This is a genomic window from Bdellovibrionota bacterium (genome assembly GCA_040386775.1).
GTDB lineage: Bacteria > Bdellovibrionota > Bdellovibrionia > Bdellovibrionales > JAEYZS01 > JAEYZS01.
On the sequence record JAZKEU010000007.1, the window covers coordinates 1 to 57,671 of the forward strand.

54 protein-coding genes (1 of these 54 running past the window's edge) are annotated in these 57,671 nt (G+C 39.3%); 29 read left to right on the top strand and 25 right to left on the bottom strand.

Features of this window, described 5'->3' with window-relative positions; all coding sequences use genetic code 11:
* A partial coding sequence (locus V4596_02350) for an RHS repeat-associated core domain-containing protein (GenBank protein MES2767960.1) occupies positions 1-1,503 on the top strand: 1,503 nt, incomplete at its 5' end.
* A gap of 67 nt (positions 1,504-1,570) precedes the next feature.
* Here V4596_02350 and V4596_02355 read toward each other — a convergent pair.
* The 3 genes from V4596_02355 to V4596_02365 form a co-directional block, all read right to left on the bottom strand.
* On the bottom strand, positions 1,571-2,647 hold the full coding sequence (locus V4596_02355; GenBank protein ID MES2767961.1) for an alpha/beta hydrolase-fold protein: 1,077 nt from the start codon (positions 2,645-2,647) through the stop codon (positions 1,571-1,573).
* Between the two features lie 31 nt (positions 2,648-2,678).
* Positions 2,679-4,217: an ATP-dependent DNA helicase RecQ gene (locus V4596_02360; protein MES2767962.1), complete on the bottom strand. Its 1,539-nt coding sequence runs from the start codon at positions 4,215-4,217 to the stop codon at positions 2,679-2,681.
* Between the two features lie 423 nt (positions 4,218-4,640).
* Positions 4,641-6,128, bottom strand: a complete 1,488-nt coding sequence (locus V4596_02365) for a S8 family serine peptidase (GenBank protein MES2767963.1) — start codon at positions 6,126-6,128, stop codon at positions 4,641-4,643.
* A gap of 179 nt (positions 6,129-6,307) precedes the next feature.
* On the opposite strand from V4596_02365, the gene V4596_02370 reads away from it, so the two are divergent.
* The 3 genes from V4596_02370 (at position 6,308) to V4596_02380 (ending at position 7,797) form a co-directional block, all read left to right on the top strand.
* Entirely contained in the window at positions 6,308-6,814 is a 507-nt protein-coding gene (locus V4596_02370; protein ID MES2767964.1) for a DUF3011 domain-containing protein, read from the top strand.
* 147 nt (positions 6,815-6,961) lie between these two features.
* The gene (locus V4596_02375) at positions 6,962-7,546 is read left to right on the top strand and encodes a hypothetical protein (GenBank protein ID MES2767965.1); all 585 of its coding nucleotides are present in this window, start codon (positions 6,962-6,964) and stop codon (positions 7,544-7,546) included.
* Positions 7,543-7,797: a hypothetical protein gene (locus V4596_02380; GenBank protein MES2767966.1), complete on the top strand. Its 255-nt coding sequence runs from the start codon at positions 7,543-7,545 to the stop codon at positions 7,795-7,797. Before V4596_02375 ends, V4596_02380 begins: the two co-directional genes overlap by 4 nt.
* Here the strand turns inward: V4596_02380 and V4596_02385 are convergent, their stop codons facing one another.
* The 5 genes from V4596_02385 to V4596_02405 all read right to left on the bottom strand — a co-directional run bounded on the left by V4596_02385 (position 7,798) and on the right by V4596_02405 (position 13,323).
* Positions 7,798-9,687 carry a ferrous iron transporter B gene (locus V4596_02385; protein ID MES2767967.1) on the bottom strand — a complete coding sequence of 630 codons (1,890 nt, stop codon included), beginning with the start codon at positions 9,685-9,687 and terminating at the stop codon, positions 7,798-7,800. It abuts the gene before it with no gap.
* Positions 9,660-9,887 (bottom strand): FeoA family protein, encoded by a 228-nt coding sequence (locus V4596_02390; protein ID MES2767968.1) that lies wholly within the window; start codon positions 9,885-9,887, stop codon positions 9,660-9,662. The genes V4596_02385 and V4596_02390 overlap by 28 nt, the downstream gene beginning before the upstream one ends.
* 114 nt (positions 9,888-10,001) lie before the next feature.
* The gene (locus tag V4596_02395) at positions 10,002-10,733 is read right to left on the bottom strand and encodes a UDP-2,3-diacylglucosamine diphosphatase (GenBank protein MES2767969.1); all 732 of its coding nucleotides are present in this window, start codon (positions 10,731-10,733) and stop codon (positions 10,002-10,004) included.
* A gap of 13 nt (positions 10,734-10,746) precedes the next feature.
* A complete protein-coding gene (recN, locus tag V4596_02400; GenBank protein MES2767970.1) occupies positions 10,747-12,438 on the bottom strand; it encodes a DNA repair protein RecN in 1,692 nt (563 codons plus the stop codon).
* 27 nt (positions 12,439-12,465) lie between these two features.
* A complete protein-coding gene (locus V4596_02405) occupies positions 12,466-13,323 on the bottom strand; it encodes an NAD(+)/NADH kinase (protein MES2767971.1) in 858 nt (285 codons plus the stop codon).
* A gap of 168 nt (positions 13,324-13,491) precedes the next feature.
* Here V4596_02405 and V4596_02410 point away from each other — a divergent pair, with 168 nt between their 5' ends.
* The 3 genes from V4596_02410 to V4596_02420 all read left to right on the top strand — a co-directional run bounded on the left by V4596_02410 (position 13,492) and on the right by V4596_02420 (position 16,254).
* Positions 13,492-13,890, top strand: coding sequence for a hypothetical protein (locus V4596_02410; GenBank protein MES2767972.1), 399 nt, complete (start codon positions 13,492-13,494; stop codon positions 13,888-13,890).
* 59 nt (positions 13,891-13,949) lie between these two features.
* The gene (locus tag V4596_02415; protein MES2767973.1) at positions 13,950-14,399 is read left to right on the top strand and encodes a hypothetical protein; all 450 of its coding nucleotides are present in this window, start codon (positions 13,950-13,952) and stop codon (positions 14,397-14,399) included.
* 70 nt (positions 14,400-14,469) lie between these two features.
* Positions 14,470-16,254, top strand: coding sequence for an AMP-dependent synthetase/ligase (locus V4596_02420; GenBank protein MES2767974.1), 1,785 nt, complete (start codon positions 14,470-14,472; stop codon positions 16,252-16,254).
* Positions 16,255-16,282: 28 nt separating this feature from the next.
* Here the strand turns inward: V4596_02420 and V4596_02425 are convergent, their stop codons facing one another.
* The 3 genes from V4596_02425 to V4596_02435 form a co-directional block, all read right to left on the bottom strand.
* Positions 16,283-16,957 (bottom strand): murein L,D-transpeptidase catalytic domain family protein, encoded by a 675-nt coding sequence (locus V4596_02425; protein ID MES2767975.1) that lies wholly within the window; start codon positions 16,955-16,957, stop codon positions 16,283-16,285.
* Positions 16,958-16,992: 35 nt separating this feature from the next.
* A complete protein-coding gene (locus V4596_02430) occupies positions 16,993-17,745 on the bottom strand; it encodes a hypothetical protein (GenBank protein MES2767976.1) in 753 nt (250 codons plus the stop codon).
* A 71-nt stretch (positions 17,746-17,816) separates the two neighbouring features.
* Positions 17,817-19,826 carry a serine/threonine-protein kinase gene (locus V4596_02435; protein MES2767977.1) on the bottom strand — a complete coding sequence of 670 codons (2,010 nt, stop codon included), beginning with the start codon at positions 19,824-19,826 and terminating at the stop codon, positions 17,817-17,819.
* A 127-nt stretch (positions 19,827-19,953) separates the two neighbouring features.
* Between V4596_02435 and coaE the strand changes: the two genes are divergently transcribed.
* Complete coding sequence (gene coaE / locus V4596_02440; protein ID MES2767978.1) at positions 19,954-20,562, top strand: dephospho-CoA kinase; 609 nt, start codon at positions 19,954-19,956, stop codon at positions 20,560-20,562.
* Positions 20,563-20,566: 4 nt separating this feature from the next.
* On the opposite strand, the gene V4596_02445 is transcribed toward coaE, so the two are convergent.
* Entirely contained in the window at positions 20,567-21,298 is a 732-nt protein-coding gene (locus V4596_02445) for a hypothetical protein (GenBank protein ID MES2767979.1), read from the bottom strand.
* Between V4596_02445 and V4596_02450 the strand changes: the two genes are divergently transcribed.
* The 7 genes from V4596_02450 to V4596_02480 all read left to right on the top strand — a co-directional run bounded on the left by V4596_02450 (position 21,284) and on the right by V4596_02480 (position 32,072).
* The gene (locus tag V4596_02450) at positions 21,284-22,435 is read left to right on the top strand and encodes a hypothetical protein (protein ID MES2767980.1); all 1,152 of its coding nucleotides are present in this window, start codon (positions 21,284-21,286) and stop codon (positions 22,433-22,435) included. The genes V4596_02445 and V4596_02450 overlap by 15 nt on opposite strands.
* A gap of 8 nt (positions 22,436-22,443) precedes the next feature.
* The gene (locus V4596_02455) at positions 22,444-23,121 is read left to right on the top strand and encodes a hypothetical protein (GenBank protein MES2767981.1); all 678 of its coding nucleotides are present in this window, start codon (positions 22,444-22,446) and stop codon (positions 23,119-23,121) included.
* Between the two features lie 135 nt (positions 23,122-23,256).
* Positions 23,257-24,342, top strand: coding sequence for a hypothetical protein (locus V4596_02460; protein MES2767982.1), 1,086 nt, complete (start codon positions 23,257-23,259; stop codon positions 24,340-24,342).
* 2 nt (positions 24,343-24,344) lie between these two features.
* Complete coding sequence (locus V4596_02465) at positions 24,345-25,172, top strand: hypothetical protein (protein MES2767983.1); 828 nt, start codon at positions 24,345-24,347, stop codon at positions 25,170-25,172.
* Entirely contained in the window at positions 25,162-26,301 is a 1,140-nt protein-coding gene (locus tag V4596_02470; protein MES2767984.1) for a hypothetical protein, read from the top strand. The genes V4596_02465 and V4596_02470 overlap by 11 nt, the downstream gene beginning before the upstream one ends.
* Positions 26,302-26,385: 84 nt before the next feature.
* Positions 26,386-29,115 (top strand): PD-(D/E)XK nuclease family protein, encoded by a 2,730-nt coding sequence (locus tag V4596_02475; protein MES2767985.1) that lies wholly within the window; start codon positions 26,386-26,388, stop codon positions 29,113-29,115.
* The gene (locus V4596_02480; protein ID MES2767986.1) at positions 29,091-32,072 is read left to right on the top strand and encodes a 3'-5' exonuclease; all 2,982 of its coding nucleotides are present in this window, start codon (positions 29,091-29,093) and stop codon (positions 32,070-32,072) included. Before V4596_02475 ends, V4596_02480 begins: the two co-directional genes overlap by 25 nt.
* Here V4596_02480 and V4596_02485 read toward each other — a convergent pair.
* Entirely contained in the window at positions 32,069-32,980 is a 912-nt protein-coding gene (locus V4596_02485) for a hypothetical protein (GenBank protein MES2767987.1), read from the bottom strand. The genes V4596_02480 and V4596_02485 overlap by 4 nt on opposite strands.
* A 30-nt stretch (positions 32,981-33,010) precedes the next feature.
* On the bottom strand, positions 33,011-33,883 hold the full coding sequence (locus V4596_02490; GenBank protein MES2767988.1) for a hypothetical protein: 873 nt from the start codon (positions 33,881-33,883) through the stop codon (positions 33,011-33,013).
* Positions 33,884-34,103: 220 nt separating this feature from the next.
* On the opposite strand from V4596_02490, the gene V4596_02495 reads away from it, so the two are divergent.
* Complete coding sequence (locus tag V4596_02495) at positions 34,104-35,435, top strand: hypothetical protein (protein MES2767989.1); 1,332 nt, start codon at positions 34,104-34,106, stop codon at positions 35,433-35,435.
* A 12-nt stretch (positions 35,436-35,447) separates the two neighbouring features.
* Here V4596_02495 and V4596_02500 read toward each other — a convergent pair whose 3' ends face one another.
* From V4596_02500 to V4596_02515, 4 genes are all read right to left on the bottom strand, one after another.
* On the bottom strand, positions 35,448-35,759 hold the full coding sequence (locus tag V4596_02500) for a helix-turn-helix domain-containing protein (GenBank protein MES2767990.1): 312 nt from the start codon (positions 35,757-35,759) through the stop codon (positions 35,448-35,450).
* A complete protein-coding gene (locus tag V4596_02505) occupies positions 35,749-36,027 on the bottom strand; it encodes a type II toxin-antitoxin system mRNA interferase toxin, RelE/StbE family (GenBank protein MES2767991.1) in 279 nt (92 codons plus the stop codon). Before V4596_02505 ends, V4596_02500 begins: the two co-directional genes overlap by 11 nt.
* 186 nt (positions 36,028-36,213) lie before the next feature.
* Complete coding sequence (locus V4596_02510) at positions 36,214-36,957, bottom strand: TerC family protein (GenBank protein ID MES2767992.1); 744 nt, start codon at positions 36,955-36,957, stop codon at positions 36,214-36,216.
* Between the two features lie 40 nt (positions 36,958-36,997).
* On the bottom strand, positions 36,998-37,540 hold the full coding sequence (locus V4596_02515) for a hypothetical protein (GenBank protein ID MES2767993.1): 543 nt from the start codon (positions 37,538-37,540) through the stop codon (positions 36,998-37,000).
* A gap of 119 nt (positions 37,541-37,659) precedes the next feature.
* On the opposite strand from V4596_02515, the gene V4596_02520 reads away from it, so the two are divergent.
* From V4596_02520 to V4596_02530, 3 genes are read left to right on the top strand one after another with little or no spacing between them, the layout of a single operon-like run.
* On the top strand, positions 37,660-38,502 hold the full coding sequence (locus tag V4596_02520) for a lysophospholipase (protein ID MES2767994.1): 843 nt from the start codon (positions 37,660-37,662) through the stop codon (positions 38,500-38,502).
* Positions 38,503-38,545: 43 nt separating this feature from the next.
* Positions 38,546-39,124, top strand: a complete 579-nt coding sequence (gene pyrE, locus V4596_02525) for an orotate phosphoribosyltransferase (GenBank protein MES2767995.1) — start codon at positions 38,546-38,548, stop codon at positions 39,122-39,124.
* Positions 39,118-39,714 carry a hypothetical protein gene (locus V4596_02530; GenBank protein ID MES2767996.1) on the top strand — a complete coding sequence of 199 codons (597 nt, stop codon included), beginning with the start codon at positions 39,118-39,120 and terminating at the stop codon, positions 39,712-39,714. The genes pyrE and V4596_02530 overlap by 7 nt, the downstream gene beginning before the upstream one ends.
* On the opposite strand, the gene V4596_02535 is transcribed toward V4596_02530, so the two are convergent.
* On the bottom strand, positions 39,711-40,100 hold the full coding sequence (locus V4596_02535) for a hypothetical protein (GenBank protein MES2767997.1): 390 nt from the start codon (positions 40,098-40,100) through the stop codon (positions 39,711-39,713). The two genes, V4596_02530 and V4596_02535, sit on opposite strands and share 4 nt — an antisense overlap.
* Before the next feature lie 87 nt (positions 40,101-40,187).
* Between V4596_02535 and V4596_02540 the strand changes: the two genes are divergently transcribed.
* The gene (locus V4596_02540; GenBank protein MES2767998.1) at positions 40,188-41,048 is read left to right on the top strand and encodes a LysR family transcriptional regulator; all 861 of its coding nucleotides are present in this window, start codon (positions 40,188-40,190) and stop codon (positions 41,046-41,048) included.
* A gap of 40 nt (positions 41,049-41,088) precedes the next feature.
* Here the strand turns inward: V4596_02540 and V4596_02545 are convergent, their stop codons facing one another.
* From V4596_02545 to V4596_02570, 6 genes are all read right to left on the bottom strand, one after another.
* Entirely contained in the window at positions 41,089-41,673 is a 585-nt protein-coding gene (locus V4596_02545; GenBank protein ID MES2767999.1) for a hypothetical protein, read from the bottom strand.
* Between the two features lie 16 nt (positions 41,674-41,689).
* Entirely contained in the window at positions 41,690-42,265 is a 576-nt protein-coding gene (locus tag V4596_02550) for a hypothetical protein (GenBank protein ID MES2768000.1), read from the bottom strand.
* Positions 42,266-42,437: 172 nt separating this feature from the next.
* Entirely contained in the window at positions 42,438-44,021 is a 1,584-nt protein-coding gene (nadB, locus tag V4596_02555; GenBank protein MES2768001.1) for an L-aspartate oxidase, read from the bottom strand.
* Between the two features lie 46 nt (positions 44,022-44,067).
* Positions 44,068-44,994 (bottom strand): hypothetical protein, encoded by a 927-nt coding sequence (locus V4596_02560; GenBank protein ID MES2768002.1) that lies wholly within the window; start codon positions 44,992-44,994, stop codon positions 44,068-44,070.
* 48 nt (positions 44,995-45,042) lie between these two features.
* Positions 45,043-45,756, bottom strand: a complete 714-nt coding sequence (locus V4596_02565) for a hypothetical protein (GenBank protein MES2768003.1) — start codon at positions 45,754-45,756, stop codon at positions 45,043-45,045.
* Positions 45,740-46,636, bottom strand: a complete 897-nt coding sequence (locus V4596_02570) for a TIGR02147 family protein (protein MES2768004.1) — start codon at positions 46,634-46,636, stop codon at positions 45,740-45,742. The genes V4596_02565 and V4596_02570 overlap by 17 nt, the downstream gene beginning before the upstream one ends.
* 306 nt (positions 46,637-46,942) lie before the next feature.
* On the opposite strand from V4596_02570, the gene V4596_02575 reads away from it, so the two are divergent.
* The 9 genes from V4596_02575 to V4596_02615 form a co-directional block, all read left to right on the top strand.
* Positions 46,943-47,365, top strand: coding sequence for a hypothetical protein (locus tag V4596_02575; protein ID MES2768005.1), 423 nt, complete (start codon positions 46,943-46,945; stop codon positions 47,363-47,365).
* 140 nt (positions 47,366-47,505) lie between these two features.
* The gene (locus V4596_02580) at positions 47,506-49,737 is read left to right on the top strand and encodes an ATP-binding protein (protein ID MES2768006.1); all 2,232 of its coding nucleotides are present in this window, start codon (positions 47,506-47,508) and stop codon (positions 49,735-49,737) included.
* A 31-nt stretch (positions 49,738-49,768) separates the two neighbouring features.
* A complete protein-coding gene (locus V4596_02585) occupies positions 49,769-51,292 on the top strand; it encodes a diguanylate cyclase (GenBank protein ID MES2768007.1) in 1,524 nt (507 codons plus the stop codon).
* Positions 51,267-52,430, top strand: a complete 1,164-nt coding sequence (gene alr / locus V4596_02590; protein ID MES2768008.1) for an alanine racemase — start codon at positions 51,267-51,269, stop codon at positions 52,428-52,430. The genes V4596_02585 and alr overlap by 26 nt, the downstream gene beginning before the upstream one ends.
* Positions 52,423-53,247, top strand: a complete 825-nt coding sequence (locus V4596_02595; GenBank protein ID MES2768009.1) for an ABC transporter permease — start codon at positions 52,423-52,425, stop codon at positions 53,245-53,247. Before alr ends, V4596_02595 begins: the two co-directional genes overlap by 8 nt.
* Complete coding sequence (locus tag V4596_02600) at positions 53,244-54,020, top strand: ATP-binding cassette domain-containing protein (protein ID MES2768010.1); 777 nt, start codon at positions 53,244-53,246, stop codon at positions 54,018-54,020. Before V4596_02595 ends, V4596_02600 begins: the two co-directional genes overlap by 4 nt.
* Positions 54,017-55,408, top strand: a complete 1,392-nt coding sequence (locus V4596_02605) for an MlaD family protein (GenBank protein MES2768011.1) — start codon at positions 54,017-54,019, stop codon at positions 55,406-55,408. Before V4596_02600 ends, V4596_02605 begins: the two co-directional genes overlap by 4 nt.
* Before the next feature lie 29 nt (positions 55,409-55,437).
* On the top strand, positions 55,438-56,955 hold the full coding sequence (gene purH / locus V4596_02610; GenBank protein MES2768012.1) for a bifunctional phosphoribosylaminoimidazolecarboxamide formyltransferase/IMP cyclohydrolase: 1,518 nt from the start codon (positions 55,438-55,440) through the stop codon (positions 56,953-56,955).
* Between the two features lie 29 nt (positions 56,956-56,984).
* Positions 56,985-57,671: the 5' end (the start) of a hypothetical protein gene (locus V4596_02615; protein ID MES2768013.1), read on the top strand. It continues 1,065 nt past the right edge of the window; only the first 687 of its 1,752 coding nucleotides appear in the window; the start codon lies at positions 56,985-56,987; its stop codon lies off the right edge, out of view.

Consider the following 57,671-nt stretch of genomic DNA (forward strand, 5'->3'; position numbering starts at 1 on the left):
CATATCATTAGAGACACGGCTTCTGGTGGTATCAATTATACTTACGCATTTAACGGTGCAGGAAATTTGAGCCAGCTTCAAGCGCCAGGTTTAATCAGAGATTATAAGTACGACGGACTAAATCGTTTAAAATCTGCAGAAAATTCAAGTCAGATAAAACTTTGGGAATACAATTACGATGCGACGGGAAATAGAACGTCAGTTATTGAAGCCACTCCTAATGGATCAAGCTATAACTATGTAACGAAGAATTATGCTTACGACACAAGCTCCCACAAGCTCACTTTTGATGGTGGAGAATATCGTGCTTATGATTTAGCGGGTAACTTAACAAAGACTAGTGCAACGGTTTCAGGTCCTGCGATCTTAAGTTTAAGTTACAATAGTGCAAATAGACTTCATTCTGTGACAAAAAGCACAGGCTCTGTGCAATATGTTTACAATGCTTCAGGAGAGAGAGTGCAAAGAACTCCTTCAGCAGGCGGAGAAACATATTTCGTGTACGGAGATTCAGGTTCTTTACTTGGGGAATACAATTCGTCTGGAAGTCCGATCAAACAGATGATTTGGTTGGAGGGAATGCCAGTAGGACTAGTGACAGGCACAACTTCCAGTGCAAAACTTTACTACGTGCAAGCTGATGCTTTGGGTACGCCAAGAACAGTGATAGATCCGGTTAGAAATTTAAGTGTGTGGAAGAATCCACTCGAGAACGAAGCGTTTGGTAAAGTGCAACCGATTACGGATCCAGATGCGGACGGAACTCACTTTGAGTTTAACTTGAGATTCCCTGGCCAGATCCACGATGGTTTTACAGGATTGGTGTACAATTACTTCAGAGATTACGATCCAGCAACGGGAAGATACGTGCAATCGGATCCGATCGGATTAGAAGGTGGCATCAGTACTTACTCTTATGTGGCGGCAAATCCTTTGATTGGTATAGATCCATTGGGGCTTCAAAACCGACGAGAACAGCCTGTTTGGGAAGAGTTAACCACACTAAACAAAATGAAAAGGCTCGGCAGGAAAATGAATGGCATCATGGATATAGCGCCTGCTTTTCTTATAATGAGAACAAATATTGAATATTATTGCTTGGACGAGCCGTGTTTTATGATCGAAGGCAAGCTAGAGAACAAACAAGAAGAAATGGAGTCGATAATTTTCCACAGCAAAATCGGCCAAAAATTATTGCAACGAAAGGTCGCTGGTCAGCATGGTCGAGACAGATTGATCTTAAAAGAGCTACATGAGATTGAGTACTTATTAGGGTTGAGTGACGATCTTGAAAGATTAGATAAGCTAATAGATGAGACAATAATATTAATTAAATTAGCTGATAAAAATGGATGTCCCGTGGATGATGAGCTTAGGGAATTGGTAACAAATTATAAGCATCCGACCTTTTTAAAGAGACTTATTGATGCAAACATAACTGATAGCGCAAGCAGCAAGCAGGAAGCGTTACAAAGAATGTTCGACGAAATCCACGGATTCTAAAAAGTACCAGCTTCCCTTTCCGGGTCACTCTGCATAAAAGTCAAAAGGCTCCTCACGGAGCCTTTTTTTATTCACCAATCAAATCATTAAAAGTCTTTAAAACATATTCCTCGTGAGCTGAGTTATTATTTTGAGGAACATCATCGTGTTTTATTTTTTCCGATTTTGGAATGCTCAAGTAGCTCGTATCAAAATTATCAGGATATTGTCTGAGTAAGTTTATGAATGCTTCGTTTGCTTTTGTATCAACAACTATGTCTGATGCAGAATCGACAATAGAAATTTTTTGTTTTTGATCGGGTTTAATTTTTACGCCAAAATTATCAATATCTTTTGCTCCTTCTTGATACCAATTCCCCAGCTCGATAACTTCTATACCACCAGGAACGGAAAGATATTTTGCAAATTTTCTCCTCAAAATAAATTCTAAATGTTTACCTGTGATTCCTATTCCATTGGCCATGCGTAATCCAAAATTCAAAGGTGTGCTTAACTTTATTGCGGGGGACATTAAAAATACGTTATGAACCGTGTTTGGATTTGAAAAAGCAGAACTCAATGCAAGAACTCCACCGGTCGAATGTCCTACAAGAATCACTTCTGAACCTAGTTCCTTGGCTAGTGACATCGCTCTGTCTGCTTGAAATAACCATTGCGAATAAACCACCTCATCTAAAGAGTATCGATTCAGTTCTTGGTGATTTTCTAGGCGGATATTTAAAACATTATTGCCAGCGACAAAACCTGAGTCTTCAAGAGATTTCATCCACTTTGGTGAATTCAAAAGTCCATGAAAAATCAAAATCACTTTTTGAGTTTTTACTGGTCGATTGTTGGCGTCTCTATGTAGGCGAATGGAGGATCTATGTACAGGATCAGCTACTGTATTTGCTTCGACCTGATTGAATTGAGAAATTTCCTGCATAGTCTTTACACTGATCATCAGATCCTCAGCTTGAAATAAACGAGAACATACAGATTGTGCATAGCTCTCAGGAGAGACAACAAATATTGAAACTGTTAAAAAGGTATAAATTAATACTGATAAACTTCTATACACAGTAACGTTCCCGGCTGCCGAGGCCAATTGTTTAAAGCTTTTATAAGATTTGGTTAAATCTGATTCAATATAAAGCAATTCCAATGCCAGGAAATCCGGAAAAAATTATTTCTATTTACGACGATTTGTGCCCTAATTCTGCAAGAATATCCCAGCCGAATTTCTCTAGTTTTGTATCACCGATACCATGAACATTTTTAAGTTCTTCCATACTCCTTGGGTCTTTAATAGCCATGTCTCTTAATGATTTATCACTGAAGACTACGAAAGCTGGAATATCCAGCTCCAATGCTTTTGCTTTTCTCCAGATTTTTAGAGTTTGGAAGCGGGCTTCTTGATTTGGATCTAGGGTGACATTGGTGTTTGTTGATTTTCTTAATTTTGATTTTACAGTTTTAGTTTTAATTAGCATCTCAAATACAGGTCTTTGAATTTTTCTGTCTGATTTGGGATCACACGAATCGCAATGACCGCAAGTGGTGATTCTTTGAGAATCTTTATAGTAAGTCAAAATCTCGGCATGACGACATTCACTGCCTTCAGAGTAATCAACCAATGTATCTAAGTTTCTGTATCTTAAATCTTTAATTTTACTTGGAGCCTCAGAGGATTGAATAAAGAAAGACTGAAGACCTTTATCTTTTTTAGAATAAAGCATAAGGCATGTTGAATGCTTCTCATCTCGTCCTGCTCTTCCCATTTCTTGATAAAGAGAATCAATATTTCCAGGCATTTGGTAATGTACAACTAATCTTACATCTGGTTGATCGATTCCCATGCCAAAGGCATTGGTTGCCACTAAGATTCGTAGTTCTTTATTCACATAGGCTTCTTGAATTCGAGTTCTCTCTACAGTAGGAAGACCTGCATGATAATAACCCACACCTTCAAACATATCTTGGAGATAGGATGAGAGGCTTTCCGTAACTTTTCTAGTTCCGCAGTAGATTAAAATTCTACCATCTTTGTTTTGTCTTAAGGCTTGGAGAAGAATTTCTGTTTTTTCTTCGTCACTTAAGCATTGCTCCACTTGATAATAAAGATTGGGTCTATAAAATCCGTGAACCATTTTTTCGGGCTTCTTAAGTTGAAGATTTTTTGCAATATCTGTAAGTACAATTGGTGTTGCCGAAGCGGTGAGCGCAAGAATTGGAATTTCAGGCTTTAAAGTTTTAAGAATATTGAGCTGGCCATATTCTTCTCTAAAGTCATGGCCCCATTGAGAAACGCAATGGGCTTCATCTATGGCAAATAACGCTACGTCTTTGGTGAGAATCCATTTCTGAAAACCTTCCTTTTGTGCTCTTTCGGGAGAAAGGTACAAAACAAATGTTCCGCCTTTATTGATTTGAGAAAAAACCTCTCTTTTTTCTGCTTCAGTTTGTCCGGAGTACAAACAACCGGATGGAACTCCTTGGCGTTTCAGGGAGTAAACTTGATCTTTCATTAATGCAATCAAAGGAGAAATCACAATCACTAACTTTTGTAAATGAACAGCTGGCAATTGATAGCAAAGAGATTTTCCTCCGCCCGTCGGTAAAACTGCCAACACATCTTTTTTATTCACGATGGCAGAGATGATTTCTTTTTGACCGATTCTAAATTGGTCTAAATTAAAAGATTCTTTAAGTGTCGTTTCGAAGTTTAAATTCACGGCTATACTCTCCCTTAAATTGCGCTTCTAAACAAGATCATTATTTCCATGAAGCAAGCATTCCGGGGATTTTAAGTCCCTACCTTGGTCCTATGAACACGTTGTAGCAACAATCTCAAATCTAAATAACCTAGAAGATAATTTTTTTTAGAAGAAAAATAATTATCAACACTAACTTAATAAGCTCTAAAATCTTCCGATAGTATAAACAGTCGTGTTTATTCATTCGGTGCTCCTTCCGTAATCCGGACAGGTGGCTTCGAAAATAAGAGGATCTTGCTAGAAGCAAGGTCCTCTTATTGCATTTAGTGTGCTGGTTTTTTAACTCTTATAGAAGTATAGGAAGCAGAAAATATCCGATAAGCGTATTAAAATACAGTTATCGGATATTATATTTAGAAAAATATTTAGGAAAAAATATTTTTAGCGAAGTTCCATGGCTTTTTTAACAGAAGCATAGATATCGATGATTCCATAACCGTAAGTATTATTTGGACGACTTGTTACGTTTTCACCGCAAGAAGTTTCAGCGTCTTTCTTTTTTGCTGTTGCTTCAATGATTTCTTTTGTTTTTTGAATATTTCCAATCAACTTTGGATTTGCAGACCACATAAGAGCAACTTGTCCAACTACGTGAGGACCCGCCATACTTGTGCCGCTCCAACCTGCTTGAGCGTATTTTTTTCCTGGAACTGCAGAGCGAATATTTACGCCTGGAGCTGATACGTGAGGACCTACTCCACCGTCAAAAGCAGAAGGACCACGGCTTGAGAATCCCGCAATCTTTTCTGTTTTATGATTGAGAGCTGCTACTGATAGAACATCGTTTGAATGATGTGCGGGAGGATCTGCAAGAGTGCTGCAGCTTGGACCAGAGTTTCCAGCGGAAACTACAACCATGATTCCAGCTTTTTCTAAAGCTTGAAGAACTGGTAAGAATTCCTCGCCTTGGCAACCTTCGGCTTCAGGGCATGACCAAGAATTATTGATCACATGAGGAGCCTGTGTAGGATCTCCATCTTTTAGTGGATTTTTACCATGAGCATATGGAGCTAAGAAAAATTCAAAACATTCGATATACGTCGCAGGAGTTCCTAATCCTGAGTTCATGTTTCTACATGCAATCCACTTTGCATCTGGGGCCACACCGATTTCGTTGTCAGCACCGTCACTGCCCACGACAGTCCCGATGGTGTGGGTTCCATGTTCATTATCATCACATGGGGCTTCAAGATCGGATCCGCAAGGATTAGATGCAGAATTGTGAACAGCATCATGCCAGTTGTAGGCGTGAGATGTCTTTTCGCTTGAATAACCTTTGTAAGATTTTTTTAGAGCAGGGTGATCCCATTCAACACCAGTGTCTTGACCGGCGACGATGATATTTTTCCCGCGAACTCCCAATTCTTCCCAAACCTTTTTTGCTCCAGTGTAAACAACATTGGATTCTGCAGCTCTATCTCTAGAAGCAGTAGAAAGATCAGGTTTAATTTGGTTGGTGATGCTTGGATTTGTTAAGATTTTTCTAACATCACTTCTTTGTGAAAGCGCAGCAACTAATTTAGGAGATGCATTCTTCACCAGAATCATATTTGTAATGTAGAACGGACGATATTTTGTCTTATTGGTTTCAAGGAATGTAACCAATGATTTTTGACTCACAATAGCTTTTTCTCTAAGCAGATCGTAAACAAGCTTTACACGATTGTCTCTAGAGATATTTGTATTTACCGAAGACAAATTGGCACCATCTTTTAAGAAAACCAAAACATCTTGGTTTGATTGAATAGAAAATGCGCGTCTGAGTTCAGGTTGAACTTTATCGTTGAATTGCAATTCCACTGAGTAAGCTGGATTTGCGAGAAGCACCGCCAGACACACAGGTAACATAATTTTAAATAGAAATTTCATTTGACCCCCTCTTAGGCACTCGATTAGATAAACAAACAAAATTTGAGTCAATACAGAATATAAATAAAAAATTATTTTGTGCTTAAATTTTGAGCGAGCAAAATGTCACCACTTGTGTGGCATAGGCTTTGCTTTAATGTTACGCGAATACAAACAATTTCTTCACAGGGGGAGAAAATATGAAATTACTGGTTTTATTAACAATGTTCTTGGGTTTCAATGCACACGCGCAATTTGTTGAAGTTCAAAGAGAATTCCAATGCGCTTCAATCAACAATAACTATGCAGAATGCCATACAGGTTTAGAGAGAACTCACCAACTCTACATGTCTAGACAAATTTCGAAGTCTGCTTGTATTGAGGGGCATTCATACAGACTCATGGGTGATAGAGTGACTGTGTCTAATGGTTGCCGAGCTATATTTGTAGCTAGAGGCATAACAAACTATCCACAGCCAGGAGACCAAGTTATTGAAAATACTGTTTCTGTAAGAATCAGATGTGAAAGCCAAAATCACAATACAGCTCAGTGTAGAATTCCATTGAGAAGAGTTCGCCAAGTTTATCTTGAGCAACAACACTCAAAGTCAGCATGTATCGAAGGACATTCATATTTTGTTAATGATAGATACATCACTGTAACTAATGGTTGCAGAGCAACTTTCGTAGCTAACGGCATTCAATAATTAAAATTTTATCTCACTTTATCTTATATTGAAGATAAACAAAAAAGGGATCAGAAATGATCCCTTTTCTTTTGGTGCGTATTTGGATCGCAGTATTTGGATCATAGTCCAGTAGTAAAATGACCGGCCAAAAGCTAAAATAAAGGTATGAAGCATATCTACCTTTTCCTTATTGGCCTTCTTTTATTTCCCATAATTTTATCTGCGAAGAACACGACAGAAAAATGCAGATGGAGTAGCTTAATTATAATGAACACTCCGTCACAGCTTAGTAAATGTGGGGACGGGGAAACTTATATTTATGGCATTCAAACATGTGGGCAGAAATTAAAAAAAAATGCCTTTTGTCATTCTAAATTTTCAGACTCTTTGGAAGAGTGTGCGAACAATTTCAATTCTTTAGAAACTCAAAAATGTTTTCAAAAATATATCGCTCCGACATTAGAGGCAAAATATTATCAAAATAAGGAATACGATGGTTCATGCTTCTGGGGATGGGGCGGTGGTGAGCAATATAAGTGTGGCCAGGATACATATCTATTTGGCAGGGCAAGTTGCAAGTCAGGTATTTATAAAAATATTTTTTGTAAGTATCAATATGCATCCAGCGGGAAAAACTGCGCGCAAGATAAACATCCAGACACAATTGCCTGTTACAATAAATTTGTAAAAGAACGTCACCCAGAGCTTGCGGGTGTTAAGGCAACGTTCACGCCAAAAGGTACAAAATGAAACAATTTTTTATAGTCTCAATTTTATTAATCTCTCTAAACGCTTTTGGTTTGATCGTTGGTCCAACAACGATAGAAGGTAAGGTGAAATCTTTTGACGAAAAGAACGTCATCGTCATTACCGAAGAAAATTCGATTTCTATTCCGAGAGAATTTGTTCCTACTGAAAACATCAAAGCCAATCAGAAAATTGAAGTGAATCTCACAGAAGAACAATTCAATAAAGTAAAAATAGAAAAAATTAAAAAATAATTAATTGATTCCTATGGCTCTTAAACCTTGAACCAAACCTACGGCCAAGGCATAAGCAACCACGTTGAAGACTACGAGTTGCATGATGGCAAAGCCATAAGAATTCATTTCCTTAGCGGCAATACCCACTGTCGAGATACATTGAAGAGCAATCATAAAGAAAACAATCAATCCCAATACCGTTGCGGGCGTAAAGATCAGTGCGCCTTCGGAGTTCGTAGCAGTTTTCATCTGTTCCATCAGAGATGTCTGCATGGTGTCTTCGTCATCAGTTTCAGCCACGTTAAACATTACAGCTAAAGATGAAACAAACACTTCGCGAGCAGCAAACGCGGAAATAAGACCAACTCCAGCTCTCCAATCAACGCCCATGGGTTCAAATACCGGTTCTATGACTTTTCCCATTTGGCCCGCGTAGCTTGCTTCAAGTTTTTGATGTTGATCTGGATTTTTGTAGTCTGGAAACGTAGAAGCGGTCCATATAATAAGCGCAAGAACGAAAATGATTGGCCCTGCACGTCTCGCGTAAGCAAATGTTCTATCAAATGCATTCTTAAGTAAAACTCTTACATGGGGAGTGCGGTAGATCGGAAGCTCCATCATAAAGATGGATTTTTCATTCTTCGAAAGAATTTTATTTAATATTGCCGCCGATATTGCTCCAACCACGAGAGCGCCGAAATACAATCCTGTTAATGCAAGTCCTGCTTTCCAAGCGGCTTCATTCCAGAATAAAAATGTAAGAAGCAATGCAAATACCGGAAGCCTTGCCGAGCAAGTCATAAGCGGAATTATAAACATCGTGATGTAGCGTTCTCTCTTAGATCCCAATGTGCGTGATGCCATCATCGCAGGAACTGCACAAGCAAAACCACTCAAGATTGGAACAAAGGATCTTCCGTTCATTCCCATTTTCGAAAAGGGTTTATCGATAAGGGTAGAAGCTCTCGCAAGATAACCAGAGTCCTCTAAGAATCCAACTCCTAGGAAAAGAATAAAAATCTGTGGGACGAAGACGAATACTGCTGCAAACGATGCGATGATTCCATTGGAAATTAAATCTGAGAATAAATTTTCACCAAACGTCGTAACTACTGCTTCTCCAAGGAAAGAGAATCCGCCATCCACGTAATCCATAAAAGGAGCCGCGATCCAGAAAATTGAGGAGAAAATGGCAGTCATAATAGCTGCAAAGATTAAATAACCAAAAACAGGATGAAGCAGTACGCGATCGATCTTATTTGCTCTCGTGTAGACATCGAGTTTAGTTTTATTTTTAATAAAGGCTTCTTTAGTGAGGAACTCAACATCCTTCATCACGTGAACAATTTTATTTTGATCCCATTGAACTAAGGCTTTTGGATTTTGAGTGGAAGCGGGAAGTGCTGCAAGGGCTTGTACGAGTTCTTTTACTCCGCCACCTAAAGTTCCATCGATTTCAATTACCGGACACTTAAGAGCTTTGCTGAGTCTCTCGGCGCTCAATTGCATTTTTTCTTTGCGAATCAAATCACTCATCGTAAGGGCAACGACAACTTGAAATCCAGAATCAATCGCTTGCTTTACTAAATAAAGATGGCGACTCATCTGTGTGCTATCAACAACAACGATTAATTTTTTAACTTGATGATCATTCTTTGGTTCAAAAAGAGCTTTCCATGTCACTTCTTCGTCGGGGCTCTGTGGAAATAAGCTGTAAGTCCCAGGTGTATCCATAAGACCAATGTCACTACCGTAAATTTTAAGGGTAGAACCTAAATAATAATCTACGGTAGAGCCAGGATAATTCACGGCACGGTATTTTGAACCCGTAAGCCAATTGAAGAGAGTGGTTTTTCCAGAATTCGGCGCCCCGATAATTCCTACAAGTGGAGTTTCAGTGTTATGCATACAGCTTCCTCAGATCTCAACGCAATTAAGGATTGTTCAACTTGGATAACGATCGGCCCATTGAATGGTGTTTTTTGTAAAACCTGAATTTGTTTTCCCGATCTCAAGCCCAATTCTGTAAGCCTTTGGAGCTTTTCACTATCGCCTTCGATCGTTACAATTTCTGCTAAATGTTTTAGAGGGAGATCACTCAATTTCATCTGATCCTTAGGTACAGCCTTTATGGCTGATACTTGTTTTTATCACTCAAGTTGGGGTAAAAAACAAAGTGGATTTGCAATAACGCCCTAAATGAAACCCAAATGATAGGATTGCTAGAGCTCGATGAACTTCTGCTCTTCTTTGGAGACTATAAGAGCTTTGGGATGGTCAAGCCATGATCCTAGATTGATAGAACGAGCCTTCCGGCCTTTAACTTCAAAGCTAAAATCATCATCCACGTGAGTGTGCCCTGTGATAATCAGGTCAAAAGGTTTTTCTTTATAAACTTCTTGAGCGTAATTTTGTGTAAGAGTTTTTACTTTTTCTTTGTAGGCTTGGTCTTGGCGGTCCGTATAGAATCGACTCACACGGCTAGATCTATCACCGATAGCTTCCACCAATCTTCCAGGAAGTTGGGTTGTCAAAAAATTCATTGGGAAAGTTCTCAAAGCTTTTCTTAAAAACAAATAACCTTTATCCTCTTTGTTCATAAGGTCTCCGTGTTCTGCGCGAACCACTAAGCCATCGAGGTTGAAATAATATTCATCAGTATGAACATGGATTCCCAATTCGTCTTGCCAGAATTTTTTAAGGTGGATGTCGTGATTTCCTTCGAAATAATGAATTTCAATTCCTCGATCACTCAGAGATTTTAATTCTGTTATGATTTTATTGAATTTTTTAACAAAGTAATCATGAGAGCCAATCCACAGATCAAAGATATCGCCCAACAAAATTAAGTGAGTGGTGTCCTGAGGGAGGGCTTTAAGAAGTTCCATAAGCTTTAAGCCTTTTGTTTTGTCCTCGTGCTTGATGTGAATGTCTGAGACGAAATAAGCTTTCATCACGGAATGTCTCCTAAATATTTCTTAAAAGCTCTCTCGCATGGTCAAGGCTGGTCTTTGTGATTTTCTCTCCAGAGATGAGTCTTGCAATTTCCTTTTCTCTCTCGTCTTTCTTAAGAGCTAGAACTTGCATTTGAGTTCCATTCTTCTTAGAAATATTTTTTTCGATTAAGAAATGAGTATCTCCATACGCAGCAACTTGTGCCAAATGCGTTACGCAAATCACTTGTTGGCCTTTAGAAATACTTTTCAATTTTTTACCTACTTTTTCTGCCGTAACACCACTAACACCAGTGTCCACTTCGTCAAAGAGATATGTTCTAGGAAGTTCATTAAAACCCACCACTTTCTTGAGTGATAGTAAAATACGACTCAATTCTCCGCCAGAAGCAAACTTGGCAAGACTTCTTGCCGGTTCTTTTGAAGAATTTTGAATCATAAATTCTACATCAGAAGCGCCATTGGAATTGAGTTCGGTGTCTGTCACTTGAATGATAAGGCTGACGCCTTTCATATTGAGATCTTTCAATTCATCATTCACGTTCTTGGATAAAAGTTCGGCCCCAGAGAGTCTTCTTTTGTGAAGCTCTTTGGCTTGAGAGGTCAAAGCTTTGTGCATTGCGGTTTTTTCTTTTTTCAACTCGGCAATAAGAGCATCAGAATTTTCAATGATATTCAATTCATCTGAAATTTCTGTGTGGGCCTCTAAAATTTCATCTAAAGAGTTTCCATATTTCTTTTGAAGCTGTCTTAATTGATTCATTTTAGTTTCGATTTGATCAAGAGATCCAGGTTCAGCGTTTAACTCTTTGCCGTAAGATCTCAATTCGTAAACGAGATCTTCCAAGATTGATTTTGCAGAGGTTAAAGGTTCAAAGATTTTTTTGAATTCAGGATCAATTGTAGAAAACTCTGTAGATCTCTGTATGATTTTGTGAATGCGAACTAAAACAGAATCATCATCACCAAAGAGGGTGGACTCTGAATCCTCAAGAAAACTTGAGATCTTGCTAGAGTTTTTAATTCTAAAATATTCTCCTTCAAGATCAGCATCTTGCCCCGGCTTTAGATTCAAGGCTTCGATTTCTTCTTTTTGGTATTTTAAGAAATCAATTCTTTGCGCTTGGGTCTTAGATTTTTCTTCGATCTCTGAGATTTGTGCGTCCAGTGAAGAAAGTTTTTGAAAACCTTTATTGAAGTTCACTCTGAGCTCAATGGCTCCTACATAATGGTCTAAAAGATCTAGATGATAGGTTTTTGCCATTAAATTTTTGTTCTCGTGTTGAGAGGTGAGCTCGATAAGAGGAGTCTTGTGTCCGGTGAGTTCAATTAGCGGAGCGACAATGTTTTGTAGAGTGTTAAGAGTAGATAAGCTCCCGTTGATGTAAACGCGACTTTTTCCTTGAGCAGAAATCATTCTTCTGACTACGAGGAGATCTTCTTCAAAATCAATCCCAAGATTTTTAAGGTGATCTTGGATGTCAAATCGACTTGAAATATCAAAAGAGCCTTCAACTGTAGCGCTCTCGCAGCCTGATCTTACAGAATCGGTGTCCGCTTTCTCACCCATGAGCAATGTTAAACTTTTTAAGAGAACAGATTTACCTGCGCCCGTTTCGCCACTCATGATGTTTAAACCGGAGTTGAAATCGAGAGAAATATTTTCGATGATAGCAAAATTATGAACCTTAAGTTCTAATAGCATTAGTCCCCCGACTAAAAGTAATTGGCCCTAATCTCTTTGGCCGTAGTTAAGTTTTTTTCTTAAAACATCAAAGTAATTATTGTTTGCGATATTCAACTTCAAGTGAGTTGTTTTTGCCTTGTTGATTACAATTCTATCGTTCATGTCGATGCCTTCGATCTTTTGACCATCCACACTGAAAAGAGCTTTGGATTCAATGGCTGTAATTTTTAAACTAAGGGTGTGATCATCAGGGACGGTTATGGGTCTGTCATTCAAACTGTGAGGACAGATTGGAGTGATCACGATGGCTTTCACGTGCGGATGCAGGATGGGCCCACCTGCAGCGAGATTGTAGGCTGTCGATCCTGTTGGGGTGCTGATGATTAGACCATCGGCTTTTAATTCTGTGATGAGTGAATCGTCAGAGTAAACCGCCAGCGAAATCAAACGGCTGAAAGGGCCTCTTTCAATTACGATATCGTTGAGAGCTGTTAAATGAATTGTTCTTTTATTTTTCTTAACCGCGATATCTAGCATTGTTCTAGGTTTTAAATCGATTTTTCCTTGAAGGGCTTTCTGTACAACTTGGTACATTTCTTCCACGGTCACTTCAGTAAGAAAGCCGAGAGATCCTAAGTTTACTCCGATGATTGGGAGCTGAGTTTTCTCGAGGAGTCTAACAGCTCTGAGGTAAGTTCCGTCTCCGCCGAGGACTACCACAAAATGCATTTTACTTAAATTCACTTTGTTAACTGATTTTGTTCCAGGAATTAATTTTTGATCATTATGAGTGAAGACTTCAGCTTTTTTATCTTTTAACCAAGCCGCCAATTCTTTAGCTGCCTTCCACGGTTCTGCCTTGTGCGGACGATAAACAATTAAGACTTTTTTCTTTGATGCCATTCTTAAATCAGTATCATGCACATATAGCCAAGTCGAGCGGTTCATTGGGGGACGAAAAAGGGCCTTTTTTCAAGGATTTAGACATGGATCGATTTAAAAACATCAATGATTTCAATAATATGGATTGGCATGGGCCTTGTATGTATTAATTACAATTCGGAGGAATTTATGAAAAAGCTGTTCTTAAGCTTATCTATGATTATGATTGCTGCTGCCTTAGTCGCTTGTTCAAAGGACAAGGGCAACAACGCTCAACCAGCCAATGGACAATACGGTCAGTACGGTTCGACACCGAGCGATCAATGTGCGAATGGTGGTTATCAAGGTTATCCATATCAAGGGTATCAACAATACGGGCAGTATGGACAACAATATGGTCAGCAGTATAGACCAAATTGCATTCCACAAAATGTCATCAACGGTGGAAATCCTTATTACTTCCAAATGAATCAACAAGTGTACTTAGGAACTTGTGACATGAGATATGCCGGAAGAATTCAAATTTGTCCGCCATCTTATAGATGTCAACCTGCCTACGGCTCCATGGGCGTTTGCATAAGATATTAATAAACATATTAAATAAACATACTGAATAAATTTTTGATTCTCTAAAGGAGAACCTGGATATGAAAAAGTTGATGTTAATTTTAGTTCTGCTTCTTGGAACGCTGTCTTTTGTAGCGTGCAGTAAGAAAAAGGACCAAGCTAATAGCTGTGAAGGTTATCCTGCAGGATACATGGCGGTTACGGATCAAAGAATGCTTCAATATTACCAAGGTTCTGGAAACTACAATGGTAACTATGGTGGCAATTATGGCGGAAACTACGGCGGTAATTACAATAATAACGGCAACTATGGAAACCAACCAAATAACGGCGTAATTTGTGTTGATCAATACACCTACCAACAGCTTCAACAACAGGCATACGGAAATGGAAATGGTAGTGGAACAAATTGTCAAATGTATCCATCAGCTCCGGAATGCAATTACGGTGGCGGCGGATATCAAGGTGGCGATCCATACTGTGATTATTATCCGGAAGACCCATACTGCTGGGGTGGATATAATCCATAGTTTTTAATTCCGAAAATGGTTTTGTCTTAACAGTTTGACCCTCACGCAAATGTGAGGGAAAATCCTCTCCATGAGTAATACAATCTGTCATCATTTATTAAATATTAAAAATCGTAAAAACGTTGCCGTTGAATTTATTAAAAAAAGAAAATGGCAAACCGTTTCTTGGTCTCAATACTATGATCAAATCGAAAAACTTGCGGGCGGCCTTAGAGTTTTAGGTGTAGTTCCTAAACAAAAGATCGTTATCATCTCCAATACACGTTTGGAGTGGGCTTTGGCGGATCTGGCTGTTCTTGGATTGGGCGGCGTAGTGGTTCCGATTTATCAAAGTAGCATCGCAGATGAAATCGCATTCATCCTAAAAGACTGTGGCGCTGAAACTGTGATCTTTGAATCTGAAGAGCTCTACAAGAGATTTGAAAAGATCAAGAGCCAAGTATCGACCATCAAAAACATGGTAGGCATGACGTTCTCAAACAAAGACGTAAAGCACTGGGATGACGTCATGGTCGATGGTGCAAAATATAAAAAAGAGCAACCTAATTTTTTTCAACAGGCTTGCCTTAATACAGACCTAAATGATCTTGCGACAATTGTTTATACTTCAGGAACTACGGGTTTTCCAAAAGGTGTATGCCTTCATCACGAACAAGTAATGAGCGAAATCTCTGAAGTGTTCAAAGTGATCGATATCAATACGACTGATAAATCCCTTACGTTCTTACCTTTTGCGCATATTTTTGGAAGGGTAGAACATTGGGCTCATGCTTATATGGGTTTCACCATGGCTTATGCAGAGAGCGTGGAGAAGGTGCGTGATAATCTTATCCATGCAAAACCGACATTCTTACTTGCGGTCCCTAGAATTTTTGAAAAAATTTATACTTCAATGCAAACTCAAGCCGAATCAAGTCCTCTCAAAAGCAAAATATTTAAATGGGCTTTGCAAGTAGGCTACAAAATGAGTGAAAATCGCATCAACAAAAAGATTCCACCTTTGTCTCTTGTGCTTGAGTATCAAGCGGCCAAGAGATTGGTTTTTGATAAATTGATGAAGAAATTGGGCGGAAGATTGAGATTTGCTGTTTCCGGCGGAGCTCCTCTCAGTTCAGAAATTTCTAAATTCTTCCACGCTTCAAACTTATTGATCCTTGAAGGTTATGGTCTTACAGAGACAACGGCGGCGGTATTTTTAAATACACCTTATGAATATAGATTTGGAAGTGTGGGAAAACCCATCGGCGAAGTTCAAGTGAAGATCGCATCCGATGGAGAAGTTTGTGTGAAGAGCAAAAAAGTAATGCACTCTTACTACAACAACGAAGTAGCTACGAAAGAAGTTTTCGATAATGATGGTTATTTTAAAACTGGTGACATTGGAGAATTGGATTCAGAAGGTTTTTTAAAAATCACAGATCGTAAGAAAGACCTTATCAAAACAGCAGGGGGCAAATATGTGGCTCCGCAAAAAATAGAGAACTTGCTAAAGTTGGACAGAAATATCTCAAATGTTCTAATTCACGGAGATCAAAAGAAGTACATCGTATCTCTGATCACTTTGAATGCAGACACAATGAAGTCTTTTGCCCAAGATAACCAAATTGATTACAAAGATATCAGTGAGCTTTCTAAGCACCCTAGAGTAAAAGATTTAATTAGAAATGCAGTTGCGCAAGCGAATTCACAGCTTGCAAGCTATGAGACGATTAAGAACTTTGCGATATTACCAAATGACTTTACCGTTGAGAACGGGGAGTTGACTCCATCTCTCAAGGTCAAAAGAAAAGTTTTAGATAAAAAGTACGAATCACAAATTAAAGCACTGTATGGTGGTGATGAAGCCGGGGCTTAAGTAATTATGGCCCCGACTATAATACCGATCATAATCCCGTGTAATAAGAATAAACCAAACTGCCATTTTCGATTTTCTTAACAAGAGAAACAATCAATCTGTTTTCTACGGCAGGGCAACCTAAGCTTCTGCCCATTTTAGGGCGACTTGGGTCTACGTAGTCTGCACCGTGTATTACGATAGCTCTGGGTCTTGCGTTGGAGTTGATGCTCTCTAGTCCGTCAAGTCTTAGCGAGACCCCATGATCTCCTATGTACCTCTCGGCAGCTAACATGAAACCCAGTGATGTCATATTAGAGCTCGAAACATTAGAAAATTTCTTTGGTATTCCGGTGTGATCAGGATCTGATCCTCTTCCGTGAGCAGTAAGAATTTTATCCACGGCACCGGTTGACATATCAATAAGATAAAATCTCTTTTGCCCCGAGTGCTGAGAGAAATCAATGATAGACATGTATTTTTGATTTTTGATTATATTCTTATTGGCATCGAAATAATCAAAAGCTTTTCTTAAAGGAATTTCAGGAACTCCTTTTTCTAAAACTTTTTGGAATAAGGTTTTTGTTACTGGCGCTTCTCCGTTTCTTCCTTCATCGGTTACCGGACGCTCTGCAATTGGGCCGTCGTAACTTTCTGAACAAGCAGTTAGGGAAAACGCAAGACTTAACATGATGAGTGTTTTTATAAATTTAATATGTGACATTTTTTTATAATATATGAAGATTTAAGCAAAGTTGTTTAGTTGAAGTAAAAGCGAAACGAAAGTCCTGTGAAAACTCCTCCAAGGTCGAGGGTTTTACTTTTTCCATCGGAATCTAAAACTTGATCGCCTTCGGCGTGGCCATCAGAGAAATCATCTCCAGCTCCATCGTATTTTAATTTTCTCGCAGCAGAATATCTATAACCTAAATCAAAAGTGACAGTGACAGCTTGTACAAAGGACATCTCGTATCCAACAGATGTCTCTATGAGATAAGTGTATTGACTTGATTTTTCGGAGAAGGAGTTTGGAGTTGAATAAAGTGCATCTCCGGCTGCCGTGAGAGTGTAATCGTTTTTTAAAGATACTTTTCCATATCCGCCACCGAATGAGATATAGGTTCTTCCGAAATTATTTTTGGCGACGTAATATTCAAAGTGAGCCACGGGAAAGAATCCGTATACAGAGCTATCGAGGGACATTAGCTCTGCTCCACCAGAATCTTTACCTTTTATTCCCGATGGAGAATGAGGAGCAATGATTGCCATGCCCACTTTGAAACTATAATCTTTGGACGGGAATACAAATCCAATTTCTCCACCCCAATTGAAATCCACGCTGTCACTGAATTCAGTTTGAGCGCCACTGCTTTTTCCGTAAGGATCTTTTTTGATATTGGATAATCCATAGCTTCCTTTGAAATAAGTAGCAAAGCTCGACTCTGTGATATTAAAAACACGAGCTTGAGTTTCTATAGAAAATAGCAATAAAACTGAGAAAAGAACCTTCATAATTATAGGATAAACTATAAGCAGTGACTTTCACAATGGCTCTTGGTCTCTCTATGGTCTTAAGACGTGTCTTACTTTTTATTAGAAGGAGTTCTTTGATCGGAGAGATTCAAATTGATTTGGGTCACGGTATTGGGTTGAAGTTCTACAAACTTCTCCGCATATTTTTTCTGAGCTGGGTTATAGGCTTGGACTTTCAATGAGGCATTGGCCGTCACTGGGAATTTAATGATTGGTGATTTATCAGCAATTTTTTTACCATTCACATAGATGGCCGCTGGTCCGCCAGATACTGTCACGTTGATATAAGCCATTTCTTTCTTTTTAAGCGTTACGCGGAGCTCATCGCCTTGTTTTACTGTGATTAAAGATTTTGTCTCCACCAAGAAGCCATCTTTTTCTAACCTCAAATTATAAGGTTTGTTCACTGGTACGCGAATTTGTCCCGGAGTGATTACGCCAGAGTCAGCATCATCAACAGTGATGGTCGCTCCAGAAGGGATACTTGTTACCAGTAAGTTGTAAAAAGGAACTTCTGGATTGAGCTTTGTTCCATCATTGTGTGTGTCTGTGTCTTTAGATATGTTTTCGCCGGTTTCAGGAGAAACTGACGTCTCACTATCTGTAAACTGATTTACAAAGGCCAAGGCCGCATCGTACTTTTGAGGATTCAAATAAAAGTAATAGCCAGCCCCAATAAGTATTAGGCAATAAGTTACATACTTTGTGATGGCTGTATTTCTCTTTCGCGCAAGCACAGGATTGGTGTGCTGATATGAGCTTTGAGTTTGGAATGTGGTATGCACATTACTGATCTTGCTATTTGTGTTATCACTGTACTTAGGGCGTTGTCTTCTTCTTGTCGCATGCACTAGGTCTGCTCTGTCGAATTGCAAATTGAAGTCTTCAATTTTATTTTCTGCAAGGTTAATGTCGAGTCTCTTAGATTCTGTAGCGTTCGTAAAGTTTGCAGGCAATCCATCATCCCGCTCGCCGTCAGGAGCGCGATGTGCGTTCACAAAAGATTTACTTCCCGAAGCATCTGTCTCTGTGACCGTATTTGTTCTTTCTGATACGTATTCAGTTTTTTCATCAAGTTGAGGGAATTGCACTTTTGCATATTCCATCATTCGCTTGCGGCTTTCTTCGCGCTCATCATTGAAGATGGTCTTAAGATTTTGAGAAAGATCTCTCACGGTAAATTCTGGATAATGCTTATTTAAGAAGACTTGTAGGTCTTGGGCTAACTCTTCTGATGATTGGTATCTCAAGGTTCTATCGCGAGCTAAAGCTTTATTGGTGATTCTTTCTAATTCTTGTGGAATGTTAGGATCTAATTTTCTTAAAGAAGGAATATGACATTCTCTGATTTTTTTTAAAGTATTGATTTCGTTATTTGAAACAAAAAGTCTATCTTGTGCTAACAACTCCCAAAGCACAATGCCTAGGGAGAAGATGTCAGTTCTAAAATCAACTTCATAACCTTCCGCTTGTTCCGGGCTCATGTAACCGAATTTACCTTTGAGAGTGCCAGCTTTTGTTGTTTCAATTTTGCTTTCCGCTTTGGCGATACCAAAATCGATAATGCGAACTTCGCCATCGTAAGAAAGCATAATATTTTGCGGGCTAATATCACGGTGAGTGATGTTCAGCGGAGCGCCCGTAGTTCCATCTACACATCTGTGAGCATGGTCTAAACCTTTTGCAGATTCTTTGATGATGTGAACAACTTGTGGAAGAGTGAAATATTGTTTTTCTTTTTTAAAGCGGTTAAGGGCCTGTCTTAAATTTTTTCCATCCACGTACTGCATGGCCAGATAGAAAAGACCACTCTGTTCACCAAACTCATTGATCGATACAACATTGGAATGAGCGAGATGAATTGCGATCTTCGCTTCTTCTTTGAACATTTCGATGAATTCGTTGTTTTGAGAATATTGGGGCAAAATTCTTTTGATAGCCAAGAACTTGGTAACGTTTTCCGCACCTGGTGCCTTCGCAAGATAAATCTCCGCCATACCGCCGGTTGCGATTTTATCGAGCAAAATATATTTTCCAAAAATTTCTGTTTTTATATCCATCATTATCTCTAGAGTTTTATCGGTAAAATGTGCTAATCTTTTAATGATTTAGAGGCCTTCTAAAAGAATACTGACTGTGGCAATCTTATCTTTGGTCTAGGCAAATGGAAATCACGTAGGAAGTCATATGAAATGGATCGGTTTAACAGGCGGAATGGGTACGGGAAAGTCGACAGTATCAATGATTATCCAGACCTTAGGCTATAATGTCTTAAATGCAGACAAGAGTGCCCACGAAGCCTTAAAGAAAACTTCATCTATTTTTCCTGAGATCCTTAGAATTTTTAGCGACAAAATACTAGGTCCAGATGGTGAAATCGACCGTCGAAAGTTGGGATCGATAGTTTTTGCAGATAAGTTTATGCTAGAAAAACTAGAGGCCATCACTCATCCATTCATTCAAGATCAAACTCAAAAAGAAAGAGAAGCTCTTGCCGCCAAAGGTGTAGAGATGGCTTTTTATGACATTCCACTTTTGTTCGAAAAAAAATTGCAAAAGAGATTTGATAAAATTGTTGTAGTGACTTGCGGTAAAGAAACTCAAATTCAAAGAGCTATGGAGCGTACAAAACTTTCCCGAGAAGAAATCAGACAAAGACTAGCTAATCAAATGGCAATGGAAACCAAAGCCAAAATGGCCAACTATGTAATTCGAAATGATGGATCCATGGAAGAATTAAAAATGAAAGTTCAAGATCTAATCCTCCAACTCAAACAAGATCTAAAACTCGTTTAAGTCCCTAAAAAGCCCAGGACCAGCCGAGGCCTAGCATGGCTAGGAAATCTTCTTTTCCCCAATGAATATCTAGATCTAAGCGGAAAGAATGTGGGTCGCTCATGAGGTCTTCCAATCCCACACTACCGACTACGGAATAACTTTTAAAATCAAAAGGTGTTTCGAGGTGATCTCCGGGATCAAATCTTATGGCTGCGCCGATTTTATAATAAGGTCTTAATCCATCTGTGTGGTCGATGATGTATTTGTATCCGCCATTGATATAGAGGATGGATTCATTTCCAGATAACAAATCCAAACCATACTCTTGATGTTTTGAATTTTCACTCTTGAGCATATATTTAAATCCAAAAAGCACGGGAACTTTTTTATCGCCATTATCTTTATTGAGTTCTTTGAAATTTGCCGCCGCTCCAGTCCTCAGCGAGAGGGAGGACGGGTAAGAGAAAAAATATTTTTGCTTTTCTTCTTCGATAATATCCTCATCGTCTTCTGAAATTTTTGCTGGGCTTTGTGCTGGTGGTATTTTTGTGAATTTCTTTTCGTAATCGATCAATTTTCGTTGTTCTCTTTTATTCGGCTTATCTTCTGGTGCGGCAATTGCAAATGTGCTCAAGACCAAGGTCATTATTGCGACGGTACGGGATTGGAAAAAGTAATTTTTAAAGTAAACTAAGAATACATCAAAGGTTGTTAAATTTTTTTTATCCAAAGGGAATTCATGCTTAAGGTTCATTTTTTTCTTCTCATGTTGTTTGCAATGGCGTCTACCGCCTTTGCCCAAGAAACTTTAAATTACGGCATTCATCAACATTATATTGCTCCAAGAGCGATGGGAATGGGAAATACTTTTTCAGGTATCGATGATTATAATGTGCTTTTTTATAATCCAGCAGGTCTTGCTCATCTTGAGGAAGGTCGCATGAATATTGGTATTGGTGGCGGCGTCTCCCAAGACTTTTTAGATTTTGGAAAAGAAGTCTCTGACCTCGCAGATATCGATGAGAATGATCCAACAAAAATTCAACAGATTTCAGATTATCTCCAATCAAAGTACGGCGAAACTTATGCAGGCCGTATTCCTCGGATGAATTTCATTTACGCACGTCCTAAATGGGGAATTGCTTTTATCCCCGTGGATCTTTCTGTGGTGATGATGCCACATCAATTGACGGGCCCGGCGCTGGATGTGACAGCTTACCAAGATTCTACCTTGGCATTTGGGTGGTCAAAGAGAACTAGCAACAAAAAATTTTCTTGGGGATTTTTGGGTAAGGCAATATATAGAGCAAACATGGATAGGTCACTACTCGCAATTGATTTGGCAAGCGATGGCGATGTGGTTCGAGATGAAGATTTTAAAGAGGGCATGAGTGTAGATGCCGACGTTGGAATGATGTGGAGTCCTTTCCTCGGAAAAAACAAAGGATTCTTTAAAAAATTAAAGCCGACATTCTCTGCGGTAGTAAGAAATATTGCGGATTATGGATTCACAAGTAATTTTGAAATTTTTAACGAAAATTCAACAGAGCCCGCAAAACTTCAAAGAAGAATTGATTTGGGTTCGAGATGGGATTTTCCGACATTCTCGGTTTTTGAACCGCGCTTGATGATCGATGTGAGAGATATTCTTCACGATTATTGGAGTTTGGAAAAAGGCCTTCACCTGGGGGCAGAATTAAAATACAAAGTGGGCAAAGGTCTTCATGGTTCTATTCAGGGCGGATTGAACCAAATGCTTTGGACCGCAGGCGTAGGCATTCAAACTTATTTCTTCAAAGTAGAATTAACCTCCTTTGCAGAAGAGTACGGTACAAAGAGTGCAAAGAAATCTGACAGAATGTACTTGGCTCAAATCAACTTTAACTTTTAGAGGATAGAATGAAAAAATTATTATTGAGTTTAGCTCTTATCACATCGGGTTTAGTTGGTTGCGAAGAAAAAGATGACGATAAAATCAGTAAAGCACAAAAATGTTTGGACGAAGCTTTAATTCCAGGAGATGCAGCCGCTTGCGAAGCAATAATCGTAGGAATCAACAATGAAAAAGCAAATCGCATCAGGTGCTCTCTAGCGGTTTTAGAAAGTGGAACAACGCAATCTGAGATCATCAGCGCATTCCAAGCTATGGACACGGGAACAGAAGACCCCGTTGTCGAACTTGCGACAATATTAGGAGTTGGAGACCAGGATAGCAGCGGTACAGTGGATGCTGCGGATGAAGCAGTTGCTGAGAATATTAAAAACGTTTGCTATACATCTGAGTCCAAAGGATTAAGAACTGTAGCACAATTGATTCTTTTTGGAACTAGAGCACAAGTAGCTGCAGAAGCTCTTGGAGATCCCGAAGACCCAGAAGATGTTGCAGATAATATTCTGTTGATGCCACCAGCAGAAGCCGGTGAATTTGCAAACGATGTGTTTGATCTTTACTGCGTTCCTGAATTTAGCAATACCGATATTTGTGAAACGTTGAGCTCAGCTGGTGCGGGATCTGGCGATAATGCTACAGTAGGAGCTGCACTTCAGGCTTGTATAGCTGCCAACAATTGCAATTAAATTTTCATCAAAGGCGCGAGATTTCTTCTCGCGCGAAGTCCAGTCTAGTTTTTCTTCAATAATCTCATAGTGAGTCGTCTTTACTCCGAAACATTAACTAGAGAAATCTATTAATGGATTAAGGATAATTCTCAAATGAAGAACAAGGATGTTTTAAATTATTTTTTGCTACTCTTATTTCTATCTGTGAATTCATTCGCAGCAGAGAGGTATGAGTTTTATACGGGTGCTCGTCAAATGGGAATGGGCGGAGCCTCTATTGCCGTGGTGAACGACGAAACGGCATTGATTCAAAACCCCGCGGCTCTCGGAAAACTCAGAGAAAAATACCTAACACTTGTGGACCCAGAAGTTCATATGGGTGAAACAACTGCGCAAATACTTAAAGACAAAGATTATGATTTAACCAAAACTATGGATCCTCAAGATCTTTTGGATATTTTGAACGCAAATCCCGACAAGCACTTTCATTCTAAAGTTCAACTCTTCCCATCGTTGGTGTTCCCCAATTTTGGTATCGGGCTTCTCGCCAGTTACAACTATGATGCGGAGGTGACGAGTGCAACAAGCGAATACAATTTGCGCTATAGAAATGATTATGGAGTTTTGCTTGGGTATAATTTCAGATTCTTTGATGGAATTATTAAGCTCGGTTTCAATGCAAAATACATTAACCGCGTCGAAATAGACGATCAGTATCCGACGACTTCCACAGGAATGGCTTGGAAAGACATCGTCAACGAAGGAACTGCAATTGGCTCTGATGTAGCATTGATGATGACGGGTCCATGGAAATATCTTCCGACGCTAGCGTTGGTATTAAAGGACGTCGGCGATACTAGCTACAGCCTCGGAGGCGGAATGTTTTATAGCGGACGTCCCGAGCCTACAAAAACGGATCAGACATTGGATGTGGGTTTCTCTCTTTCTCCTATATTGGGTAAGTATTCCAGAATGCAGTTGGTGGCGGAGTACCGTGACGTGATGACGGATGATGACGATGAGGTGACTGCGCGTCGTTTGCATTATGGTCTGGAATTTAACTTCTTCGACAAACTTTTCCTTCGCGGTGGTATGAACCAAGGCTATTGGACGGCAGGGGCGGAAGTGGCGAGTGAAAACATGCAATTTCAATTTGCAGCCTACGGAGAGGAAATAGGAACTAGGGATGCGGAAAGAGAAGATAGAAGATATATCTTCAAATTCGCGTTGAGGTTTTGAGAATGAAAAGAATATTTTTATTTTTAACCATTTTATGTCTCTTGAGCACTTCTTGCAAAAATGCATTTGAAGAAATGTCTTCAAAAGATTCTGAAGCAGCAATTCTATATTCTGCGAGACAACATTTGTCGGCGGGGAGATGGACAGAGGCGCTTTCGGAATTTGAAAAATTGCCAGCAGCAACGCTAGCAGAAACTGAAGTCGTGGTGGATAGAGCTTCTGCATATTCGGGGAGATGCGGGCTGGACTTCTTGGGTCTTTCGGATTTGATTGAAAATATTGGAACAACTCCGCTTATGGAATTGTTAATGACGAATTTTCCAGCAACTAGCGCCGCTAATTATGCAGACTGCAAATTGGCCGAAGATCTTTTAAAAACCGTAGCAGACACGAGCGGTGTGGTTTCGACGGAAGACGGACGATTCCTGATGGCTTTCAATGCTCTTGCAAAAATCGGAGTAATTTTAAATTTTAGAGCAGATGCTGATGAAAATGATGCTGTCGATGCAGGTTGGGATCCTTGTGACGGGAATGGAGCAACGGATCTTCCCGCTGCTGAAGTGAGTGAAGTAGGAACAGGGATTGTTTTATTCTACAAAAACTTACAAGGCTTTAGCTTTGGATCCGACATCACGTCAGAAATCGAGGCGATCTGTACAGATCCAATGGTGGATGGTTCGCCGGTGGATTTTTGTGACGAAGAAGATGCGACAGCTTATACGAATGCTTATAGACAACTTATTCGAGGATTTATCCGTGATGATACGGATGGGATCGGGCTAGCTATAGATGCAGGACAAGGAGTGGCCGTCAGTGCTTGTGAGCCGTAAGGGTAAACAAACATTTTTATTTTCTATTCTGATGGGATTATTGCTCATCACTGGAAATTCTTACGCGCGTGAATTGTACAATCGCAATATGTCAGTGCGTGCATTGGGAATGGGAAATGCTTTTACACCCATCGCCCGTGGAATGGACGCTTTATTTTTCAACCCTGCAGGTTTAGCAAAAACAAAAGAAATCACTCTTACAGCTTTAAAATTTAAAATCGGAGTCAATGGCATTGATGCTTATGAGGATGCGCAAGATTTCGATGGCGATAATTATGCGGATACGTTGAGACAATTCTATGGAGATAATTTATGGATCGGTGGCGGGGCCGTCTCAGGGATATCGACTCCTAATTTTGCAGCAGCAATTTATGACTCTTTCAATGTGAGTGCGGATTTATCAAATCCTGCGTTACCAAGTTTTGAAGTGGATTTTGTCAATGACTACGGTATCGCCACGGGATTCGGAATGGAATTGGCTCCAGGTTTAGCATTAGGATTTGTAGGAAAGAGAATCAATCGTGCGGGTTCGACAGTTGAGATTCCAGTATCCTCACTGGCTTCACTTGATAACGATGATCTCGAAGAGCAATTGGACAATAGAGGCTTGGGATATTCTTTGGATGTGGGTGCCATGATGACTTTCCCAACGCCAGTAAAGCCAACACTTTCTTTTGTAATGAGAGATGTGGGAAATACTAAATTTTCGTTGGACACAGGAATTAGAAATCCACCCACAGACAAGAGCGAAATGATTGGCGCATTGTCTCTTGAATTGGATGTTCCAGGAGTAACGATCACTCCCGTATTGGAAATGAGGCACATTGGTTCTGACGAAGAGATTCATATTGGTAAAAAGCTTCACATGGGCGTGGAAGTGGATCTGCCGGGTATTGATTTGAGGGCCGGTCTCAATCAGGGCTACTACACAGCAGGAGTAGCTCTAAATCTAGGTATAATTATGCTCGATTTCGCAACGTATGGTGTTGAATTGGGAGAGTACCCTGGCCAGCACGAAGATCGCAGATATGTTCTAGAATTAACCATAGATTTTGGCTTTGACCCCGCAAATGGAGTCTTCCTAGGCCTCAACAAAGAAAACCGAAAAAGATTAAAACAAAGACGCTAAAGGTGAGCCGCACCTTTTCCAAAGGTTAGCGTCATTTTGACGCAAGTCTTTGCAAAAGGTGCGGCTCACCTTTATATTTTTTTGGTGCTAAATCTTATTTTTGTAAAAAATCCTGAAGAGAAGAGACAATTGTTTTTGAAGTCAGATTTGACTCAAAAAACTTGGGTGGTATCGGATTTAACATCTAAAATTGCCTTTCAAAAAGAACTTTTTAAAACGCAAAAATTAATTCCAGATGAATCCCTATTGAGAGCGCAAGAATTGTGGATCAAGCTCACCAAAAGACTTCGTGGGGATTTAAGATTTATTTCTTCAGAAACGGCGCAGATGTTTACACAGCAGCTGTTATCCAATGCTGAAGAGGAATGGCAGAAGCGTCCTGGGGTCTCAAAACTTTTGCATTCCTACATGCAGATTTTGATGCCGCTCCTGAGTCATGAGCAAAATTTTGAAGCCATGAAGGAATTTTTTAAGAATAGTGTCGAGAGTTTTCAGAAGTGGGGACATTGGTACTTGCTCTCACGTGAGATTTATAATTCTTTCTTAGATCAAAAGATGATTTTGTCCACTTGGGCGTCATCGATTCTAGTGAATGAAACAGACTTTCAAGATGTATGGAATAGAAAACTTATTTTTGATTTGGGAGCGCAACTTCAACCAATAGAAAGTGAACTTATACAGCATCTTTCTAAATTCTTAGATGTGGACGTCATCGTTCCGCATCCATCTTGGAAATCAGAATATTCAAAGGCCCTTAAAAGTTATGATTTGTTAATTTCTGGTAAGCCTCCGGTGACCGAAAAAATCGAGCATGGTCTATCTAGAAATTTTATGAAGTTTACAACTCAACTTGCAGAAGTGCAGAATTTGAGCTCTGAGTTGAGGAAGCAAATTTCCGCTGGAATTAAGCCGACGGAGATCGCTATCGTAGCTCCAGACATTGGAGTTTATTGGCCGGTGCTCTATGAATATCTCAAGATCGAAGGGATTCCGTACCAAAGAAAAATTCAAACTCCGTTAAAAACTTATCCAGAAATCATGTATTGGATTTCCAAACTCAAAATTGAAGCTGGCGAGATTGAATATGCAGATCTAGAGATCAACACTTATTCAGAAGCTGAGACTCTGCCGTTGAAGTATGATGAATTCCAATCTCTCTACACTAATCTCTATGAAATTTCTGATCTCAAAAGAAATAGAAACATTGAAAAATTATTTTCTTTAAAAAACCAATCCAAATTCATGACGGTGAAAGAATTTATCACTTGGGGCTTAACTCTCTGGAAAGAATCTTGGTCCCAAGAAAGAGTAAATATTCTGATCGAAAAGCTTTTAGCAGAAATTCCGATGCATTTGAAGTTTGATTCCAAACAATGGGTAAGACTTGTTGATAGTTTCGCTTCGAGACTTGAGATCACGACGGACGAAGGTTTCCCTGAAGGCGTGCATTGTGTAGATTTAGTTTCTCTGAAAGATTTGGATCTCAAGCACGCCCACCTTATGGGATTGACGGATCAAGCACTGAGATCTATGACGACCACTTTGATTTCGGAATTTGATATTCAAAAGCTCAAGCAAGATTTTGGTTTTATGGTGGCAGAGCCCGAAAGAACAGAACTAGAATTTGAAGTGAAGTGGAACCTCGATAGCACAAAGATTAATTTTTCCATGTCTTATCCTCAGACGGATTTTGATGGAAACCAGATGTCGCCTTCCATCGTTTGGTTGACGGGCGCAATCACGCAGCACGGAGATAAAATTCCATTAAAGATTCCGGAAACATCAAGGCTTTTACAGATTCAGCAATCCGATTACCAAACGATTTCAACTCTTCAAGGTTGGGTTGATGGCGATAAGAAGCTTGAAAGACTTAGGCAGGATCAGGGCGAAGACATTCAAGCTTGGAAACTACAAAATCATCTCGAAAAAGTTTCCGCTTCGCAAATTGAAGACTATTTGAAATGTCCATTCATCAATGCTTCCAAAAAAATCCTAAGTTTAAATGATCTACCAGATTTGGATCTAGATATTGATTACCAGACTCGAGGAAGACTTCTGCACGGAGTTGCAGAGCTGATCTATAAAAATCATTCTGACCTCAATGTCGATAATTCTACGGTTGCCCAATATTTTGATCAAGTTCGCCTGGAAATAGGAACGCCGATCTTTGATGAGAATGTTTGGGCCGGACAAAAAAAGAAATACATGAAGATGATCGATAATTTTTTGGTGTTTGAGCGGGAATGGAAAAATAAATTTCCCGAGATCAAAGAACAGTACCAAGAAAAGGATTTTGAAATTCATATTGATATAGCTACAGGGAATATTTCTAAAGAGGCCACAGCGGATTCCGTTCTTTTGAGAGGAAGAATTGATCGTATTGACATTGATCAAAGAGAGCAGATCTGCGTGGTCATTGACTATAAATTTGATTCTAGTGGCAAGAGCAACCATAACCGATGGATCGACGAGAATGAACTGCAATTGGTTCTCTATGCCATGGCCATCGAAAAAGGTGCACTCAACAAGAAATTGGATGTGATCGGTGCGGTTTACTATGGATTTAAAAAGATCGATCGTGAAAAAGGATTTTTAATCTTAGAGGCCGATGGATTTATGTTCACAGTGAACTCCAGAAAAGCCCACAAGATCAGTCACGATAAAAAATTGGAACTTTACGGTAAGGCTCAAGAAATTATAAAAAACACTTTGGGTGGCATGAAAGCCGGAGAATACAACCCAAACCCAAGTGATGTGAGTCTATGTAAAACCTGTAACTGGAGAAATTTGTGTCGAGCCCCACATCTGAATTAACATCATTCTTAAGTCAGACCAAAATCTTCAGGGCCGGCGCGGGCGCAGGAAAGACCACGCGCCTGGTGAAAGAGGTGCATGACTTCTATAAGGATTTTAAGGTTAAACACAATCGCAATCCTCGAGTTGTGTTGACAACATTCACGAGGAAGGCCACGCAGGAACTTCGCGAAAGACTGATGCACGAAGCGCAGAAAAGAAAAGACTATGATTTCTTGAGCTTTGTGTTGTCTAAGAATCATCTCTTGATTTCGACAATTCATGGAACTTTACAGTTATTTTTAAAACAATACGCGCAAAAGATTGATCTCGATCCGGGATTTAGGCTTACAGATGAGAAAGAACTTTTTAAGAGAGCAAAAATCATTCTTAAAAACCTTTTAAGTAGAAATACGACTTCGCAAGAACTTTTAGAGGAGTTCACGTTCAAGGGATTAACCTCTCTTATCATCACGCATGATAAAACCAAGAAAATTTCTCCAGGCGTGCAGTTCTTTAACAAAGAAGATTTTTTAAATTCCCAAGATCAAAAAATGAAATTTATCGCGCAAAGCTTTTTAATGTATGCAGATAAAATTCTAAGTGCCACGGACAATCTCAAGTGGATAGAATATGGGAAGTTTTTAAAAGGTGTCGCAGATAGCTTCACCCAGGCCAAAAATCAAGTGGATATCGAAAGAGCCTTAAATCTTTACAACGAATATAAAAAACCACCTTATACCAAAAAGAACCCACCATTTTCCGAAGAGTTAAATGATTCCTTTGAAGAATTCAGAGATGAAGTCGATAAAGTGAATCCCGATCAGTTCAACCAAGAGCGCTGGGCTGAGTTCATTCGGTACTATAAAATCTTTGATGATCTCTCCAGGGATTTTACAAGCGAATTTGATCACTGGAAGAAAAGCTCTGGCCAAATCAGCATGGCGGACTTGGAACTCTATTCCTATGAATTGATGAGAGAAAAGTCTGAAGAAATTCATTTCTTCTCAGAAAGCTTTGATTACTGGTTGATCGATGAATTTCAAGATACTTCACCGTTACAAGTTTCCTTGCTAAAGAAATTCATCAACGATCGTAAATACTTTGTTGTCGGAGATCCGCAGCAGAGTATTTACTTCTTTAGAGGCGCAAGGGTAAAAGTTTTTGAAGATATGGAAAAGCTCATTATCGGTGAGGGTGGTTTAGCTGAATCGCTGAACAAGAACTACAGATCCACTCAAAATACGATGAGCTTTATCAATCATTTCTTCAAAAATTATTCGGATGATTTTAAATCTATGGAATTGGGTGGTCCACAATCAAAAACCAAAGATGTGGCCACGATGGCTCTAGCAAAAGATGTGGAGGCGCAAAACCTCGCGATCCTCAATCACATTCAAAAGATTCATGCCAGTGGTGATGAATTGGGCGAAATCTGTGTTCTAGGTCGCAAGAATGATCAACTCAAAAAAATTGCCGAGATTCTCCATCAAAAAAAAATTCCGTATATTCTGCATTCAGCGAGTGGTTTTCAGGAGCGCCGAGAAATTCTTGATGCTTTAGCCATTTTAAAATTCTTAGTGAATCCTCATGATAACTTTAACTTGGTACAAATCCTTAGAAGTCCATGGTTCAAAGTTCAGGATTGTTATATTCATGAAATTGTAAAAAACAAGCCAGAGAGTTTTTGGATAGAATTTGTAAAGCATCAAGAAGGTGATTACGAAGCTATCGGAAGATTAAAAACCTACGTGACAGAGACCTTCAATCAAGGAATCACGCAGACCTTCCAAAAGATTTTGATGGATACAGGTTTCTTTGAGTTGAGTTATCAATACGATTCTTCAGGGAGAAGAGAATCAAATCTTTGGAAGTTGTTGATACAACTTAAAACAGAAGATCACGCACCTGAATTCAATTACATCGACTTTATTGAAAATAGAAAAAGCTCTCTAGATCTAGAAGGTGGTTCGGAAGATTCCGATGCGGTCAGTAGCATTGAGCCCAATCGAGTGCAGTTGATGACGGTGCATATGTCGAAAGGTTTAGAATTCAAACACGTGATTATTCCGTATATCGATGCTAAGCCTCAACTTACAAATTATCTCAGTTACGCCTTTGATCCCGATGCTGACAAGTACAGCCTGCACCTAAAGCTCGACGAAGAAAAAGGTCAGCAATCACTTCCCGCAGTGAGTTTCTTGGAGAAAATGAAAGAAGAGGAGCTCGCTGAATCAGATCGTCTACTTTATGTAGCGATGACCAGGGCCAAGGAAACTATTTTCATGTCGACATCTGGGGCAAGGCAAACGGGTGGGTCTTGGTTGAAAAAGATAAAATTGGATTTATCAAGTGGATTGCATGCAAAAGGTGAGTTTGCCTATAACGTAGATATTGGTGAATGGGAAAATATCAATTTTGATTCTAAGATCGTGCATGCCCAAGAAATTTATCAAAAACTCTACGATTTAGATTTGATGGCAAAAAAAGAATCTACAAAGGTTACGGCTCAAATAGAATCTCAAGTCTCAAAGGGTAAGAATCAAAAATCATTGATCGGACTTTTGGAAAAAGCCAATTACGGAAGACTTGCCCATCAAGTTTTTGAATCCCTCAAGTACAATAAAGAAATCGCGATAGATGAGAATACAAAGAAGGCCACGGAATACATTCAGAATCTAAAAGAAATCCCGATGAAAGAGATTCTGAAGGATGGGTTTGCTGAATGGGGGTTTGTCCTAAACAGCGAAGGTCAAAGCATCTCCGGACAGATCGATCTCTGGGGACAAGTCGCCGATGAGTTATGGGTGATCGACTATAAGACGGGATCGTCATTCAATTCCGATGTAGCTTTCGAGCAACTAGCACGCTACGCCCAGGCTCTGCAAAGCTTCGTCAAAGTAGATAAAGTACCAACCAAAATCAACCTGGTCGCTCTCTATCCCTTTGAACAAAAATTCTATTTGAAAATTTTTTAGTTGTTTGCTTCGAAATTTCTCATTTCTATTTTAGATGCACTTTTCTTTTCAATTGCATTTGAAATAGCGCCAACAGTAGCTTCTTCAAGTATTACGGCTCCGGCAATACCCATGGTGATCAAACTGCCTTTTCCAGCTCTACGGTATAAACGCGCATTAGTACTTGCACGAGAACCAGGTAGCCTAAGATGAAGTTCTGAAACAATGTGGGCTAGATTCTTAGCGTAACGCTGGGGAACGAGAGAAATTTTTTGTACTTTTCCTCCGTCTTCAGAAATTTCATTTAAAAGCAAGCGTACGTCTGCCTCTCCCGCGTCGGTAATAACTTTTGTCAACCGAAGAGTAGGTGGAGCTTTTACTCCAGCTCTAATCGAATTAAGTTCTTTTTTTGCATGGAGAAACCACTCTTTATGATTTTTTATATTCATGCGATATTGATCAACATAATAAGAATTTTTATTTCCTTTTTTTAAAAGAACTTCGTTTTCATTTATCTCTTTGAGAGAAGATTTAAGGCTATCTTCGAGGGCTTTTATTGCGTATGCTCTGCTTTCTGTAACTCCAGCCTGATAATTAATTGTAACTTCATCGCCTAGCTTCACATGACTGGATAAAGCAGCTACTCTTCCTGGAGTTAAAGCTTCGAGAGTATCAATATCAAGTGATCTGCTATTATGGTTATATCTAGATAGAGCATGCCTATAGGCTGAAGAAAGCTCGCTATCATCTTCTATTTGAGAAATACGACGCTCATTGTGAGCAAATAATAACGCCAAAGAAGAAGCGCCGATAACCGCACATTTTATTTGTTTTTTATCTAGACAAACAATCTCCCCTTTGTCTTCTTGAGCAAATGAAGCGCTGGTGAAGCTAAGTAAACTCAGTAATATTGCTAATTTTATTCTCATAAATTATCCCTTCAAATATTAATATTTAAATTACTTTGATCCTTCAAATTTTTTCATAGGAATTCTAGATTCACTTTTTTTGTCAATCTGATCAGCAATTAAACCATATAAACCTTCTTCTGCTGTGGCACCTAAAGCGATTATAGTTACTAGTCCAGCGCGATTTAGACTTTTAGTAAGCTGAGGACTTCTGACTAAGAATGATTTAAAGCGAAGAGCCGTGGCTTTTGGCGTTACAATTAAGGAAGAAACTTTTGAACCGGAGTTATGTTGTGCTGTCAAAAAACTTTCTATCTCTGCGCGGCTGGTGGCTTCAAAGGATTTAGTTATAAAAATTCTTTCTACTTTTCCATTTACAACATCCAATTTTGCACCTTTAAGTTGTTCTAATTTATCTTCTAATTGCGCAAGTTCAGCAGCGATTTCCTTTACGTGCGGGTGATTCCTAGTATTGTAACCTATGGTGGCAAGCTCAAGATTCTTAGTCTGTAAATTAATTTCTGATTTTAAATGAGAAATTTCTTCAGTTAAACGATTAGAGTGAATGGCTCTGCTATCGCGTTCATTGAGTTGAACAGTGATTTCAACTGAGTCGCCGTCCCCAATATCTCTGGTTAAATCCTGTATGCGAGATCCACGTAGGGATTGAGGACGATCAGGTGTATTTAATATATGTCTGTTTCTTTCGTGTAATTCCGTCATTATCGCATTTTCTTCCATAGAACGAACGCGGTCTATAGCTCGCATATTTAAGAATGATAAAGCGGTGATGGCTCCGGCGCCGGTGGTGGTGTAACATTGAGTCTTGTTTTCATTTAAGCAGGCAATCTTAAGTTTTTCTTCAGCATGAACGGCATTGATAGTTAAAAAACTTGATGCGATTAAAATAGAATATTTAAACATAAATTCTCCTTGATTTTTGTATTACACAGCTTATTAAAGCAAAGAGCTTGCCAGTCTCATTCTGAGAATTTTTTTTCTAAGCAATCATGTTGATTTAAAACGCATCAAAATGAATCTGTGGCAAAACTGGATGTCTAGGTTTTTGTCAGTTGTAAGTTATGAGTTGGCAGCTTGTTGAAATCACAAGAATTTTTCTACCTTCACCGATACAGATAATAGTATGTTTTTAATATTGGTAAGTATCTTTTTAAGCATAGGCTCTTACGCAAAAGATGTGGCTTATCTTTTGGATTGTCCCATCGCAGATAGCCCTGTGCGGAAGCTAACTTCGCAAGAGTTGATATCCAATATCAACGATTATTTAGTACAAAAAGAAGTTTCGCCTTTTCCGTATGCTTGCCAAAAAAAAGGTGATTTAAAAAATATGTCGGCTACGGGAATTGGCCACAGAAACATTCCTAGCCAAGATTCCCAAGGAAATTTATCTCGAGATTTTTTTCTTATCCTTCTTACTAAAATTGAAAATTACATCAAAGACAATATCAACCTCACCTCCAATATTGAAGGCTGCTTGGGCAATTCAAAGAGCCACGCTGAGTGTAAAGAAATTTTGAATTGGGCGAAGAAAGTTGTTCCTCTCAAAGTTCAAGAAGCAAGATATCATCTGTCTTTAGGGACGGAAAGAGATGCCGCTACCGCAACACAGCTTTATTTCCCTAATACTAGGTTAGACACTTTAAGATCTTTTAAAGAAACTCCTTGGCAAAGACTTACACCTAAGGAAATTCAATCTGCTAATGCTGCTTTAAAAGAATACATGGATAAGGGTAGGGCAATTACTCACCGGGAAATGAAAGGGGAAAATGTCGTAGAAAGAGTTGCTTTCTTGGACTCAAGAATTAGAGACATACGATTCGAACATATGACCGCATACAGGGCGTTGATAGGTGAGATGCCATTAATGAATTACATCACATCTGCAAACCCCAGTTTTACTGAAATTAAAAATGCGGCCCGAAAGACCCACGATAATGCGTTAAAAGAACTCGCAAAAATTCAAAAATTAAAAGCAGAGCTCAAAGCAAATCCTAGAGTTTTATATAATGATTTATTCTACGCCGTAAACTATTCCAATTTATATGAAGAAACTCTTCTAGAAAATCCAAGATTTTGTCCATTAGGCGCAGCCATATTTCGCACCAATGACAATCGTGTATTGGGAAATGCCATTGCCATTGGGGCTCCGCTGCTAGTTGCAAGTTTCTTAGCACCTCCGGCGGCCGCGGTGGTTGGGGGACTCGTAGCAGGCGCAGCTTTTGCGGCTCAGTCACAGCATCAGTACTCCCAAACAAAACAAAGAAATTTAGGCAAAGTGTTCAGTGAAAATGGTGAAGTCGAAAATGAAGAATTAAGACAAGATAAGAAATACCGAAATCTAGATCTGGTCATGTTTCCTTTATCCGGATTAGGTGCAGGTGCGATTTCTAAATATGGCCGCCCCTCAATACTTTCAAAATTTAAAAGTAAAAATTATTTTCCAAAAAATAATTAAACTCCTTAATAATCAAGACGCCTTAACATCCACTATAAATTTCAATCCCGCATTATCCACAATAGCCTGCAGAGCCAGTTGTACAAATCTTTCTTGAGAATATCCTAACACCTTGGCAAATCTAGCGGCTCTCTCCGGGCTAACCGTTTTTCGTTCTTTCTCGATGTCATTAAGATGAGACTTGGATATTCCAAGTATTTTAGCAAACTCAGGTTGAGTCATTTCTTCTCCACGACGAATCGCCCATAGCAATCGACTAAAGCGAACAGGCCCACCGGTTCGATTTTCTAAAAATTTTATGGCATCGCTCTTTTTAGTACTCATGTTTATCAATCCTTTCAACCAACACGAATAAAATCCTATCGTGTATTATCCTATAATAAGCTCTATAGCCTTTATTTAATCGAATAGAGTAATAACCTTTTAACTTACCTTTTAATGGTTCATCGTGATATCCACGTATTTTTCTAACCATTTCAAGAGATTCTTTTTCAACGCTATCAATCCAGTCTTGAAGTTTATCTGCTATATAAACTGGAAGTTTTGCTAATTGTTTTTTAACAGTATTACTCAATACAACTTTTTTAATCATATACTTCTTTCTTCAAAAAGTACACCCAAAAGGTGTACTTTTTAATATTCACAGAAATATATGCAAAACAAAAGAGAGACTAAAAACAAATATACGCGCATCTGGTGGCCAGATGCGTACGTATCCTGAATTCAATGTCGGAAATCGGTTTGGGTTTTCAGACTTAATATCAAACTTATGTCGAATTTATGACTTAGTGAAAGGCTCGTTCAACTTCACTTTTTTCTGATTCTTCCTAAGCTTCAAGTTTAGAAGCTCAACTCCAAGTGAGAACGCCATAGAGAAGTAGATATAGCCTTTTGGAATGTGGTGACCTAATCCATCGGCAATCAAAGTTACGCCAATCAAAATCAAGAAGCTCAAAGCCAACATCTTAATTGTTGGATGATTATCTACAAAATCTGAAATTGTTTTTGCAGAAACAATCATGACCGCCGTCGATGCAAGGATTGCCGCCACCATGATGGATTTTTGCTCTACCATGCCCACCGCCGTAATTACGGAATCCAATGAAAACACGATATCCAGTAGGAGAATCTGGAAAATCACTCTACCAAATGAAGCTACGATACGTTTGTTCTGTTCTCCATCTTCACCTTCCAGTTTGTGATGGATTTCAAAAGTACTTTTACCAAGTAAGAAAAGCCCACCGATCAAAAGAATCAAATCTCTACCCGAGAATTCATTTCCAAGAACTGTAAAGAGTGGTTCTGTCAAACTCATGATCCAAGCCAACGACATCAAAAGAATGATTCTTGTGATGACCGCGAGTGCAAGTCCAAGCATACGAGCTTTACTTCTTTGTTCCGCTGGAAGCTTTCCGCAAAGAATAGAAATAAACACGATATTGTCCACGCCAAGTACGAGTTCTAGAGCAAAGAGAGTTGCGAAGCTAATCCAAGCTTCAGGAGAAGATAAAAGTTCTAACATATGAGGTCATCCTTTGTTGTGCTAATTTTTTTCTTAAGGCTTAATTCCCGCCGCCGCCAGCTCCAAAGCGGTATTCGAAACCGAATCCAAAGAAAAGTATAGTACCTGGATGAAAATTGAAACGCATTTCCATTCTAAGAAATAGTGTGTCAGCAATATGAGCAAGAACACCGCCGGCAGTATGCACTCCGCCATAATATGTGTGTTCTGAAGAAGCCGGACCTTTTATTCTGATTAAATCTGCACCAAGGAGACCATATACAAAAAGATCTTGAAACGGTATGTCGCCTCTTAAGCTAAGATGAAGATCCGAGTACTTTACGCCTTCCGAGTTAGAGCCCGTATAGCCAGCTTCTAAAAGCGTCGACTCAAATAACGGATATCCATATCTTACCCCAAAACCGCTTAAAATTTCATCGGTTGCTGGAATAGAATTAGGAAGTAAGGGACCGGTATGAATGCTTACTGCATGACCAGTGGGCTTTGCTGTTCCGCCAGTAGCTTCTTGTGCCATAGCATTTTCAGGAAAACTGGAAAGCATAACCAAGAGACCGAGGGCAATAACAAGCTGTATAAATCTCATCTGAAAACTCCGGGGTAAATCCTTAAGCTGTAAATCTTTAAAACTATATGATACATGAGAAACCTCAGATACTCAAATCGTCACTTGACGATCGTAAGATTGGGATCCAAAATCCAAACATGCTTAAAAGATCCGAAGGTTATTTCAGAGGCAAAGACGATTTCGAACTCTACTTCCAGGCATGGACTCCTGCAAAGCCCGTTGCGACTTTAGTCATAAACCATGGTCTTGGTGAACACACAGATTGTTATCAAAGATTAGTCGATGGCCTGAGCGATCAAAACATTCAGTTCATTGCTTGGGACATGAGGGGTCATGGTCGCTCTGAAGGAAAACGTGGCGTTGTAAAAAGACTTTCAGATTATTCAGCAGATCTTGTTATCTTGATTGATTTTATCCGAAATGAAATTTCAAAAAAACCAATCGCGATGGTTGGTCACTCTTTAGGTGGATTGGTTACGCTCAATACAATCATCAGAAATCCAGAATTGGACATCAAATGCGCAGTTCTCAGTTCACCACTTCTTGGAGTGCAGGTAGAAGTGCCAGAGCTGAAAAAAATTGGTGCAAAGTATTTGGCAGAGTATTTACCAAGTCTCACGATGTGGAATGAGCTTGACGATAAAATTTTAACTCATGAGAAAAAAATTCTTACAGAGTTTGAGAAAGATCCATTGAGGCACGACCGCGTGAGCCCGAGACTTTACCTCGATATGGTAGGTTACTCGGAAAGAATTAGAAGAGAGGGCGGAAGCGTCCTTCTTCCAATTTTCTTCCAACTCTCAGGCCAAGACAAAGTTGTTAGCACAAAAGCAAGTTCTGCTTTTTATGAGACTGTAAAATCAAAAGACAAGGAATTAAAAATTTACGAAAACTCATATCACGAAATCTATAACGATGTAGAGCGTGAGGTGGCTTTTGCAGACATTAAAGCCTTCTTTAAAAAACATCTTATTGCCTAATCTCTCACCGAACCTCTACTTAACTTCTCTAAAGGAGAGAACAATGCTCGAACTTAAAAGCTTAAGCCCAGATGTTCTGAAGAAAAAATTAATCGACCTTATCAGAGAAAAATCCTACGAGAAAAAAGAAATCACTCTTTCGTCAGGCCTTAAAAGCAATTTTTATATCGATATGAAGCAAACCATGCTTCACGCAGAAGGCATTTATCTGATCTCACGGTTGATGCTCGAGAAGCTACAATCTCTTGATGGCAAGATCACAGGTGTTGGTGGGATGACTATGGGTGCAGATCCCATGACGTCGGTGGTGAGTTTGATGAGTTTGACGTGGAAAAACCCAATTCATGCATTTTATATTCGCAAAGAACCCAAGGGACACGGGACCAACGAATGGGTAGAAGGATTAAAAAACTTCTCTAAAGGCGAAAGTGTTTTTATATTAGAAGATGTTGTCACAACAGGTGGATCAAGTCTTAAAGCTGTGGAACGCGCAGAACAAGCGGGTTTAAAGGTTTTAGGAATTCTCACCTGTGTAGATCGTCAAGAGGGCGGTCGTGAAAAAATCGAAGCCAAGGGATTGCAATTTATAACCTTGGTCACCAAGCAGGAAATCGAATGTTGAGACTTTTAGGTATTATTCTTTGTGGCTCTTTGTATCTTATTACAATGTTAGGTTGTACTTCTTTGGACAGATCTACTGTCGCAGACAACAATTATTATTCTCTTGTTAAGGATTACTCAGACAGAGCGGAGTTTTATTCTGGTTTCATGAACGTATTCCAAATTCATGCTACGATATTGAATCAAAAAGTTTTAGAAGCCCAAGTGGAAAAGAAAGCTTCAAGTTTCAACTGGTCAGACACTCAAAAATCAGAAGACATGGCTAAAATCACAAATAGTCTTCGCGGTGAAACAACAGTGTTTGTGAGTTTCTATACTCCAGAAAACAAATTGAATAACTTGGATAGCCCAAGTTCAATCTGGAGAGTTTTCTTGGACGTGAATAACAAAAGATACGTAGGTTCGGTTTCGACTTATGTGGGTTTTGCCAATGAGGCGCAGCTTTTCTACCCTTACCATACGATATTTGGAAAAGGTTATCTCGTAAGATTCCCAGTTCCTATGATGAACATTCAGGATTACCCGATGTCACTCACAGTCACTGGGACAATTGGATCTGATACAATCAAATTCCCGGCGATGAAGAATTAATCGTTTATAAAAGAAATAAATTCTTTTCCTTCGATTTCAAATTTTTCTAGATTTCCATTGGCTTTATACTCAGGAGCTGGGTCGCCACCATCGCAGTCAAACCATTCCATGGCTTCATATCTATCAACATGCACTTTGACTTGAGCATTTGCTGGTAGAGAAGGGCTATCAGTGATTTCTGAGTACAAGAATATTCTGGTCACTTTTTCAATGCCATCATAGTAAGAGCACGACTCGTATCCGTGTTCGTGCCTACAGCTTAAACGTCCTTCAGATTCTCTAGTAAAAATTTTTTGACCCACAACATATTCTGGGATCCACGCGCAGCCTGATGCCCATGTTTGTATTGGTAAAGCTAAAAAAGTCATTAATAATAGTTTTTTCATAAATCCTCCCTTTGAGAAGGATGTAACAAAGATTGAAAGATTAAAAAAATATATAATTTGAATACTATCTATGCTTTAAAGGCATATATGAATTTGCATCACTTAAGATACTTTTATGTCGTAGCTCAAGAAGGGGGATTCTCCAAAGCCTCAAAACTCTTAAGGATTCAACAGCCAGCCATCAGCAGAATGGTCGGTATGCTCGAAGAGGATATGGGGTTTAAGCTCTTTGAAAGGGTAGGAAGAAATGTACGACTAACTCGCCAAGGTGAGGATGTCTTTGAAACCTGCAAGAATATTTTTGGCGAAGTGGATAAGCTCAAAGCGTCCATTGGCCAAATGAATGAGGAATGCCAAGGACCATTGGTGATTGCCGCTTCAGAACCTATTGCGAGCCATTATATTCCTCGTGTTTTGAATCCTTATCTTCGTGCCCATCCCAAAGTTTACCCACAAATTTTCTCAGGACCAGCCTCCATGCTTTTTGAAAAACTTCTCAATGGAGATATTGAGTTTGGTTGTTTTTTTCATATTCCAGAATTGCCAGAGAGATTGGAAATTTTTGAAAAGAAAAATATTCGATACCATCTTGTTATTAGGAAAGATTTAAAGAAAGATCAGGAAGTGATTTCATCCTTTATAGGTTCAAGAGAAATTGATGACACATCCACGAGACGTTTTCCGACGCTAGAGCGATTGCGAAAAGACTATCCACTAGCCACAATCAAAATTTCTAGCAACAACTTGACGGCGCACAGAGGAATGGTTCTTCAGGGTTTAGGAGTTTCGATACTGCCGGATTTTTTGGTGGTAGAAGATATTAGAAATGGCTTACTTACAGATATTTATCCTAAAGAGAATTTTATATTTCAGTTGAAGTACATCAAGCGAAAGACATCTTTACTCTCAAAGAATGCACAAACATTTATAGATTTATCCCTAAAATAAAAAATGTCAGCCCTCATGGCTAGCATTTGAAATTTATAGATTAGAATAGGTTGCTGCAGTTTAAAGGCAATGGTGTAAAACCGAGGATTTCTCCTCCGAGGGTAGTGCCGACTTTGGAGTTAGTGATGCGATCAATTTCTAACGCTACTTGAATATCAGAAAGTTCTTGCTGTTTTGCTGCGTACTCCGGAATGATCGGAAATTTGTGGCGTTTAAAAGTATAAATAGTTTCCACTCTCATTTTTGGATATGAAGATAAGACTTTCATGCGACTATTGTGTTTAAACCCTTTCATAACAATAAATTCCGTGAATAGTCTTGGTCGATCCAATCCAGCTTTAAGGACCCACTCTACGCCACGCACATCGTGTATCACTCCATTTTCAATAAAGCGCCCTTTTTCCATGATCAAGGGAATGGATTCCATATCGGATAAAGATCTTTGATCGGGATCAATCACCACTCTGCCGTAATGAAAGACAATGCCGGTGAATTGTTTTTCGGCATAATCATATTTGGAGCTTGTGAGCTGGTGTAAAAGAAATTTTCGCAAAGGCATATCTTCGGCATGAGAAGCAGATGACGTTGAAATGATTATAGCTAAAGCAAATAAAAATCTATACACGTATCCTCTCTCTCTCTTAAAATAAACTACTGCAACTTGGTGCGGGTAAAAGTAATTGTTTGTTAGTGGGTATAACGAATTGAAGATTTCTTCCTACAATTCTACGAAGATCATTGGTGGCTATTATTTTTGCTTTTTCAAATTCTTGTTTTTCATAGTCGTGAACAAGTGGGAAATTTCTTCTTTCAAGAATGTAAGAATTTTTATTTATCACTCCATGTTTAGAGTAAATGCTATGCCCCTCCAGCGTGGTGAAGAATTCATTCGTAAAATTCATAAAATAGGTAGGGCGGTCAAGACTTGGTAGAAATCTCCAAGAAACTTCCATGAGATCATGAATAAGATTTCTTTCGGTAATCTGTCCCTTTTTGATGATATCCATAAGTGAGGCGGCTTCTGCGGAGGTGAGGCGATCTAGATCGATGCTCACTTCTCCATAATAAGAAAGAATCCTTGAAGATTTTTTTTCATTATAAGTATGTTTGGAACTTGTAAGCTGAGGCAGAATAAATTCTTTCAGAGGTAAGGATTGCGCATGAGAAGTAGGCGATAACAAAACGAGCAATGATAAAACTAATAAAAATTTACCCACGACACCCAAAACATATACCCCATAAAACCTATATTATTACCCAAACGCATTTGCCCTAAAGATTTATACATGTCATTTTCATAACTTACGATGCATTTTTGCTTCTATGAAAAAAAGATAGGAAATAAGTTAAGCGACAGAGCTCTGGAAAAAGTGATGTCGATCGTACCTTTTAGATAATTGTATCTTTAGCTTTACTTTGTTGCTTTGGATAATCCAGATTGTAGTGAACGCCTCTTGATTCTTTGCGTTTCAGAGCGGATTTAACGGTTAAACTTGCAACCAAGGCAAGGTTTCTAAGCTCCAAAATATCCGTATGCATTTTAAAGTTCCAGTAATATTCCTTCACTTCACTCATCAGATTATCAAGGCGATGCTCGGCTCTTTCGAGACGCTTATTGGATCTTACAATTCCCACGTAATTCCACATGAGTCGTCTAATCTCTTCCCACATGTGCGTGATCATCACCATTTCATCTTTGTCTTCGTTGTGAGAATCTTTCCAATCTGCAGGCTCAAGTTCAGTCATGGGAAATTCATCCTTATGACTAATTATGTACTCACTCGAGTTGTGAGCGAAGGCCAAGCATTCTAGCAATGAATTAGAAGCCAAACGGTTTGCTCCATGAAGTCCGCTGCAGGAAGTTTCTCCGATAGCAAATAGCGCATTCAAATCTGTTTTTCCGTGTCGATCGATATGAACGCCACCGCAGAGATAGTGAGCAGCGGGCACCACCGGAATGGGATCCTTATCCATAAAGATTCCGTACTCAGCGCACTTTTGATAAATCACGGGGAATCTTTCCATCAAATATTCTTTTGGCTTATGAGTGATGTCGATATACACGCACTCTCGGCCCGACAATTTAATTTCGCTATCTATAGCGAGTGCTACGGCGTCTCTCGGAGCAAGAGATCCAAGTTTATGATATTTGGTCATAAACTTTTCACCTTTGTGCGTGATGAGTTCTCCGCCTTCACCACGAATTGCTTCGGTGATTAGAAAGTTTCTCGCGTCGGGGTGATAGAGGCACGTCGGATGGAATTGCATCATCTCTAAATTTGTAACTCTGCAACCTGCTCTATAAGCCATGGCGATTCCATCGCCCGTAGCGCCTTCCCAGTTGGAAGTGTAGAGATAAGTTTTTCCTGCCCCGCCAGAAGCCAAGCAAGTGGCCTTTGCAAGAATTTGTAGGACTTGCTTTTTATCATTATCAAAAATATAGGCGCCGATGCAGCGAGGAGGAGTGGTGAGGAGAGGATTTGTTTTTCGATCGACTAGAAGATCAATGGCAAAATGATTTTCTAAAATTTTAATGTTGGGATGTTTAGAAATTGTGTGCAGTAAAGATTTTTGAATCGCAGCCCCGGTGTAGTCCTTCACGTGCAGAATTCTTCTCTTGGAATGTCCGCCTTCGCGGGTTAGGTCGATGGATTTGTGATCTTCTTGGAGATCAAATTTTACGCCCCAGTCGATGAGATCTTGAATTCTCTCGGGAGCTTGTTCGATCACATTTCTTACGATGTCTTCACGGCAGAGTCCGCCGCCGGCATCGAGCGTGTCTTGAATGTGTTTATCAAAACTATCGCTCTCATCAAACACCGCTGCGATTCCACCTTGGGCCCAATTTGTATTGGTCTGATCGCTTTTTGTTTTCGAAAGAATTGTCACGTCACCATGCTTTGCCATTTTCAAAGCAAAGGCCAAACCTGCGAGGCCGGTTCCAACTACAAGGTAATCTGTTTTGATCGTCATAGCTCTGGGATAATGAGTCTTCTTGGGTGGATTATCAAATGAAAAATTACTTAATTTCTGAAATTTTCTGAGAATCTAAAGAAAATTGATAAGTCGCGCTTTTTGTTGATAACGATATATAATTTTTAATGGTGAGACCAGATTTTTGAAAATAGAAACAATACCTGCGAAAAGCGCACAAAGAGGTATGTTTGTCTTTAAGCTCTGCTAATAAATCCTTAGTGGGCGAGAAGCTAGAGTCTAAAAAGAATAGATTGTATTTTGCTAAGTAGGAATCATTTAAAAGGACGGCGAAGGAAAAGTGTGTCCATATAGAATCGAAGGTTAAAAAATTCGGTTCAATGCTCGAAGAATTTCTTTTTTTATAAGAGAGAGTTGCAGCTTCAATATTTTTTGATCCAGATTCACTGCTTGTGGCAATGTCGTGGATGAAGAGCTCTCGACCAAAGTGAGCGTACAAGTAATACATAAAGAAATATGAGACCAAATATCCTTGGGAATGGATTTGATAGTCTTCAATGTCGTTTGAAAGATGGTAGAACTTTAAATTCCTAAATTGGTTTTCAAAGCCTTCCGGCCATTGTCCGGCATATAGAGTTTGTATGAGATTTGCGAGGCCTTCTTGAATCCAGCGTTCTTCGTTGGGTTGATAAGCGTTTCGTAAAATGTGCGTGAGTTCGTGAATAAGAACAAGTTGGTACTCTACAGCGGATTTCATGTTGTCATGAACTTTGATGGTTTGATTTTCGTTATCGGTGTGATGAACAAAACCCAAATAGTTTTCAAGAGGTGTTAATTCGATCTTTATGGGATAGAGATTTCTATCAATAGGATCAGGGATGTATTTTGTTAGAAAGTTATATGCTCTTTGAGTTTTTTCTTCGAGGTCAGCTTTATTTACAAAGTATTTTGGCAGTGAAGCATAACTATAGTTAAAATCTCTAGCCTCAGAATGAGCTAGAGATTTTAACATGATTAAGGATACTAAAAAAAAATAGCTTCGAGCTTTAAGCATTTTTTATTATCTTTTTACATAAACTAAAGTGATGTCGCAGACATTTGGAAGATGATAGTTTTTTCTTTTTCCACCCCATTCTGTAGGTTTTTTTTCTGACCAAGGGCAATGTCCAGGAAGTCCATCTTTTTGCTGCGTGAATAAAACACCAGACAAAACACCAGGCGCAATTTCTCGATATTCATAATGGTAGCCATCGGTAGTGTCTATTCTGTCCGCACTGCCAGCATAACTTGTGATCATAGTACCGGTGTTCGATTGCGAAGGCAGATAGAATGAATTATTTAGGTCAACTCTGGGATAATATATTCCCTTATCATCATGATTATGGCATTGGATAATGTTCATATAGTTTTCATCAAAGTCATATGGAGTGCCCCAGGACGCAGCTGTAGTCATTTGTGGCTTAAGCATTATGTCCAATGCTTTCTGTGCGCTGAAGTGTTGAAAGTAAATGAGTGCAGTAGAATAAAGAATTGCATTTTCTGAATTGATTATCCTTAAGCCTGCATAGCAGCCGGTGTAATTTTGCAGTGGAACTCTTCTTCCTTCGGCCTCTTGCCAGCGTTGATAGATCCTTTCTTCGACGCTAAGGTTGTCGTTTTTATTAGACAGTATTTCTTGCACAGCAAGCGTCACGGTACCGTTCCCGGTGTTTTCTGCTTGAGCTCCTTGAGCAATAAGCAATACTGCCAAAGTAAGGTTAAATAGTTTGTTCATTAAAATCCTCCGATTTTTTAGAACCTTTCTGACTCAAAACGCTTTCGCTTTGGATAAAAGATTTGGTTATAGGTACTAAATTTAAATTTAAAGCATAAATTTTTTCATTTGTCTTACGGTGCTTAGAAAACATATCGTTGATCTCGTACATAAAGTTGCGAATCTTTGTTCTCAAGAAATCATACTCTTCTTTGCCGAGTGCTATGATGTTGGATTGGAACTCTCTTTCTTCGATAGGGAGCTGAAGGGCGCTGATGGATTTTTCGAGCACATCTTTGTGGTAGTTTTGAATGGCGAGGCTCCGAACATGAGTTGTAGTTTTGATAATTATTTCTGATGCCGAATAAGTCTGATCACCCAATTGAGTGACAAAACCCAAATCTACTAAGTTTTTAAGACACTCTTGAATGAGTTCTTTTTTTACTTCCAAGGTATTTGCAATCGAATCTACGTCTTTTTTAATGTGCCTCTGTCTCAGGAGCACCATCAATACCGGATGAATGTACTGACTGATGTATTTATACTCATCGATGATGCGCTCAAGTTTTTCGTTTTTAGGTTGAAGCTGAATGAAGGTTTCCCAATAATATTTTTTTGAATCCGTAGTCGTCGCCTGATTAAAAGCCACGAGGGTCGTAAAGGCTTGCGCTTCCAATTTGTTGAGCTCAAGTCCGTGAATAAAGCGCACGATCGCATCACTCGAAAGATTTCTTTTTCCAGTCAACGCCAATCGAAGATAACTGCGAGATTTAAAACCCGCTCGCTCCGCAAACGTCGCATGAGAAAAAGATCCTTGGGATTTTTTCCATGTGTAGAATTCTTTGAGGTACTCTCGAAAATCTATATATTTGAATATCGAGGGCTTATTGTTTTCTTCCATGAACGTTTTCTAAACAATTTCTTAAAATCACACAATGGCTAATTATGGAAACATTAGAAAACATTTAAACTTTAATAAATTTAAATACTTAAGATCAAAATAGAAAACACAAAATGCTGTAAAAAAGCCACTATAAGAAAACAAAAAGCCAAAATGCCCCTTTTGGTCTTCGATATTGTTAAAATTTCTTTCTCTCACTCCTCACGACTCAATAGATTCCATTTGGACGGGGCACCTGGTTTGCTTTATGTAGCGTTGGGTGTGGAGGTTGCTAAAGCAGGAGTGTTTTGGCGCTAGGAGATTGATATGGGAAGCAAATTATATTTTTGGATGTTGTTGGTAATCTTTCTTTCGTTAGGTTTTCTAATTCAAATACAAAAAGCTCATGCAATGACGGCAGCAGAAATTGAGCCGGGTATAGTAGAAATCTCGACGACAAATATTTATGGCTTTGAGGTTACAGATGTCTCTGAGAAAAAAATCAAAGACAAAACTTGGGTTTACTTCTGTATGGCGGAAAAAAAGCCTCGCAAAGCTCAGAAGAGCAAATGCTTCTATGGTCAAAAGCAGGACTTTGGTGATGTAAAAATTGGTCTTGTCCTCAATGGAATACAATATGGATTAAAAAATAGAATTCTAAATGCAAAGGGACTCGCCCCTTTTAGAAAGAATGCCTATTTCTACGCCGTAAAAGTCCTTCGCCCCCAGTACATCTCCGTAGCAAAATAAAAGGTGCTCCGCACCTTTTTGTGGCTATGATGCGTTATAGAACTGGACCATGTAATGATCATGCAAGCTTGCCTCCGGTAAATCCTTAAAAGTAGAATAATATTGGGGATTTAATCAGCTTTTAAGGAAGAGGGCTTCTAATGACCAATCCACTTAAAAATCAGTCAATTCGTCTAAAGATGTTCATCTTGGTCACGGCCGTGCTTTTGGGCTCAATCTTTGCCGTGCTTTGGAAAACTCGTCAGATTTTTTTTGAAGATAAATATGATTTCATCAGACAACTATCCAGTAAGCTTTCCTCTACGTCAGGAAGACTAGCGCAAGAAAGATTGAACGAACTTCAAAACAAGATGGCGCTTTTTGTTTCTACAAGAGAATCTCTTCAGAGAGTAAATTCAAAAGACTCCAATGTTCTCTTTGAGAGATTCGGTGAATTTTTAACCATGTCCGTGCAAAAACAATTGCCATCAAAAAATTGGGGTTCCCAGTGGACACTGACAAACAATCAGTCAAACTCAAAAAGTGACAAGCAATTCACCGAATCTTTTGCGGAAACAATTTTAAGAAGCATCAGTTATCAAACTCTGGGGACAGGGCAAATTAATTTGAGTAGATTCGAAGATCCAGATGGAAATCCTTTCTTTGCAGTATACTTCCTTGCAGATCTTAAGGAAGAAGGCAGTAAAGGTTCTGAACTCACAAGCTTAGTCGCTTTTATGAGGCCAACTTTTTTAAATGATATTGTTTTAGAATACAAAGGGGATTTGAACACTGTATTTCTCGTGGACCATAAAGGTTATATTTTTGCTCACCCCAATGAAGAGTTGATTGGACAATCACTCACAGATCATCCTGTGATTCGAGACATCGAGGGCGGAAGAGATACAGGGTCAGGTCAATTCGAAATGAAAGATGGCGAAGACATCATAGCGAACTACGGACCCATCGCTGGAACCAACCTTTATATCGTTGTGACGACGCCCGAAAAGCAAGCCTTTGTCGCGGCAAGAGACTTATTGATCACGGTTTTAACTTTCGGTATTGGCTTCTTGATTATAGGGTCCGTACTTTCATTCGCTCTTGCTTCAAGAATTACCAAGCCACTCAATGAATTAAAAGACATCACGAGCCTAATTGGTTCGGGAGATTTCAAAGTTCCGGTGAATGTAAAGTCCAACGACGAAGTCGGCGCTCTTGCGGCCAATATCGATAAGATGAGAAGTTCTCTGCTCGAGCGTGATGAACAGATCGAACATTCTAAGATGGCTCTCGTGCAAAGTGAAAAGATGTCGGCCTTTGGTCAGTTGAGTGCAGGTATTGCTCATGAAGTGAAGAACCCACTGGCAGGTATTTTGGGTCACGCTCAGTTGGGAAAATCGAAGAGTAAAGATCCTGATGTGACAAAGCATTTAGACATGATCGAGCGTGAAACAAGAAGAACAAAAGAAATTATCGAAAATCTTATGAAGTTCGCTAGAGCCGAAAAACCAGATCTTACTTCAACGGATCTTCATGAGTCTGTGAGCAGAGCTGTGGATCTTGCGGATCACCAAGTTTCTCTTCAAGGTGTAAAGATTGTAAAAGATTTCAGACCAGTTTCGCCAGTGAATGCCAATTCCAACCAGATTCAGCAAGTTCTTTTGAATTTAATGATGAATGCAACCCACGCGATGGAAACTTCAAAGGTAAAAACTCTTACCGTGAGCGTAGAAGATAAAAACGATATCGTGCAAATCAGAATCAAAGATTCTGGAGCGGGAATGAGCCCTGAAGTGCAAAAGAGAATCTTTGAGCCGTTCTTTACCACTAAACCTGCCGGCAAGGGAACGGGGCTTGGACTTTCCGTTTCCATCGGTATCGTTCAAGACCACAAGGGAAAAATCTACGTTGAATCTAAAGTAGGAGAAGGCACAACATTCTTTATTGATATTCCAAAGATGGGTTCAGCCGCTGCGAATGCGCCGGCAACTCAAGCGCCACAAAAAGTAACGCCTTCACCAATGGTAAGGGCATCATCTGCATCTGGTCCGAAATTCCCAGAGTTTTCAACAAAAATTGAAAATCCTCTCGATAGCCAAGTTCAAAGAGATTATTTGAAAGAATCTTCAAGCTCAAGAGAAACGGGAAGGTCGATCGCTGACTTAAAGCGTGAGGCCTCTGAGATTCTTCGCCAAGAATCAGAAATCATTCAGCCAGCAGAAGCCAAGTTAGAACAAAGTAAAACAGAACAGGGCAAGCTACAGCAGAAAATAGAAAATATGAAAAAAGATATTTTAAATACTGAAACGGAAATTAAAAACAATTTTAACTCTTCGGAGAAAAAGGGTGATGATTTTCAGGTCAGTATTAGGAAACCAAAACTTAAGGCATAAGTAAAAGCATACTACATTAGGACACGACACCTTGGAAATTGCTAAGTACAGAAAAGATTTTTTAATCTACGTCGTCGATGACGAGATCAGTATCACAGAGGTTCTCAATGAGGCTCTCAAGGATGCTGGATATCAGGTGGAAACATTTCCATCTGCCGATGCTGCCTTTGCAAGAGTGAAAGAAAATCCTCCTCATGTCGTAATCAGTGATATTCGTATGCCCGGAATGACTGGAATCGAACTTTTGGAAAACATTAGAAAGATTTCTCAAGATATCCAATTCATCATCATGACCTCTCATGCCTCTTTGGAAACTGCGCTCGATGCGATGAGGTTGGGTGCATACGATTATATCCATAAGCCTTTTGAGCAATTGGATGACGTGATCAAGACCATTGATAGAACTGTAGAAAAACTTTTCCTCCAGTATCAAAACGAACAATTACTAGAAGAGCTTGCGGAAAAAAATAAAACTCTCTCTGGCATGAACATAAAAATTTCTCAAGAAAAAGAAGAGGTCATTAAGATCAATAGTCTTATGACCCAGATGTCCAGATCCAAAGATTTAGACAATGTGATTCAAAATTATTTGGATCACGTATCAGGACTTATAAATAATAAGCCTGCGATTTTTTTGACACTTGTTTCTTCACATATGTCGTTGGTAGTTACGCAAAGTGCGCAGATCAATAAAGATACGCTTAAGAATATTGGCATTCCTTTAAAAGATTTAGACTCAAAAGTTTATTTAGAAAAGTTAATGAATCCAATGTCCCTTGATGGCTTGCACATCATGATGAAAGATTTTTTTAAGGTCTCAGAATACTTTGCTATTCCTATAGAAGATGAAGCCACCGTGGGCGGAGTGGTGGTTGTTTTTGATGCGATGAAAGATGCTTCCGTGCGTAGACTTTTTGATAGCTTCACACAAATTTTTAAAGTTTCTTACATGAATACAAAAATGCAAAAGCGCATTCACGATATGGCCATCAAAGATCCTCTGACTGGATTATTTAACCGTAGATATTTTAATGAGAAACTTGAAGAAGAATTAAGCAGATCAAGAAGAACACAGATGCCTGTGTCACTCATCTATATGGACATCGATCATTTTAAAAAGTACAACGATCAAAACGGTCATCCTATGGGGGACGTTTTGCTCAAAATGTATGCGCAAGTTTTGCGCCAAACAAGTCGTAAGAATGATATTGTTTGTCGTATCGGTGGCGAAGAATTTGTAATTATTCTTCCGCATACAGATAAAATAGGTGCGGCGATCAAAGCCGAGAAACTGAGAAGAGTGGTGGAGTCGACCCCATTTCCTCATGGGGAAAAACAACCCTTAGGAAAAGTTTCAGCAAGTATGGGAGTTTCAGAGTATCCTGCCCATGCCCATGACGGCGAAGGGCTTGTAAAAGCTGCCGATGAAGCACTCTATCAAGTGAAGAGCACATCGCGGAACAAAGTATGTTTGGCAACGGTGCCGGCAGATTTTGTACAGGATTTTGAGCCAATTAAAGTTCAACCATTTGAAGCAAAAAAGCAAAGACCATGAGGCTATGAGACCAACTAGAGCAGAAATAAATTTAAATGTACTCAGAGAAAATGTAAGAACCCTTAAAAAAGTTCATAAAGGGCGAGGCTTCTTTTGTCCAATGGTTAAGGCCAATGCCTATGGCCATGGTGATGTGGAAGTGACAAACGCTCTGGTCAAAGAAGGTATAGAGAGAGTGGGCGTAATTCTTACGGAAGAAGGAATTCGTTTAAGAGAAAAAAATGCTGGCGAAGGAAAGAGTCCGCAAATCTTAGTGTTTGGTTTTTTTGATCAACCATCGCTCAAAGAATGTTTCAATCATGATTTAACTCCAGTGATTGGAAATTTTGATTCTCTTGGTCATTTACCGAAAGATAGAAAAATCAAGATTCATTTGAAATTCAATACAGGCATGGCAAGGCTGGGATTTTCAGCAAGCGATGCTGCTAAAGTTTTGGACTTTGTTAATTCTCATAAAAATATCGAGCTCGAAGGAATTTGTACACACTTTGCGAATGGCGACGATGCCATCTCTCCAGATGGAATGACCCAAGCTCAAATGAGAATTTTTTCTGGCATTGAGAAAATGTTCGAAGGAAAATTTAAATATTCTCATTGTTTAAATAGTGGTGCGCTAATTTCTAATTTCCAAGGTTTAGAAGACTATCATAAAAATAAAAATTACCTCGGAGCAAGACCAGGTATTGCTCTCTACGGATATCCTCCAAAAATTTCAGATATGGCCGATGATATTCGACCGGTGATGAGTGTTCATACTTCCATCGTGCAGGTGAGAAATATCAATAAAGGAGAAACAGTTTCTTACGGTGGAACTTGGAAAGCGCAAAGAGATTCTTTGGTGGCCACACTTTGCATCGGTTATGGAGACGGGTATCCCAGACATTTTTCTAATAACTCTTCTATGCTTTTCAGAGGAGAAAGAGTTCCTGTGATCGGAAGAGTTTGCATGGACTATACAATCATTGATCTCACGGAATTCAAAAATAAACCTGAAATTAAAATGGGTGAAGAAGTTACCGTTTGGGGTTATCAAGGCAAGCAAAAATTAAGTGCTGAAGAACTTGCCCAGAACATCAATACTATTTCCTACGAGCTCATCACGAGATTGGGCCCACGAGTACCGAGGGTCTATGTCTGAAGAAATGTATTCTGAACTTCGTAAGAGCAGATTGCAAAGGATGATGTATTCTTTTCTGGACACTTATGTTTTGGAAATGGGAAGAATCGGTTTGTACTTTGGACAATCTGTGAGCTGGTGGTTCAAGCGGCCCTTTCGTTTCACAGAATTATTTCAGCACATAGAATTTGTTGGAAACAAATCTTTGGTTATTATTTTCTTAACAGGATTATTTACCGGTCTCGTATTTGCTTTTCAAGCTTGGGTGGGTTTGTCGATTGTCAATGCAGACAATTTGATTGGTCCCATGACAGGATTAGCGGTGACAAGAGAATTGGGTCCGGTACTTACGGGCTTGATCATTTCGGCACGAGCAGGTGGCGCTATGGCAGCTCGCCTGGGCACCATGAGAGTGACAGAGCAGATTGATGCGCTTGAAGTGATGGGAGTGGATGCAAAAAACTATTTGGTTGCTCCTAGAATTTTGGCTTCACTGATTTCAACCCCACTGCTTTGTGCATTTTTTGATTTTGTAGCATTAATTGGTGGGTATGTGTTGGCAGTTTATATTTTGAATTTAGACGCAGCCATTTTTATTGAGAAAACAAGATTTTTTGTAGATCCAAGAGACATCAATGAAGGTTTGGTTAAGGCTGCAGTTTTTGGAATTTTCTTCTCTACGATTTGCACTTACAAAGGTTACAATACCAAAGGTGGCGCAAAAGGTGTGGGCGATGCCACGAACCACGGTGTAGTGACAAGTATGGTATCTATCATTATCTTGGATTATTTTTTAACAAAAATGATGACGATGATCTTGGGGATGAATCCAGTATGAGTCGCAGTCAATTTAGAGGAGAGAATGCCATCCGCGTAAAAAAATTAGTGAAAAGTTTTGATGGAAAAGAAGAAGTTCTAAAAGGAATTGATCTTGATATTCCTCGAGGGAAAATCACTTTCATCATCGGATTCTCAGGAACAGGAAAAAGCGTTCTTCTGAAACATCTTTTGGGTGTGTTCAAGCCTTCGAGCGGAAGTGTAGAGGTTTTAGGCAAAGATCTTGCGGAGCTCTCTCATGATCAAACCATTGAAGTGAGAAAAAACTTTGGTGTACTTTTTCAAGGCGCAGCACTCTTTGATGATCAAACAGTTTTAGAAAATGTTCGCTTTCCTCTCGATGAACATCGAAGAGATTTAAAAAAGCCAGAGAGACAAGAACTTGCCGCCACTCGACTTAAGTTGGTGGGAATTGAAGAAAAACATTTTCATAAACTGCCAGGACAGATCAGTGGTGGAATGCAAAAACGTGTGGGATTGGCTAGAGCCATAGCCCTAAATCCAGAAATCTTATTATACGATGAACCTACGACAGGTTTAGACCCAATTTTGACAGAAATGGTGGATAATCTCATTATAGAGACGCACAAATACCAAGAGGGCGTAACCAGTATTATTGTGTCTCACGATTTGACCGCTGCATTCCGATTAGCTGATTATATCGCGATGTTAGATAGCGGTAAGGTGTTATTATTTGGGACTCCACAAGTGTTCCTGGATTCAGATAATAAATTGGTGAGAAAGTTTGTCGACAAAGGGATTCATCGTAAGTGAACTTGCTCAAAACAGCAGAATTTAAAGTTGGCCTACTTGTGATAGGCATCCTCGGACTGATTGGTTACATGACCATCGGTGTGAGCGAAGATCCATCGTATCTTGGAAGATCTAAGACCCATTGGTTTTTGATCGACAATGCTTCGGGTCTTATCAAAAATAGCGCTGTCAAAATGGCCGGCATTAACGTGGGCGTCATCAAAGATATCAAATTGCAAGCGGGCAAGGCGCGTTTAGATATCACTATCGATCCCGAAGTTGTTCTTACAGAAAAAGCAAAAATTGAAATCAGAGCTCAAGGTATTTTGGGAGACAGATACGTAGAAATCGTAATGGATACGAGTGGTGCACCAGAGCTTGCAGACGGTGGGCAGATTATGGAAGTGATCGACAAAGGTTCTCTCGATGCCGTGATGAATCAGGTGAGCACTTTGACAAGTTCACTGAGCACAATTTCAGAAACACTCAAAGAAGCAATGACTGGCGATGGAGATGATAAATCTCCAGTAGGCAGAATCATTTCTAATCTTGAAACCTTAACTGGCGATATCGCAGAAATTACAAGCGAGAAAAAAGACGAAGTAAAAGACGTGATCGATAATCTTCATGATGTGACTGGAGAGATCAAAGCTTTGATCGACGATCCATCGGAGGAAGGTTTCAAGGCCTCATTTGCAAAACTTAACCGTGGCTTGGCAAGAGTAGATACCATCACCAAAAACTTTGAAGAAGTGAGCGATAAATTAAATTCTGGCAAAGGAACTCTTGGTAAACTCATTAACGATGAAAAAACGGTGGATGAGTTGAATACGGCGATAGCTGGTGTGAATGAGTTTATAGGAACGGCAAGTAAAACTCAGATGAGCTTTGATTTTCATACAGAATATCTCTCTGACGCTGAAGCGGCAAAAACCTACGTTGGGGTGAGAATCCAACCCGGCCTAGATCGTTTTTATGAGCTCGGAGTGATTGATGATCCTAAAGGTAAGATTGAACGTGAAATTCGCGACACATCAAATAACGGTGGCCCAGTCAACTCTGAGGACATGACAATTACATATAAAAATAAAGTGAAATTTACTGCATTGTTTGCTAAAAACTTCTATGACTTTACCGTGAAAGCCGGTCTCATGGAAAACACTGGCGGCGTTGGTTTTGAGTACAACCTCATTCCTAGAAAACTCAGACTCTCGTTTGATGTTTTTGATTTTGCTGCGGAACAGCCTCATTTGAGAGCGGGTTTAAGATATAATATACTTCACGGTATATACGTCGTTGCCGGTGGTGATGACTTCGCCGATTCAGACGAAGCATCAGGTTACCTCGGCGCAGGTATTGACCTGACTAACGATGATTTAAAACTTTTACTTTCAAAGGTGTCTTTCTAAAAACCATAACTAGAAAGACAGTATAAATTATGTTCAAAAATGCTCTTGTCAGTGTTTCGGATAAAACCGGATTGAAGGAATTTTTAAAGCCACTCGTGGATCTTGGTTTGCGAGTTGTCTCTACAGGCGGCACGGCCAAATATCTCAAAGAAAATGGAATCAAAGTCACCGAAGTGAGTGAGCAGACGGGATTTCCGGAAGTGATGGACGGAAGAGTGAGAACTCTTCATCCGAAAATTCATATGGCTTTGCTGGCTAGACAAGAAAATGCAGAAGATATGAATTTACTCAAAGAATATTCTCTTGAGCCCTTCGATCTTGTTATTGGCAATTTGTATCCTTTTTCTCAGCATAAAGATTTGGATTTATCAGAGAGAGAATTGTCAGAGTACATTGATATCGGAGGCCCAGCTTTATTGAGAGCTGCTGCGAAAAACTATGAACACACAACGGTGATTTGCGATACGAACGATTACAAATGGATTTCGGCTCAAGGAAACACCAATCGCGATCAAAGGAAAATTCTCGCCAGTAAACTCTTTAGCCATATCTCTGGATATGATTCTATGGTGGCAAATCATTTGGCTGCGGATTCATTCTCATTCGATGAAACCACATTCTCAGCACAGCTCGTGCAAAAGCTCAGATACGGGGAAAATCCACAACAGCAAGCTCTCTGGTTAAAGATGAAGGATGCGAAATACGGTCTTCACAATTCCAAGATCCTTCAAGGAAAAGAGCTTTCGTACAATAATCTTTTAGATTTGGATGCGACTCTGGATTTGGCTGTTCTATTTGATAGGCCAACATGTATAGCTGTGAAACATAATAATCCTTGTGGAGTTTCTTCAGGTACAAATATCCTTGAGGCGACACAAAAAGCCTTGAAAGCAGATCCTATCAGTGTGTTTGGGGGAATTATTGCCCTTAATGAAACTGTAAATGAAGCGACAGCGCATGAGCTTTCAAAAATATTTCTAGAGTGCGTGATCGCGCCGAAGTTTGATTCACAAGCTTTAAAAATTCTAGAAACAAAGAAAAACTTAAGACTTTTAGAATACGATTTTAATCTTCACAAAAAAGAATCACTCATAAGATCTGTCTCTGGTGGATTCCTTCTTCAATCTCCTGATATCGTGAGTCTAGAGTGGGATAAAAATTGGCGAATTTATGGTGAAGAGCCTTCACAAGATATCAAAAAAGATTTACTATTTGCTTGGAAGGTTTGTTCGGCATTGAAAAGTAATGCCATTGCGATAGTGGAAAATGAACTGAGCTTAGGTCTGGGCATGGGGCAAGTGAGTCGAATTGATAGTGTTCATCATGCGATTGATAGAATGAAGGAATACCATTCTTCTCACAAAAGACCGGTGTTGGCGTCAGATGCATTTTTTCCGTTTGAAGATTCCATTCAAATCGCAGCACAAAATGGAATCCACTGGGTGATACAACCTGGTGGTTCTGTTAAAGACGAACAGGTCATTGAAGCGGCAAAAAAGCTCGGAGTGAATATGATATTCACGGGAGTAAGACACTTTAGACATTAAAGTTAGGCGACAAAAGCTCTAAGGAATGAATGCAAGGAAGCAACAATAGAGAATGGCTCATCAAGTCTTCGGGTGAAATCAAAGGGCCATATACATTCGAAGAAGTCGCACGTGGAATTATTTCTAAGGAATTTATTCTAGTTGATGAAATTTCAAAAAGCTTCAATCGTTGGAAATACCTCAGAGAAGAAGAAGAGTTTGAAAGAGTCATCACCGAACACAAGAATAAAGAATATCTAAAGAATGAAAAAACTTTCACCAATAGTGAAACAGATTCATTGACTGAGGATCTCAGTAAACAGGTATTGAATTTTGGAGGAGAAAAAATTCTTTCCAATGTGACTGAACATCTAAAAGATAATGAAGAGGCAAGGATTACTCAGCTTAAGGCAAAAGAAACAGAAAAGAAATTTGAAGAAATCCATGTTAAAAATTATGCATTGGAAGAAGATCTTAGAAAACAGGCTTCGGACAAAAGTTCTTTTTTCAGAATCTTTATTCTTCTTTTGGTGATTGGTTCAGGGGCAGCATTTTACTATCTCAATAAAAAAGAAAAGGTTCTAAGCTACGATGACCTAAAGAAAATGGCCTACGATAATATGAGTTACGGAAATTTTGAAGATGCAAAATTTTATCTAGAAAAAGCCTTAGCCGTGAACAGCACCAACGAAGAGTTAAAGTATTTACTCTCTTATGTGAGTGTGGAGTTAGACGAC

What these genes read in the sequence shown, in the direction of transcription:
- V4596_02510 (MES2767992.1), bottom strand. Translation starts at nt 36,957, where the DNA reads ATGTTAGAACTTTTATCTTCTCCTGAAGCTTGGATTAGCTTCGCAACT.
- V4596_02425 (MES2767975.1), bottom strand. Translation starts at nt 16,957, where the DNA reads ATGTCACATATTAAATTTATAAAAACACTCATCATGTTAAGTCTTGCG.
- V4596_02560 (MES2768002.1), bottom strand. Translation starts at nt 44,994, where the DNA reads ATGTTAAAATCTCTAGCTCATTCTGAGGCTAGAGATTTTAACTATAGT.
- V4596_02430 (MES2767976.1), bottom strand. Translation starts at nt 17,745, where the DNA reads ATGAAGGTTCTTTTCTCAGTTTTATTGCTATTTTCTATAGAAACTCAA.
- V4596_02435 (MES2767977.1), bottom strand. Translation starts at nt 19,826, where the DNA reads ATGGATATAAAAACAGAAATTTTTGGAAAATATATTTTGCTCGATAAA.
- V4596_02505 (MES2767991.1), bottom strand. Translation starts at nt 36,027, where the DNA reads ATGATTAAAAAAGTTGTATTGAGTAATACTGTTAAAAAACAATTAGCA.
- V4596_02405 (MES2767971.1), bottom strand. Translation starts at nt 13,323, where the DNA reads ATGGCATCAAAGAAAAAAGTCTTAATTGTTTATCGTCCGCACAAGGCA.
- V4596_02580 (MES2768006.1), top strand. Translation starts at nt 47,506, where the DNA reads ATGACCAATCCACTTAAAAATCAGTCAATTCGTCTAAAGATGTTCATC.
- V4596_02600 (MES2768010.1), top strand. Translation starts at nt 53,244, where the DNA reads ATGAGTCGCAGTCAATTTAGAGGAGAGAATGCCATCCGCGTAAAAAAA.
- V4596_02365 (MES2767963.1), bottom strand. Translation starts at nt 6,128, where the DNA reads ATGAAATTTCTATTTAAAATTATGTTACCTGTGTGTCTGGCGGTGCTT.
- V4596_02450 (MES2767980.1), top strand. Translation starts at nt 21,284, where the DNA reads ATGCTTAAGGTTCATTTTTTTCTTCTCATGTTGTTTGCAATGGCGTCT.
- V4596_02420 (MES2767974.1), top strand. Translation starts at nt 14,470, where the DNA reads ATGAGTAATACAATCTGTCATCATTTATTAAATATTAAAAATCGTAAA.
- V4596_02595 (MES2768009.1), top strand. Translation starts at nt 52,423, where the DNA reads ATGTCTGAAGAAATGTATTCTGAACTTCGTAAGAGCAGATTGCAAAGG.
- V4596_02485 (MES2767987.1), bottom strand. Translation starts at nt 32,980, where the DNA reads ATGAGAATAAAATTAGCAATATTACTGAGTTTACTTAGCTTCACCAGC.
- recN (MES2767970.1), bottom strand. Translation starts at nt 12,438, where the DNA reads ATGCTATTAGAACTTAAGGTTCATAATTTTGCTATCATCGAAAATATT.
- V4596_02565 (MES2768003.1), bottom strand. Translation starts at nt 45,756, where the DNA reads ATGAACAAACTATTTAACCTTACTTTGGCAGTATTGCTTATTGCTCAA.
- V4596_02575 (MES2768005.1), top strand. Translation starts at nt 46,943, where the DNA reads ATGGGAAGCAAATTATATTTTTGGATGTTGTTGGTAATCTTTCTTTCG.
- V4596_02490 (MES2767988.1), bottom strand. Translation starts at nt 33,883, where the DNA reads ATGTTTAAATATTCTATTTTAATCGCATCAAGTTTTTTAACTATCAAT.
- V4596_02370 (MES2767964.1), top strand. Translation starts at nt 6,308, where the DNA reads ATGAAATTACTGGTTTTATTAACAATGTTCTTGGGTTTCAATGCACAC.
- V4596_02515 (MES2767993.1), bottom strand. Translation starts at nt 37,540, where the DNA reads ATGAGATTTATACAGCTTGTTATTGCCCTCGGTCTCTTGGTTATGCTT.
- V4596_02495 (MES2767989.1), top strand. Translation starts at nt 34,104, where the DNA reads ATGTTTTTAATATTGGTAAGTATCTTTTTAAGCATAGGCTCTTACGCA.
- V4596_02455 (MES2767981.1), top strand. Translation starts at nt 22,444, where the DNA reads ATGAAAAAATTATTATTGAGTTTAGCTCTTATCACATCGGGTTTAGTT.
- V4596_02415 (MES2767973.1), top strand. Translation starts at nt 13,950, where the DNA reads ATGAAAAAGTTGATGTTAATTTTAGTTCTGCTTCTTGGAACGCTGTCT.
- V4596_02375 (MES2767965.1), top strand. Translation starts at nt 6,962, where the DNA reads ATGAAGCATATCTACCTTTTCCTTATTGGCCTTCTTTTATTTCCCATA.
- V4596_02410 (MES2767972.1), top strand. Translation starts at nt 13,492, where the DNA reads ATGAAAAAGCTGTTCTTAAGCTTATCTATGATTATGATTGCTGCTGCC.
- V4596_02520 (MES2767994.1), top strand. Translation starts at nt 37,660, where the DNA reads ATGCTTAAAAGATCCGAAGGTTATTTCAGAGGCAAAGACGATTTCGAA.
- V4596_02390 (MES2767968.1), bottom strand. Translation starts at nt 9,887, where the DNA reads ATGAAATTGAGTGATCTCCCTCTAAAACATTTAGCAGAAATTGTAACG.
- V4596_02540 (MES2767998.1), top strand. Translation starts at nt 40,188, where the DNA reads ATGAATTTGCATCACTTAAGATACTTTTATGTCGTAGCTCAAGAAGGG.
- pyrE (MES2767995.1), top strand. Translation starts at nt 38,546, where the DNA reads ATGCTCGAACTTAAAAGCTTAAGCCCAGATGTTCTGAAGAAAAAATTA.
- V4596_02460 (MES2767982.1), top strand. Translation starts at nt 23,257, where the DNA reads ATGAAGAACAAGGATGTTTTAAATTATTTTTTGCTACTCTTATTTCTA.
- V4596_02535 (MES2767997.1), bottom strand. Translation starts at nt 40,100, where the DNA reads ATGAAAAAACTATTATTAATGACTTTTTTAGCTTTACCAATACAAACA.
- V4596_02570 (MES2768004.1), bottom strand. Translation starts at nt 46,636, where the DNA reads ATGGAAGAAAACAATAAGCCCTCGATATTCAAATATATAGATTTTCGA.
- V4596_02530 (MES2767996.1), top strand. Translation starts at nt 39,118, where the DNA reads ATGTTGAGACTTTTAGGTATTATTCTTTGTGGCTCTTTGTATCTTATT.
- nadB (MES2768001.1), bottom strand. Translation starts at nt 44,021, where the DNA reads ATGACGATCAAAACAGATTACCTTGTAGTTGGAACCGGCCTCGCAGGT.
- V4596_02445 (MES2767979.1), bottom strand. Translation starts at nt 21,298, where the DNA reads ATGAACCTTAAGCATGAATTCCCTTTGGATAAAAAAAATTTAACAACC.
- V4596_02500 (MES2767990.1), bottom strand. Translation starts at nt 35,759, where the DNA reads ATGAGTACTAAAAAGAGCGATGCCATAAAATTTTTAGAAAATCGAACC.
- V4596_02465 (MES2767983.1), top strand. Translation starts at nt 24,345, where the DNA reads ATGAAAAGAATATTTTTATTTTTAACCATTTTATGTCTCTTGAGCACT.
- purH (MES2768012.1), top strand. Translation starts at nt 55,438, where the DNA reads ATGTTCAAAAATGCTCTTGTCAGTGTTTCGGATAAAACCGGATTGAAG.
- V4596_02380 (MES2767966.1), top strand. Translation starts at nt 7,543, where the DNA reads ATGAAACAATTTTTTATAGTCTCAATTTTATTAATCTCTCTAAACGCT.
- V4596_02385 (MES2767967.1), bottom strand. Translation starts at nt 9,687, where the DNA reads ATGCATAACACTGAAACTCCACTTGTAGGAATTATCGGGGCGCCGAAT.
- V4596_02395 (MES2767969.1), bottom strand. Translation starts at nt 10,733, where the DNA reads ATGAAAGCTTATTTCGTCTCAGACATTCACATCAAGCACGAGGACAAA.
- coaE (MES2767978.1), top strand. Translation starts at nt 19,954, where the DNA reads ATGAAATGGATCGGTTTAACAGGCGGAATGGGTACGGGAAAGTCGACA.